We start from the raw sequence: 54,742 nt of genomic DNA, 5'->3' as shown, positions 1-54,742 counted from the left end.
CCGCCTCCAGCTGTTTGGCCAGATGGTTAAGCAACAACTGGCGGCAGCCTTGCAGCAGGTCGCCGAAGCGCGGTTGCGGCATGCGGCTGCTCAGGGATACGACGTTTGGCTTGCTGTCCTGTTCATTCATGAGGCATTCCTGCGGAGCAGGCCATTGAGGCGGTGGGGGCGCATATCGATCAGGGCAGTCAAAGAGAGTGGCGTCTGGTGTGCGGCGAGTGTGCTGAGTGCACATCTGTGCTTGTGATCACATCTTGGCTAGATATAGCAGCTCGCGCCGTGCCCTGCAAAGAATAAGAGCGAGTTGTAAATCAAGGGGTTGACAGCGCGTCGCGGAAACGTAAAATGGCGCGCCTCAGATGCGGGAACGGATTAAACCGAACCAGTAGCTGGGATTGGAAGACCGAAGTTCCGCGATAGCTCAGTCGGTAGAGCAAATGACTGTTAATCATTGGGTCCCTGGTTCGAGTCCAGGTCGCGGAGCCAACTTCCAGCCGGGGTATAGCGCAGTCCGGTAGCGCGCCTGCTTTGGGAGCAGGATGTCAGGAGTTCGAATCCCCTTACCCCGACCATTTTTGGGTCGTTAGCTCAGTCGGTAGAGCAGTTGGCTTTTAACCAATTGGTCGTAGGTTCGAATCCTACACGACCCACCATATAGAAATGCAGAGAGCCCGCCTTGTGCGGGCTTTTTGTTGTGCACGAAAAAGGGCTTCATCTCGCCGGGCTTAGGCTCGTTCCGGGGGGGCTGATGCTTAGACGAGCTGGCTAAGGAGTCGGCTGAGCAGGCCCAGGGCAATCACTGCCGCCAGCAGGATGGCCAGTAGCCGCCAGGGCCGGAAGGGCTGGCGTTGGACCTGATGCTGGGGGGCGCTCAGGTAGTGGTCTACCTTGGCCTGGTCTTCGGCGCTGAGTTGGCTGGGCATGCGGGCCTCGCTGGCAATGGTGAATAGGGTTCAGTTCACTATAGATAGCTGATCCTGCAGGCGAATGATGCCTCCCTGCACGACGCGGGCGGTGATGCCACCATGCCCGCGCACGGCCTGGAATGCTCCGCTGCCGAGTCGTGCCTCCAGGCGGGCGCAGGGTTGGCACCAGCCGGTGGTTTCCAGGATGGCCTGGCCTAGGCGAAAGCGCCGGTTCTTGAGGCTGAATAGGTTGATACCGCTGATGGCGATATTACGGCGCAAGTCCAAGGCAGTGATTGGCTTGCCAAGCAGGGCGCTGATCACGTCCAGATGTTCCCACTGGATCAGGGTGACCTGGCGGGTATTGTTGGCGCTGGGGCGGCTGTGATCGCCGGTCAGGCCAGCATCGCGTCGGGCTTCTACGGCATCGACTTCAAGCATGGGCGCTTCTCGTGCCGGACGCACGCCGATCCAGCGCACTTCACCGATCTGCGGCACGCTGGCGATCAGCTCCTGCAGGCTCATAGCCCGATGCCCAGATCGAACAGCACGGTGCGGCCGCGGTTGTGGCGCAGAAAATCCGGGGCGTTGTCGTGGGTGAACAGGATGCGCACGAAGTTGGGACCGACCAGCGACAGCGAGCGCCAGCCCTGGCGCTGGTATTCCGAGGGTGGCGGGAACGGGCTGTTGAAGTCCAGTGCCGCCTGCTTGAGGTTGCAGAACGCGAGCAGATCGAGTTCGCCCAGCGGCAGGCCTCGTTCCTGATAGTTGTGCGCCTTTTTGCGCAGGGTCGGTCCCAGGCGCGCCTGCAGATCGCCAGCGCTCAGCCAGCGCGGTCGGCGATGGCGGCGAACCAGCTGGCTCAGGGAGAAGGCCGAGCGACGTCGCTCGACTTCATCGCGCCATTCCTCATTGAGGCGACGACCTTCGTCGAGGACGAAGAATACTTCGAAGTTGGCCTCGCGAAACTGCACGTCCGGTGGCTCCTGACCGCTGCCGAACTCGTCCAGGCGATGGCTGATGTTGAAGGCTTGCAGCAGGCGCTGGCAGACCCAGCGCTCGCGTTCCCACTTGCGGGCATTGGACAGAAATTCGTTGGCCTGTTCGGCCTGGCGCGTCAGTAGGCGCAGGTAATCGCTCTCGTGCATGTGGCTCATGATAGGCAGGCGACTGGATAGCGTACAGCCTGTGACGACCGCGCCGGTGTGCCTCATGCCGGTCGGCGGGTTGCGGTGTAAACTGCGCCCATTCGCGAGGTGCCTGATGATCCGCTCTGCTACTGCCGACGACCATGCCCAGCTGTATGCCTTGTGGCAGCGCAGTGAAGGGATTTGCCTGCGCGACGAGGACGGCTATGTGCCGTTCTGTCGCTATCTGCAACGCAACCCGCAGCTCAGTCTGGTGCTTGAGTTGCAGGGGCAGGTGGTGGGGTCGCTGCTGGTGGGGCACGATGGTCGGCGTGGTTATCTGCAACATCTGGTGGTCGATCAGCCCTGGCGTGGCCGCGGTCATGCGCGGGCATTGTTGCAGGAGGCGCGGGAGCGTCTGGCTGCGTTGGGAATCGATAAATCGCATGTATTTGTGTTGCGCACGGCGCCTGTCGCACAGTCCTTCTGGTCGGCTCGGACGGACTGGTTGCGTCGTGAGGATATCGATGTGTTTTCCACAAGAGGAAATGACTGATGCGAAGTGTACTGGCGGTATTTATGTTGCTGTTTTGCGCAAGCGTCATGGCGCTGGAAAAGGGAGAACGTCTGTTGCCGTGGACGCTGCTCGATCAGTTCGACAAGGCCTATACCCTTGATCAGCAGGCGCGCATCCTGCTGGTGGCGCGCAACATGACCGGCGCCAAGCTGCTCAAGGCGGCGCTGGAGGAGAAGCCGAAGGGCTATCTTGAGGCGCGCCAGGCGGTGTTCGTGGCGGATGTGAGTCGTATGCCGGCAGTGATTTCGACCCTGTTCGCCGTTCCGGCCATGCGCGATTACAACTACCGGGTGCTGCTGGACAGCCAGTCCCGCGTAGCCTCGCGCTATCCGGCCGCAGAGGATCAGGTGTTGTGGCTGGATCTTGAGCACGGTGTGCTGCGCGACAGCCGTACCTTCACGGATGCCCAGGCGTTGCGTCAGGCTCTGGATCAGGCGCAGCAATGATCAGCGCAGGGCTGCTGACGTCGGAAGTCCTGCAGCTCGGCTGGCTGGTGTATGGGCCGGCGCTGCTGTGGGCGGTCTGGCGGGCGCCCTGGCTGGAGTTGTTCAGCGATTTTCGTCGGCAGCACCTGCTGTTCGGCACGGTGTTGAGTCTGTTTTTGCTGTGGCTGGTGCGGCGGGATTTCGAGTCGGGGCTGGCCTTTCATTTCATCGGCATGACGGCCGTGACCCTGCTACTCGACTGGCCACTAGCGATCCTGGCCGGAGCGCTGGCACAGTTGGGGTTGCTGGCGCTGGGGCGCCAGGAGTTGGCAGCCATAGGTGTCAATGCCCTGTTGTTGATCCTGCTGCCGGTATGGGTAGCCGAGGGCTGCGCGCTGCTGGTCGAGCGTTTCCAGCCAAAGAATCTGTTTGTCTATATATTCTGTGCCGGCTTCTTCCCGGCCGCCTTGACTGCCGCACTCTGTGTGTTGTTGGGGCTGGGCTTGCTGTGGTGGAGCGGCATCTACGCCATGCCGCCCTGGCTGGACGATATGGCCGCCTACCTGTGGTTGGTTATGTTTCCCGAAGCGTTCATCAATGGCACGGCCATCACGGGGCTTGTGGTGTTCTGTCCCGACTGGTTGGAAACCTTCAATCGCACCCGTTACCTGCAGGCGCCCTGGAAAGACGACGAGTCGCAGCGCTGATGCCGGACGATTCATTGAGCTGATGCTTGTTGGGCTGTTGATCCATATCAAGCGCTTAATCTCGTTGGCCGAGCAGCATCAGGCTTTGTCTGCAGAGGAGCAGCATCATGGGGGCGCATGAATGGGCGCGGGGCGCAATCGACAAGGCTTTGAATGAAGCGCGCCAGGCAGGGCTGGATGAGGCGCTGGTGCTGCGTGCGCTGCTCAGTGCTCTGGTCGAGCGCAGCAAGGCGTCGCGACCGCTGAGTGATCTGGCGCAAGAACTGCAGTTTCTGGCCGAGAATCTGGATGATGGGCGCGACTATATGTTTATGCGGCCCTGAGTGCGGCATGGCGGAGTAGGTTGAGCCGCTTTATGGGGAAGTCCATAAGCTGCGCCGATTGTCGGGTTTCGCTGCTCTTAACGCCAATCTACCCTGTGCTTGGTGGCGAAGCCGTACGCTTTGCTCAGTGTTCGCGCGGGGGCAGATCGCCGGAAAACAGTTCGTCTTCCAGTGGGTCGCCCGGAATGGCGTGACTTTCCGAGGCCCAGGCGCCCAGATCAATTAGCTTGCAGCGTTCCGAGCAGAACGGACGTTGTGCGTTTTGGGGTGTCCATTCGACCGGCGCGCCACAGGTAGGGCAACTGACGGTAGGGGTTGCTTTCATGGTTGGCCTCCCTTGAAGCGCAGATACTGTTGGTGCAGTCGCTCCACCTGCTGTTGCAGCCAGTGCAGGTCGCGATCATTGACCAGCACGTCGTGGGCGTGTTGCAGGCGCTTTTCCCGCGCCGCCTGGACCTGCAGGATGGCTTTCACCTGATCTTCTGCCACCTGATCGCGTTGCATGGTGCGGCGGATCTGTTCTTCTTCCGGTGTGTCGATGACCAGCACGCGTTGAGTCATGCGGTACTGGCCGGACTCAATCAGCAGCGGTGAAACCAGGATGGCGTAGGGCGAGGTTGCTTGCCGCAGATGCTGGCGAATCTCGGCGCCGATCAGCGGATGCAACAGGCTTTCCAGCCAGCGGCGTTCCTCGGCGTCGCTGAAAATCCGTGTGCGCAGGGCGGCGCGATTGAGTTGGCCGTCTTCCTGCAGAACCTCATTACCGAAGCGATCGACAATGGCTTGCAGCGCCGGGCGACCAGGCTCCACCACCCAGCGGGCGGCGTGGTCGGCGTCGACGGTGTGTATGCCCAGGGCGTCGAAGCAGGCGGCGGCAGCGCTCTTGCCACTGCCTATGCCGCCAGTCAGGCCGAGAATCCAGGGAGTCATTGCAATCATTCCGGAACAGCGGGCGGTGATTATCCGCGACAGCTGGCGCTGCTGTCATGCCCGACGGGTGTCGGGCAGCATTCAGTTGAAGTGGGCGATCTGCAGATAGGCAGAGGTGATCTGCTCACCCCAGATCAGCGCAATCCAGCCGGCGATAGCCAGATAGGGGCCGAACGGGATGGGGATGCTGGTCTCGGCGTTGCGCAGGCGCAGCATGATCACGCCCAGCACGGCGCCTACCAATGAAGACAGCAGGATGGTCAGCGGCAGAATCTGCCAGCCGCCCCAGGCGCCGAGCATGGCCAGCAGTTTGAAGTCACCGTAGCCCATGCCTTCCTTGCCGGTCAGCAGCTTGAACAGCCAGTACACCGACCACAGGCTCAGATAGCCCGCCACTGCGCCCCACAGAGCGTCGCCTGGCGTGGCAAACAGTCCATATTGGTTGATGATCAATCCCAGCCACAACAGTGGCAGCACCAGTACGTCCGGCAGCAACTGGTGGTCGGCATCGATCAGGCTCATCGCCAGCAGCCCCCAGCTCAGCAGCAGCATGGCTGCGCACTGCCAGGTCGGACCGAATTGCCAGGCAATAAAGGCGGACAGCACGCCGCAAGCCAGCTCCACCAGCGGATAGCGCGTGCTGATCGGAGCTTTGCATGCCGAGCATTTGCCGCGCAGTGCCAGCCAGCTGAGCAGGGGGATGTTCTCCCAGGGGCGAATCTCATGCTGGCAGTGCGGGCAGGTGGAGTTGGGCAATACCAGATTGAAGGTCGGCCCTGCCGGCTCAGGCTCAAGCTCCAATATTTCCCTGGCCTGCACGCACCATTCGCGCTGCATCATCTTGGGCAGGCGGTAGACCAGTACATTGAGGAAGCTGCCGATTAGCAAGCCGAAAACCAGTACGACCAAAACAAAGGCCGGCAAATTGCCGGCCAGAAATGTCAATCCATTCATGTATTAGCCAACGACATTGCCGAGTTGGAAGATTGGCAGGTACATGGCGATGATCAGGCCGCCGACCAGTACGCCGAGAACAGCCATGATCATAGGCTCCATTAATGCGGTCAGCCCGTCCACCGCATTGTCTACTTCTGCTTCGTAGAAGCTGGCTACCTTGTCGAGCATGGTGTCCAGGGCGCCCGATTCTTCGCCAATGGCCGTCATCTGGATAGCTAGGGAGGGGAAGATGCCGGTGCTGCGCATGGCGAAGTTGAGCTGGGTGCCGGAAGACACATCCTGCTTTATGGTGCCAATCGCATTGCGGAAAACCACGTTGCCTGAGGCGCCTGCCACCGAGTCCAGTGACTCCACCAGTGGTACACCTGCTGAAAAGGTGGTGGCCAGGGTGCGGGCAAAGCGCGCTACGGTCGCTTTATACATGATGTCGCCAACAATCGGCAGCTTCAGCATTGTGCGGTCCATCCAGTCTCGGAAGGCTTCTGAGCGCTTGTGAGCCTCCTGAAATGCAAAGACAAAAGCAAGAATGGCGCCTAAAAACAGATACCAATACTCTTGTAGTCCGCGTGACATGTTGACTACGACTTGAGTAAAGGCGGGTAACTCAGCGCCAAAACCTTCAAAGACCGCCTCGAACTGTGGTACTACCTTGATCAGCAAGATCGCAGTCACGATGATTGCTACTACGATCACGGCCATTGGATAGTTGAGGGCCTTTTTGATCTTGGCTTTTAGTGCTTCGGTCTTTTCCTTGAAGGTGGCGATACGGTCTAGCAGAGTTTCCAAGGCGCCGGACTGTTCGCCGGCATCGACTAGATTGCAGTACAGGTCGTCAAAATACTGCGGTTTCTTGCGTAGAGAGGAGGCGAAGCTGTTGCCTGCAGCGACCTCCATTTTCACTTCATCAACCAGCTTGCGCATGTTGGGATTATCGAAACCCTCACCGATGATGTCGAAGGACTGCAGTAGCGGAACGCCGGCCTTCATCATGGTGGCCATCTGTCTGGTAAACAGGGCAATGTCCATGGGCTTGATCTTCTTGCCCGCGCCACCAAAAAGATCCTTGCCCTTTTTGGTCACCTTGGTCGGGTTGATGCCCTGCTTGCGCAGTTGCGCCTTGATCAACGCCGGGTTCTGTCCGTTCAGCTCGCCCTTGACCTTGGCTCCTTTGCGGTCAGTGCCTTCCCATTTGAAGACACTGGTTTGCAGTGCTTTCTCTGCCATTACTTAATCCTTGGTCACACGGTTGACTTCTTCCAGGCTGGTAACGCCATGCATTACCTTAACGAGGCCCGAAGTTCTTAGATCATTGAAGCCGTCTTTGCGCATTTGCACCGAGATATCGATGGAGTTGCCTTCTTCCATGATAATCCGCTGTAGCGCGGGCGTGACTTTAACCACTTCATAAATACCGACACGACCTTTGTAGCCGCCTTTGCAGTTTTCGCAGCCAACCGGGCCGTAGACCTTAAAGGTGCCAATCTTGTCTTCAGGGAATCCTTCCTTCAACAGCGCTTCTTTGGGAATTTCGACTTCTTTCTTACAGGAGCAGAGCTTGCGGGCCAGGCGCTGGGCAATGATCAGGTTAACCGAGGTGGCAATGTTGAATGACGGCACGCCCATATTACGCATGCGTGTCAGGGTTTCCGCTGCGCTGTTGGTGTGCAGAGTGGACATCACCATGTGGCCGGTCTGTGCTGCTTTCACTGCAATGGAGGCAGTATCCAAGTCGCGGATCTCACCGACCATGATGATGTCTGGGTCCTGGCGCAGGAAGGCGCGCAGTGCCTGAGTAAAGTCCATGCCCTGCTTGGGATTAACGTTGACCTGGTTGATGCCCTCAAGATTGATCTCTACAGGGTCTTCCGCGGTGGAAATATTCACATCTACTGTATTGAGGATATTCAGGCCGGTGTAGAGCGATACCGTTTTGCCGGAGCCCGTAGGGCCAGTCACCAGAATCATGCCTTGCGGTTGTTTGAGGGCAGTCAGATAAAGTTCTTTCTGTTCTTCTTCGTAGCCCAGTGCGTCAATGCCCATCTGCGCGCTGCTGGGGTCGAGGATTCGCATTACGATCTTTTCGCCCCACAAGGTCGGCAGGGTATTGACGCGAAAGTCGATGGCCTTGTTCTTGGATATTTTCATTTTGATCCGGCCATCCTGCGGCTTGCGCCGTTCGGAGATATCCAGAGCAGCCATTACCTTCAGGCGGGCGCCAATACGGCTGGCCAGCTGAATCGGTGGGCGCGCTACCTCATGCAATATACCGTCGGTGCGAAAACGCACTCGGTAAGCTTTTTCATAAGGTTCGAAATGCAGGTCTGACGAGCCACCCTTGATGGCGTCAAGTAGCATTTTGTTGACGAAACGCACCACGGGAGCGTCGTCGGCATCATTGCCAGCTGTTTCCTCCTTGTCATCCGAGATGGCTTCGACGTCAAGGCCTTCAAGATCGACGTCAGCCAAGTCTCCCATGCCACTCGCGCCGGTATCGAAAAACTTCTCTATTGCCTCCCCTAGTTTGTCGTCTTCAACCAAGAGTGCTTCAGTGCTCAAGCCAGTACTGAACTGAATATCCGTTGTGGCTTGATGGTTGGTTGGATCAGAGATGGCAATAAAGAGCTTATTACCACGCCTATACAGTGGTAGCACTCGGTGTTGGCGGCAAAGCTTTTCGCTGATCAGATCGCGGGGTTGACTTTCCTTGTCGATGGAGGCAAGGCTGCAATACGGTACGCCAAACTGGTCGGCAGCTACTTCCAGTAGTTGGCTGCTTTTAATCAGTTTGTTCTGCACCAGATAGGTGACCAGCGATAGCTTGTTGCGGTGGGCTTGCAGTTGTGCCTGCTGGGCGCTGCGCTCGTCGAGCAGCTCGGCAAGCACCAGTTGCTTAGCAAGGCCGGTAAGGATAGGCAGGGCGTCGTTCATATCGGGCGGTAACCGTCTAGCGTTATGCTTGCCTTATAGCCTAGATCACCGGGGAAACCAAACCGTGCCTACGTGAGGTGACCAAAAATGTCACTAACTGCCGGCGGTGATCCGGTTGGTGGCCGGGGTTATCTTGGTATTCTCAAGATTGTGGCGGGTTTCAGTTGATTGGCACGCTACCTGCTGTGGTCAGTACGGGTCCCCAGACCTTACTAACTCAGGAGCACATTGTATGAAGAAGCAAAAGGGCTTTACCCTGATCGAACTGATGATCGTGATTGCGATCATCGGCATTCTGGCTGCTATCGCAATTCCGCAATTTAACGAGTATCGCGCTAAAGCGAACGACTCGAGCGCGCAGGCTGACGCAAAGAATGCGGCTACCGTGCTCTCTGCAGCTCAGCGCTAATTTAAAGTTAAATTGAGAGAACGAATCATGAAAAAGCATGCAATCGCAATTGCTCTGACTTCGCTGTTTTTTGCCGCCGGTGCCTCTGCAGTTGACCTGCCGCAAGGTGGTGTGATTACTACCGCTGCCTGCCCTACTCTGGGTGAGGATGTAACCATCCAAACATCTAATGGCGTTCTCGCGGCTTATGCCTGCAATGAAGCGGCTAACGCAGCTGCAGTGTCAACCTGTCACAATGCCGGTAGCCGCAAGTCGCGTGTCTACCAGTGTGTTTCAACTGATCCGGGTGCTGATGCCCAGGTTGGTACCGCAGATGACTCCTGGAACAATGCTTCTTGCCCGAATGGTGATGGCAGCACTCAGGTAGCAGGTCAGTTTACCATCACTGCAGATTACTCCGGCTTCGTTGTTAATACCCGTGGTGGTGGTGTCGCAGGTCAAGCACTTGGGGGAAATTGCACGTCGGGTACTGTTGGCGCTATTCTGCCGTACTAATAGGGTGTCATAGAAAAGAAGGCGTTCTGCGCCTTCTTTTTTTTTGAAGTCAACTTTATTGGTGGATTGGTGGTGTTTTTGGATAAGGGATTGCTTGCTCAGTTTCGATTGGCATTGCAGGTTGCAGTGCGGGGGAAAATTGGTTTGTGGTGCGGCTTAACATTGGCGCTTGGATGTCTGGTTTTTTTGGCGTCGATGTTTAGTGCGCGTCAGCCGGCGACGGTTTCTCTTGATATTGGTATTTCGGTTATCCGTATTTTTTTACCGATGTTGATTTTTGTTGTCGTGCATGAGTTGATTTCTAGGGAGTTTGAGCGGAAGTATTACTTGTGTACGATGGTTTATCCGTTGTCTCGAGTGCGTTGGTTGGTTTCGAGGATTTTGGCTGCTTGGTTGCTGGCTATTGGTTTGCTGGTTTGGTTGTTTGTTCTTCTTGGGTTTGAGGTTTTTTGGATTTCAGGCTGGTATCAGCAATCTACTCCTGTTTCTTTGCTAGGGGGGCTTTCTTTTACGGCTGCTCTTTTAGTTTTTGATGCTTTGGTTTTTACTGCGGTTGTTGTTTTTTTATCAGTGTTCTCATCTTCTGCTGGTTTTGTGTTCTTGGGTGGGGCGGGTTTTTTAATTATAGCAAGGTCGTATTCTTCTGTGCTTGAGCTGCTTGGAGTGTCTCCTTGGGTTGTTGGTGATGGCTATGCTGGCTTTTATAGGAATGGGGTGGGTTGGCTGTATTATCTTGTTCCTGATCTCGGGCAGTTGGATGTGCGTGGGGTTGCTCTGTATTCAACATGGGAGGTTTTGCCGTCTGGTTTAATTTGGTCGGTAACTTCTTCAGTGATTTATGCATTTATTTTTATTGCGCTTGCTATTTTTGCTGTGCGTCGTAGATGTATGGATTGATTTATGTGGGTCTGGAAGAAATATATAGTTTTCATTTTGGTGTTTGGCTTGTTCGTTGCGTCGGCTCAGCTCTCGAGGAGTGGGGGGGCTGCTGCCGATTATTCATATGGTGATCGAGTTGTTGTTCCTGCACCGTTTCTTGTGGTTTTAATGGCGGGTGATCGTTTTTTGGCGGGTGACTTGGAAGTCATGCGCTTGGCTGTGACTGGTGTGGATGTTATTGGTGTTGATACTCTTTATTTGACAAGGGCTCAGCGGGAGGTGGCGCGGCTTCATCCGTGTCATGAGGATAATTATTACTTGGCAAATGGTTTGTTGGCATGGGGCGGTGCGGTTGATGATGCTAACTTTGTGCTGCAGGCTGCGATAGATTGTCGTATGTGGGATGGTGTTCCAGGTTTTCTCTATGCAATAAATAAATCTTTTTTCGAAAATGATATTGATGAGGCTGTGCGGGCGCTTGAATTGTCTGCGCAGCGCTGGCCAAGCAATTCTCCTGCTTTGATGAAGTTGGCGATTATGTTGCGCGTTGAGAGCTTTGCTGATGAAAGATTGGCTCTTGATTATTTGACTCAGCAGCGTGACGCTAGCCGTGATTCAAAGTTGCGCGTAATACTCGATAAGCGTGTTGTTCGGCTACAGGGGTTGGTCACTTTGCGCGAGGCGCAGCGCCGTTATGAGAAAGATAATGGTGCGTTAGTGAGACTTAATCAGCTAATCGATGCGGGTCTGTTGGCACATTTACCTGAAGACCCTCTTAACCTTGGTTACGAACTGCGCGATGGGAAAATCATCTTGAAGAAAATGAAGATCGCCGGTATGGAGGATTAGTCGTGAGCGCTGCATTAGAGTTCCACGGCGTCTCCCAGACCTTTCGTGGCAAGGGTAAGGTGGTTCAGGCTCTTCGTAATGTCGACCTGAGTGTTGCTGAGGGCGAGGTTTTCGGTTTTGTCGGCCCCAATGGTGCCGGCAAGTCCACCACCATAAAGGTGATGCTCGATATCATTAATGACTATCAGGGGCAGGTCAGTATTTACGGCGTTGATGCTCGGCGTGCTGAAGCTCGTCAGCCGCTCGCCTTTGTGTCTGAGTCGCCCTCGCTCTATGAGCAGTTCACTCCACTGGAAATCCTGCGTGCGGCGCTGTCCATGTATGGCATCAAGCGCAAGGATGCCAAGGCTTGGTGCGTGTCCGTGCTGGAGCGTTTTTCCGTAGCTGAGAATGCCAACCGGCGTATCCGTGAGCTTTCCAAAGGCAATGTTCAGCGGGTAGCCCTAGCGCATGCCATGGTGGTACAGCCCAAGCTGCTGGTGTTGGATGAGCCGCTTTCCGGCCTTGATCCCGTCGGGCGTAAGGATGTGGTGGATATCCTTAACGAGTACAAGAAGGAAGGGGGCGCCATCTTCTTTACCTCTCATGTCTTGCACGATGTCGAGCGTATTGCTGATCGTTTTGGCTTTATCAACAAGGGTGAGCTGCTGACCGTACGCTCACCGCGTGAGTTGGCCGCTGAGCGGGCGGATTGCCTGTTGGTGCGTTTTAATGCTCAGATCGATTTCGAGCCGGCAGCCAAGTGTCTGCGTGACGGCGAGTTCGAGTTCGAGGTGATGCAGGCCGATTTGCCGGCATTTATCAACCGTCTGAATATGGCGGGTGGGCATGTGCTGACGGTCAAGCCGGCGGTTTCTCTGGAAACCGTGTTCTTCAAGATTCTTGAAGATGCCGAGCGGCAGAAGATGAAGGCGGCGGTTTAAGCGTGTCGATTTGTGCTGCCTGTTCCGGCAGAATGTCTTCTACGCCGGTGTAGCTCAGTCGGTAGAGCAGCTCATTCGTAATGAGAAGGTCGGGGGTTCGATTCCTCTTACCGGCACCAAATAAAAAGCCCCGCGATTGTGGGGCTTTTTATTTCTAGAGGCTTTGAGTTGATTACATCGTTAGGCGCATGGATAGGTCGATGGCTTTGATGTCCTTGGTCAGGGTTCCAATGGATATGTAGTCCACGCCGGTTTCGGCGACGCTGCGCAAGGTGCTGTCGTTGATGCCGCCGGAGGCTTCCAGCTTGGCGCGGCCGGCTGTGAGCTGTACGGCGGTGCGCATGTCCGCGTGGCTCAGCTCGTCGAGCATGATGATGTCGGCGCTGGCGTTCAGAGCCTGTTGCAGTTCCTCAAGACTCTCCACTTCCACTTCCACCGGTTTTCCGGGGGCGATTTGCCGTGCGCTGGCAATGGCCTGAGCGATTCCTCCGCAGGCAGCGATGTGGTTTTCCTTGATCAGGAAGGCGTCGTACAGCCCGATGCGGTGGTTGTGGCAGCCGCCGCAAGTGACGGCGTACTTCTGTGCCAGGCGTAGACCGGGGATGGTCTTGCGAGTGTCGAGCAGTTTTACCGACGTACCTTCGACCAGGTCGGCGTATTGGCGGCAACGGGTGGCGACGGCGGACAGGCTCTGCACGAAATTCAGTGCGCTGCGCTCACCGGTGAGCAGAGCGCGTGCTGGGCCGTTCAGGGTGAACAGGGTCTGATCGGCACTGACTTTGTCGCCGTCCTGGGCGTTCCAGGTGACGACGACGCTGGGGGCCAACTGGCGGAAGACCTCGTTAACCCAGGCGCTACCGCACAGTACGGCTGCCTCGCGGGTAATCACGCGGGCGCTCGCCATGCGTTCTGCGGGAATGAGCTGGGCGGTGATGTCCCCGGCGCCGACATCTTCCTGCAGCGCCAGTTGCACGTTGCGCTGAATTTCGTCGTACAGGTCGGCAAGGCGCAGGTTGGGCATGGTCGGGCTCCATATCGGGGATGGCGCATTATACGGAGGCCGTGCGTGGCCTGCTAATGGCGGCGCTGGTCTGCTGTGCGCGACCGTTGGTAGGGCATTTGTCGCTAACTGTGACCCTGATCATATCTGCCGGTATGCGCAGTTGGTTGTAATGCCGGCCTGCTTCAATAATGACTCAAGAGAAATTGACGCCAGAGGGTTGACCTTTTTTGTACTGGCGTTCCGGTTGTTGATGCGGGCTGATGCTCCAGGCTGGACATTGGCCTGCAGGAGAACTGAAATGCAGACTGATGCGAATGTGGTGCCGCTGAATCGGCCGGCCCCTGAGCATACCTCTCACACCCAGGTAGGAAGACTGCCCGTGGCGTTGACGCAATTGCGTGACAAGGCTGCCCTCCAGCTTAAACAGGACTTGCAGGCGTTGTTCGATAACGCCGACGACAGTCTGTTCGAGATGGCGGACCGTGCCACATCAAATGCCGAGCAGAATGATCTGTTCGAGGCGATGCGTGAGTTGCGCCTGAAGCGCAAGAGCATCGCCAATGGTTTTCTGCGCAAGGTCTTCGAGGGCTTTGCCGAGTTGGCACGCTACAGCGTGGGCCAGGCACCGCAGCTGACTCCAGTGGCGCTGGAAGGCCTCAGCCTGATGCAGAACGACGAGCTGGAAGAGTCGGTGGCGGTCGATGCCATGGCCGCCAAGGTGCTCAGTCGGGATGCCCAGGCGCTGCACCACCTGACCACGCGTATCAATACCCTGATTCACAAGAAGATTGATGACACCAGCAACCCGCTGGGCCCGAGGCCGGTATGCGAGAGTTTTGTCAGCGCCTGTGCTGACCTGGGCGTGGATATCCGCATCAAGCTGATCATCTACAAACTGTTTGAAAAGTATGTGCTCAGTGAGATGGGCCAGTTATATGCCGAGGCCAATCAGATTCTGGTGCAGGCCGGTGTTCTACCGGAGTTGAAGTCGGCGCCGCCAGCGGCTCGGCAGCCTCGATCGGGCGCGCGCTCTGCTCCGGCCGCGCCTGTTGTGCCGGAGTCGTCGGCCAGTTTTGCAGGCGCTGGCGAGGACATGCAGGAAGCCTTTGCCGCCTTCCAGGGGCTGATGACTCAGCTGCGCGGTTCAGCCTTGCCGCTGCGCGAACTGCCGGCCGATGCTGTGCCGATCACCAGTAATGATCTGACCCGGCTCCTCTCGCATTTGCAGCAGCACTTGCCGGCAGCCAATCAGATCAGTGGTGAGGAGCTGCGCGAAAAGCTCGATCTGCTGCTCAGCAAGGCCAGCGCCAAGTCGGGCAAGACCCGCGTGGTGGGGCAGGTCGATGATGATGCGATCAACCTGATCTCCATGTTGTTCGAGTTCATTCTCGATGACCGGGCTCTGCCGGATTCGCTGAAGGCTCTGATCGCACGTCTGCAGATTCCCATGCTCAAGGTGGCGGTGCAGGACAAGGCGTTTTTCAATCGTGGCAGTCACCCGGCTCGGCGGCTGCTCAATGAGATCGCCACGGCGGCATTGGGCTGGAGTGAGCACGATGCCGAGAAACGCGACAGCCTGTACCAGAAGATCGAGCAGGTGGTGCAGCGGCTGCTCAATGACTTTGTCGATGACCCGCGGATCTTCTCCGAGTTGCTGGCCGACTTTGTCGCGTTTACCGGCAATGAGCGCCGTCGCAGTGAACTGCTGGAACAGCGCATGCGTGATGCCGAAGAGGGCCGCGCCAAGTCCGAACAGGCGCGCCTGGCGGTTGAGCAGGCTATGAATCAGCGGCTGCTGGGCAAAACCTTGCCGGCGGCAGTGGTGCGGTTGCTGCAAGAGGCCTGGAGCAAGGTGCTGCTGCTGGTCAACCTCAAGCATGGTGGTGACTCTGCAGCTTGGCGCGATGCCACGGCGACCATGGATGATCTGGTGTGGAGCGTGTCCACGCCGGAAACCGCCGAGGACCGCCTGCGTCTTTTGCAGATGGTGCCTGGCCTGCTGCGCAGTCTGCGCGAAGGCATGGCCGAGGCATCGCTGGACCCCTTTGCGGTCAACGAGTTGTTTGCCGGTCTTGAAGCGCTGCATGTGCAGGCTTTCCAGCGCATGCGGCAGGAGCCGGAGGCTGATGCTGCGGTCAGTGCTGTCGAGGCGCAGGCGCTATCGCAGGTGGCTGAAGTGCTGCCACTGGATAGCACGCCGGAGCTCAGTGAGCCGGCGCCGATGGTGGAAGTGATCGAGGAGATTGTTCTGCTGGCGCCCGGCGAGCGCCGCGAGCGCGAGGAACAGCCGGTGGTCGAGGATGAGGCCGTGCTGGCTCAGGTCGATGCCCTGCGAGTTGGCAGCTGGGTGGAGATTCAGGAAGATGAGGAGCACAAGTTGCGCTGCAAACTGGCTGCGGTGATCAAACCGTCGGGCAAGTTCATCTTCGTCAACCGCACCGGTATGAAGGTATTGGAGAAGACCCGCATGGGCTTGGCCGTGGAGTTTCGCCGGCAGGCTGTGCGCCTGCTGGATGATGCCTTGCTGTTTGATCGGGCTCTGGAGTCGGTGATCGGCAATCTGCGCCGCATGAAAGGCGCCTGAACGCAGCTCTTGCAAACGCCCGGTACTGCCGGGCGTTTGCATTTATGGCTGGCGCACTCTGTTATCCTCGCGCTTTTCTTGCGGCAGGAATACGTGTGACTGAGCTGCATCTGGATATCGACAGCGGGTGGGTAGCAGGAGCTATTCATTGCCCGTCGCCGAACTGTAATAGCCGTCCTGTGGACGAAGTGTCCCTGCTGGTGATTCACAACATCAGCCTGCCGCCAGGGGAGTTCGGTAGTGGGCGCGTGCAGCAGTTCTTCCAGAATCAGCTTCCCAGCGATGCGCATCCCTACTTCGCCAGCATTGCCGAATTGCGCGTGTCGGCGCACTTTCTGATCGAGCGTGACGGTAGCCTGACCCAGTTTGTATCCTGCCGCGAGCGGGCCTGGCATGCCGGCGTTTCCAGCTTTGCCGGGCGTGAGGGCTGCAACGACTTTTCCCTGGGCATCGAGTTGGAGGGTACGGATGATCTGCCCTATACCGCGGCGCAATATGCCACGCTGCAGAAACTGACGAATCAGTTGCTGAGCGCCTATCCCCTGCTGACGCGTCAGCGAATCTGTGGACACAGCGATATCGCACCGCAGCGCAAGACCGATCCGGGGCCTGCATTTGACTGGAAGCAGTATTTTGCCGGGTTGCCACAAGAGGAGAGCAGTCAATGAGTTTTCTGGTGATGTTGCTGGTTATCTGGGTCGAGAAGTTTTCTGCCCTGCGCCAGCGAATTCAGCAGGATGGTTGGTGGTTGCGCCAGCTGCGCGGCCTTGAGACAACGCAGGCTGGTGATACCTGGCAACTGCTGCGACTGGTGCTGTTACCGATGCTGTTGTTGGCGCTGCTGCTGTGGCTGTTGCAGTCGGTGGCCTACGGCTGGCTGGCTCTGCCGGTGCATTTGCTTGTGCTGGTGTACGCCCTGGGGCGCGGTGACGTAATGGCCTCGCTGGGGCCGTTTCGCGATGCCTGGCGGCGCGGCGATCGGGAGGCAGCCTATCTGGCCATGCAGCGCGACCTCGGTCTTGCTGCCGAAGGTGAGTCGTCGTTGCTGGGGCAGGTGCAGGTACATCTGCTCTGGCAGGCCTATCAGAGTTTCTTTGCGGTGATCTTCTGGTACGCCCTTGCGGGGCCTGTGTTTGCGTTGGCCTATCGCCTGCTGGCCCTGCTGGAGGAGCATGCGGCTAGCCCGGCACTGCACCAGCAGGTGAGCATGTGGCGTCATGCACTGGATTGGCTGCCGGTGCGTTTGCTTGCGGGCGCCTTCGCGCTGGTGGGGGATTTCACCGCGGTTGGCAGGGTGCTGCTGCATGATCTGCTCAACTGGCAGGCCGGTGCCGCGGGGCTGGTGGCGGTCAGCGGTCAGGCGGCAGCTGATCTGAGCGACGCCGGCAATGCTTCTGATGGGGTCGCCACGCTGGATCAGTTGTGGCAACTGCTGATTCGCGCAGCCATGCTCTGGTACGCCGCCTGGGCGGTGTGGTTGCTGCTGATCTGACCGGCTATTGCCACAGCCAGGCGGCGCCCCGAACGCCGCTGGAGTCGCCGTGGCGAGCCTGTACCAGACGCGTGTTGACCTGATCGGAGAAGACGTAGCGAGCCAGCAGCGGCGGTACTTCGTGGTACAGCGCGGCGATGTTGGAGAGTCCGCCACCGAGGACGATCACCTCGGGGTCGACGATGTTGATCACGCTGGCCAGGGCGCGTGCGAGTTGATCGTAATAGCGTTGCTGTGCCTGCACGGCCTTCTCTTCGCCTTGCTGCGCGCGCTGCACCAGGCTGCGCGCATCTCCCAGCAGGCCGCTGCGAACCGCCCAGCCCGGTCCGCTGAGAAAGGTCTCGATGCAATCCTGCTTGCCGCAATAACAGCGACGTGGTTCGCCATCGCTTGCTGAGCGCCAGGGCAGGGGGTTGTGACCCCATTCGCCACTGATGCCGTTCGGCCCCTGCAACAGTTGTCCGTTGATGATCAGGCCACCGCCCACGCCTGTGCCTATAATCACTGCAAAGACCGTTTTCGCACCGGCTGCGGCGCCGTCGCAGGCCTCGGAGACGGCGAGGCAGTCAGCGTCATTGGCCAGGCGGATGGGGCGCTGCAGCAGAGTCTGCAGATCTTCCTGCAGCAGTTGGCCGTTGAGGCAGGTGGAGTTGGCGTTTTTGATGCGGCCATGGTCGGCCGAGCGCGTGCCGGGAATGGCAATGCCCAGGCTGCCGTGCTGGCCGAGCTGCTGTTCGCACTGGCTGACCAAGTGGGCGATGGCGGCCAGTGTGGCTGCATAGTCTCCGCCGGGAGTCGGGCAGCGCTGGCGCAGCAGTTCGCGACCGTCTGGGGCCAGAGCTATGATTTCGATCTTGGTGCCGCCAAGGTCTATACCGAGCCGTAACGAGTTGTTCATGCTGCACCTTAAGTTCCGCAAACGGGGGCCGATAATTGTTGATGACGGCCTTACCAGAAAGTAATGATGGCATTATGCCTTTTGATGGGTGGCTATCAGAGAGCCTGATGGCAGTGTCCGCATGTCTGCCGCTTCAGCTTTATCCCATGCCGACGTGCCAGAATGGCTTTGCCCCTTGGGCGGGCGTAGAAAAATAACAGGAGACGTCTCGTGAAGACCGTGTTGTATCCGGCTATCGCACTGATGAATCGTCTGAGCTTTGGTATGAAGTTCAGTCTGATTAGCGTCATGTTCTTCCTGCCCATGGGCATTACCAACTATTACCTGGTGAGCGACTCCTACACGCAATACCAGAACACCAAGTCCGAGCTGGAAAGTCTCGACCTGTTGTCTTCCAGCCTGCAATTGCGGCGCGATCTGGAAACCCTCAATGACCTGGTGCAGGTCAATGCCATGGTCGGGCAGTCCGGCAAGGCCGGGGACATCGAGACGCAAATCACCAAGCTGGAGCAGGGGCTGATTCAGCGCGTGGAGGAGATGCAGTCGGTTTCCCATCACCCGGCGGAAATTGAGGACTTCAACAGCAAGCGTGATGCCCTGCTCCAGGCACTCAAGGCCGTGCGTGCGGAAACCTCGCTGCAGAGCAAGACCGGCGCAGTGGAGAAGCAGCTGGGCAGTTCCCAGGTGTTTCTAAAATACGTCGCCGCCCAGGCCGGTCTTAGCCAGGACGGCCGCGCCGATGTACGCCAACTGACCGAGCTGATCACGGGTTTCACCCCGCAGGTGACTGCCAATATCGCCGTGGGCCGGGCTGTGGGGGCTTACTCCCTAGCGCAGGGGTTTCTCAACTCATCATCCAGCACCAAGATGGATGACCTGCTGCTGCAGCTGGAGAAGCTGCAGGGCGAGTACTCGGTACGCCTGAAAGAGGCACTGGCGGGCGGTGAAGCCAAGGCGGCGCTGTCGTCCAAGGCTGAGGACAGCCTGAACAGCCTGAAGGAGGTTTCCACCTTCTTCGAAGACCAGATCATCGTTGCCGACAGCCTGGATCAGCCCTGGCAGGGCTATTTCGAGCAGGTCAGCGCCCATCTGGAAAAGACCTATGCCCTGAATGATGCCTCCGTTGAGCTGTTGCGCTCGGTTCTGGAGACACGTCTGGCTGCGAAACGTACCGATACCGTCCTGCTGGTGGTGGCGCTGGTGCTGGTGTTCCTGGTCATTGTCTATCTGTATGGCGGCTTCTATGTGTCCACCCGCAGCACCTTGAAGACCCTTGGTCAGGTGATGGACAAGGTGGCGGCCGGCGACATGACCGTCGGTTTCAAGGCGCAGAGCCAGGATGAGCTGGGCGAGCTGGGTCAGGTATTCAACGACACCGTGGCGAAGATTCACGACCTGATCGATATCGTTGGCCAGACAGTGATCGAGGTGGAGCGCCAGGCGGATCGTGTCGAACTTGTCTCCGGCGAGAGCAACCAGGCGGTCTATGAACAGCGCGGGCAGATCGAACAGGTGGCTACGGCCATGAATCAGATGTCGGCCACCGCTCAGGAGGTGGCGCGCAGCGCGGCGGCGGCGGTGCAGAGTGCGCAGAGCGTCAACGACGAGACCGTCAGTGGCCGCAGCCTGGTCGAGAATCAGGTCGGCAGCATCCGTCGTCTGGCGGCCGAGATCGATCAGTCCGTGGCGGTCATCAACCAGCTGGCGGCCGATAGCGCCTCTATCAGTCGGGTGCTGGAAGTGATCAAGGGCATTGCTGAACAGACCAACCTCCTGGCCCTCAATGCCGCCATCGAGGCGGCGCGTGCCGGCGAACAGGGCCGCGGCTTTGCCGTGGTGGCCGACGAGGTGCGCACTCTGGCCAAGCGCACTCAGCAGTCCACCGAGGAGATCGAGCAGATGATTGCCAAGCTGCAGGGAGGTGTCGGTGCCGCGGTGAAGGCCATGAATGTCAGTCACCAGATGGCCGATGGCACGGTCAATCAGTCTGGGCAGGTGCAGCAGGCGCTGGAGAATATTCTCGGCGCGGTGGGCATGATCGTCGACCAGAACCAGCAGATTGCCGCCGCGGCCGAGGAACAGACGGCCGTGGCGCACGACATCGACCAGAATATTGTGCAGATCAACCAGGCCGGCGAGCGCACGGCCGAAGGCTCCAGTCAGACCGAGCAGGCCAGCCGCGAGCTGTCGGCGCAGGTGGCCCAGCTCAAGCAGTTCATCGGTGCGTTCAAGGTGCGCCGCCACTGACCTCGCGTTGCGCTGAAAAAGCCCGCCATTGTGCGGGCTTTTTCATGCCGGTCAGATCGGCCAGCGGAACAGTTCGCAGGCGTTGCGCGTACTGGCCAGGGCCAGCTCTTCAGCCGGGATGCCGCGCAGCTCGGCCAGGGCGGAGCAGATCGCCGGCAGATGCTCAGGGCTGTTGCGCTGGCCGGCAAACATCACGGGCGCCATGTCCGGGGCGTCGGTTTCCAGCACGATGGACTCCAGCGGCAGTTGCGCCACTACCTTGCGCAGGTGCAGCGCCTGCGGCCAGGTGGGCGCGCCGCCCAGGCCGAGTTTGAAACCGAGCTTGAGGTATTCGCGGGCTTCTTCAAGGCTGCCAGCGAAGGCGTGGATGATGCCGCCGCGTGCTGGTTTGAAGCGTTTCAGCGTCGCGATGGTTGCCGCATGAGCGCGGCGTACATGCAGCAGGGCGGGAAGCTCGAACTCGATGGCGAGTTTCAGCTGCGTCTCGAGCAGCTGTTGTTGCCGCGTGCGGTCCAGTTGTTCGAGAAAGTAGTCCAGGCCGATCTCGCCCACTGCGCAGAGCCTGGGGTTGTCCGCCAGGCGCTGCAGCCAGTCGCGCAGCTCCTGCAGGTGCTCGGGCTGATGCTGGTCAAGGTAGACCGGGTGCAGACCGAAAGCGGCGTACAGGCCATCCTCCTGCTGCACCTGATCCCACAGGCGTTGCCAGTTGGCCTGGTAGACGCCGAGCAGCACCAGGCGCTCGACCCCCAGTGCACGACTGCGCGTTAGCAGTGCTGCGCGGTCGGCGTCGAACTCAGGAAAGTCGAGGTGGGTGTGGGTGTCGATCAGGTGCATTGCATCAGGGCTGGCAAGAGCTGCCGGAGAGCTGCAGGCGACGAGCTTCAGTCTCATTTACGCACTTGCTGTCGAAGCCTTGAACGATCTGCGGTGACTTGTCGCGTATGCTGCTGGTGAAGCTGTCGACGAAGCGTTGCGCCTTTCCTGGGTCATCAAAGCGGCGCGCCGAGGCTTGGTTGGCGCTGTAGCTGCCGTTACTGGAGGCAAAGCACTGGCTGTAGCCTTCGCAGGCCAGTTGCACGTACCAGTAAGGTTGGCGGATTTCCACTCCGGCCAGGCTGTGGCTGGCGAGCAGGCTTAAGGCGGTGAAGAGCATCGTGCGCATGGAACTACTCCCTGTAGGTTGAGTGACCAGCCTAAGCCAGTGCCTTGTCCGTGGGAAGTGTGCTGCTCGAATCGTCGCGGCAAAAGCCGAGCATATGCTTATGCTCGGCTTCGCTAGGGCTTAATGATGCTCGCGTGTGGCGCGGAATTTCACATCCGGCCAGCGTTCTTCCATCAGGCTCAGGTTGACCCGGGTCGGCGCCAGGTAGGTGAGGTGGCCGCCCCCATCCACCGCCAGGTTCTCGAAGGCCTTTTCCTTGAATTCCTCAAGCTTCTTCTTGTCGTCGCACTCGATCCAGCGTGCCGACCAGACGTTGATCGCCTCGTAGGCGCATTCGACCTTGTATTCCTCCTTGAGGCGGCTGGCGACCACGTCGAACTGCAGCACGCCGACGGCGCCAAGGATGATGTCGTTGTTGCGCTCGGGGAAGAACACCTGGGTCGCGCCTTCCTCGGCCAGCTCCTGCAGGCCCTGGCGCAGCTGCTTGGATTTCAGCGGGTCCTTCAGGCGCACTCGGCGGAACAGTTCCGGGGCGAAGTGCGGGATGCCGGTGAAACCGAGCACCTCGCCTTCGCTGAAGGTGTCGCCGATCTGGATGGTGCCGTGGTTGTGCAGGCCGATGATGTCACCGGCATAGGCCTCTTCGAGCATCTCGCGTTCGCTGGAGAAGAAGGTCAGGGCGTCGGCGATCTTCAGATCCTTCTTGATACGCACATGGCGCATCTTCATGCCCTTCTCGTATTTACCGGAGCAGATGCGCATGAAGGCGATGCGGTCGCGGTGTTTCGGGTCCATGTTCGCCTGGATCTTGAACACGAAGCCGGAGAATTTCTCCTCGACTGGCTCGACCACGCGCTCGTGGGCCGCGCGGGCCAGTGGCTGCGGCGCCCAGTCGACGATGCAGTCGAGCACCTGGTCGACGCCAAAGTTGCCCAGCGCGGTGCCGAAGAACACCGGGGTCATCTCGCCCTTGAGGAAGGCGTCCTGGTCGAATTCGTGGCAGGCGCCCTGCACCAGTTCCAGCTCATCGACAAAGCGTTCGTAGAGGTCGCCCAGGTGCTGGCGGGCTTCGTCCGAGTCGAGCTTGTCGATCACCTTCTGCTCGGTGCGCTCGTGGCCGTGACCGGGGGTGTAGACGATGATCTTGTCGTCGGCCAGGTGGTAGACGCCCTTGAAGTCGCGGTAGCAGCCGATCGGCCAGGTGATGGGCGCGGCCTTGATCTTCAGCACCGCCTCGATCTCGTCGAGCAGTTCGATCGGGTCGCGGATGTCGCGGTCGAGCTTGTTGATAAAGCTCACAATTGGAGTATCCCGCAGGCGGCAGACTTCCATCAGGGCAATGGTGCGTGGCTCTACACCTTTACCGCCGTCGAGCACCATCAGCGCGCTGTCCACCGCGGTCAGGGTGCGGTAGGTGTCTTCCGAGAAGTCTTCGTGGCCGGGGGTGTCGAGCAGGTTGACCATGTGCGCGCGGTAGGGGAACTGCATCACCGAGGTGGTGATGGAAATGCCGCGCTGCTTTTCCATCTCCATCCAGTCGGAGGTGGCATGGCGGTCGGACTTGCGCGACTTCACCGTACCGGCGACCTCGATGGCCTTGCCCATCAGCAGCAGCTTCTCGGTAATGGTGGTCTTACCGGCGTCGGGGTGGGAGATGATGGCGAAGGTACGGCGCTTCGCCACTTCGGCGGCCTGGATGCTCATGCTGGGAAACCTGTCGACTGAGTAGTCAGTTTGTCAAAAAAGGCGGCGATTATACCGGTAAAGCCGAGCCTCGCGGCGCCCGCTCGGAAAGTGGGTGAAATCCCCGGTTTGTGCAGCATTCCGGACGTTTTGTTAAGGATCGAAAACAGGCAATCGAGCAGGCGACAACCGGGTGCAAAAAGGCGGCAATTTTTGATTGATCTGTAGGGCTCATGGTCCTAAAGTTCGCGCCCGAACGTCCATGCTGGAAACGATCCATCCGGCTCAAGTACTGACGACGAGAGACCCGCAGGGTACTCGGCGACATGCCTTGGGAAGTAGGCGAACCAAAGTGGGGAAACGGATTAGACGTTCGCGGCTCTTCGACGAGCCAACATCCCTGTTAAGCACCCATAGCTTGCCTTAGCCATTTGGAGTTCCCTGCATGCCGATCAAGGTCGAAGACTACTACCCGCGCGAAACCTTCCAGAAAATGAAGGCTTTCGCCGACAAGCAAGAAACCCCCTTCGTGGTGATCGACACCGCGATCATCGGCCAGGCCTACGACGACCTGCGTGCCGGTTTCGAATTCGCCAAGGTGTACTACGCGGTCAAGGCCAACCCGGCCGTCGAGATCATCGAGCTGCTGCGCGACAAGGGTTCGAACTTCGACATCGCCTCCATCTATGAGCTGGACAAGGTGCTGGCCACCGGTGTCGGCCCGGAGCGCATCAGCTACGGCAACACCATCAAGAAATCCAAGGACATCCGCTACTTCTACGAGAAGGGCGTGCGTCTGTACGCCACCGACTCCGAGGCGGACCTGCGCAACATCGCCAAGGCCGCGCCGGGCTCGAAGGTCTATGTGCGTATCCTCACTGAGGGCTCGACCACGGCTGACTGGCCGCTGTCGCGCAAGTTCGGCTGCCAGACCGACATGGCCATGGACCTGCTGATCCTTGCTCGCGACCTGGGCTTGGTGCCCTACGGCCTGTCCTTCCACGTGGGCAGCCAGCAGCGCGACATCTCCGTGTGGGACGCGGCCATCGCCAAGGTCAAGGTGATCTTCGAGCGCCTCAAGGAAGAAGACGGCATCGAACTCAAGCTGATCAACATGGGTGGCGGCTTCCCGGCCAACTACATCACCCGCACCAATAGCCTGGAAACCTACGCCGAGGAAATCATCCGCTTCCTCAAGGAAGACTTCGGTGACGACCTCCCGGAAATCATCCTCGAGCCGGGCCGCTCACTGATCGCCAACGCCGGCATCCTGGTCAGTGAAGTGGTTCTGGTCGCGCGCAAGTCGCGTACCGCCGTGGAGCGCTGGGTGTATGTCGATGTGGGCAAGTTCAGCGGCTTGATCGAAACCATGGACGAGTCGATCAAGTTCCCGATCTGGACCGAGAAGAAGGGCGAGATGGAAGAAGTGGTGATCGCCGGCCCGACCTGCGACAGCGCCGACATCATGTACGAGAACTACAAGTACGGCCTGCCGCTCAACCTGTCGATCGGCGACCGCCTGTACTGGCTGTCCACCGGTGCCTACACCACCAGCTACAGCGCGGTGGAGTTCAACGGCTTCCCGCCATTGAAGGCCTATTACCTGTAAGCGTTCCGTAGCATCAAGAAAACCCCGGCTAGCCGGGGTTTTTGCATTTCTGGCCGAGCCAATGGCCATCCTGGCTATGCGAATTCATCCTGAATGATATTTTTTCTCGAAAACGGATGATCCTTTATTGCGATAGTAAATGATAATGATTAACATCCGCTCCGCTTCGAACTTACCGCCCTTGGCGCGGCGCACTCATCCGCAGAGGTGCAGGCGCCGCGAAGGGCATTTACCTGTTTCGAGTTGGGGAAGTCCATGTCCATTCGTAGTCGCAAACACCACAAAGCCACGCAGCTGGCCGCACTGATCGCCGCCGCCATTCCAGCCCTGGCCGTTGCCGAGGAGCAGAAGGGCGAACTGAGCCTGCCGGCCATCAGCGTCAGCGATACCGCCCAGGCGCCTTCCTACAAGGCCAGCCGCAGTGCCAACGACAAGATGACCGAAGACCTGCTGGACACCCCCAAGACCGTTCAGGTGATCAAGAAGGAAATGCTCCAGGAGCAGGGCGCCAGCAACCTGATGGAGGCGCTGCGCAACACTCCCGGCATCACCATGCAGCTCGGTGAGAATGGCAACACCTCGGCCGGCGACACCTTCATGATGCGCGGCTTCTCCACTCAGACCTCAACCTTCGTCGACGGCATCCGTGACCTTGGCGCGGTCAGCCGAGACGTGTTCAACCTGGAACAGGTGGAAGTGGTCAAGGGCGCCGCCGGCTCCGATATCGGCCGTGGCGCCTCGTCCGGCTACATCAATCTGGTGTCCAAGCTGCCGACCCTGGAAGACAGCATCAGCGGCACCCTGGGTTACGGCACCGCCGACAAGGCAGCCATGACCGCCGACATCAACCAGACCATGAGCCAGGGTTCCGCCCTGCGCCTGAACCTGATGCGCCGCGACGGTGGCGTCGATGGCCGCGACTACGTGGAAAACAGCAGCTACGCCGTGGCGCCCGCGGTGGCGTTCGGCCTGGATGGCGATACCCGTCTGTACGTCTACAGCCAGCATGTGCGCCAGGAAAATGTCCCGGATGGCGGTATCCCGACCATCGGTATGGACGGTTTCTACAACGCGGACGCTCGTCTGCGCGCCGGTGGCAAGGTCGATGAGGACAACTTCTACGGCAGCACCGGTGACTACGAGGATGTCGATGCCGACATGCTGACCGTCAAGCTGGAGCACGATCTGAATGACGTGACCACCGTGCGCAACACCTCGCGCATTGGCAAAACCACCACGGATCGCATCCTCACCGGGGTCAATACCCTGTCGGCGAATAGCTCGAGTGATCCGTCTGACTGGACTGTCAGCCGCTCGCGCCAGCTGACCGACCAGGAAAACGAGATCGCCGCCAACCAGACCAACCTGAGCACCGAGTTCTTCACCTTCGGCCTGCGCAACACCCTGGCCACCGGCGTCGAGTTCATGCGCGAGAGCCAGCGCACCGAGTCCGGTGCCACCGCTCTGCAACTGATCGATGGCGTGACCTATGCGGCGGTAGCGTTGCCGAATGCCAATCTGTATGACCCCAACGCCCATGACGTGTTGGGCAAGCCCTACAAGACCGGCGTGTACAGCGATGGCACCACCGATACCGCAGCGCTGTATGCCTTCGATACCCTGCACCTGAACGAGCAGTGGTCGGTCAATGCTGGTGTGCGCTTCGAGCATTACCGCACCGATACCAAGGGCGCCTCACTGGTGTCGATTGCCTCGACCTCGGCAAGCAACGATTACCTGCTGACTCCGTATGATCTGGACAGCTCGGACGACCTGACCAGCTGGAACACCGGCGTGGTCTACAAGCCCGCCGAGAACGGCAGCATCTACCTGTCCTACGCCAACTCGCTGACCCCGCCGGGCAGTGGCAACTTCGCCCTGTCGACCTCCGAGTCCAGCGATAGCCAGCCAAACCTGGACCCTCAGGAAACCGAGCATGTCGAGCTGGGCACCAAGTGGGACCTGCTGGATGAGCGCCTGAACCTGACCGCCGCGCTGTACCGTACCGAGAACACCAATCAGGTGTCCTACGACGCGCTGAGCGACAGCTACCAGCAGGACGGCAAGATCCGCGTGACCGGCGTCGAGCTGGGCATGGTCGGACAGATCACCAACTTCTGGCAGGTCAGCGCCGGCATCGCCAGCATGGACACGGAGCAGCTCGATCAGGTCAGCCGCAGCAATGCGGGCGTTGTTACCGAGAACACCGGCGTGCGCTGGTCGCCGGACCTGACCGCTACCCTGTGGACCTCCTACACCCTGGGTGACCTGACTCTCGGTGGTGGCGCGCGCTACGTCTCCGACCAGGATCGCTTGATCGCCAAGGGCGCCGACAGCAGCACCACCAACATGCCGGAAATTCCGTCTTACTGGGTGGCCGATGCCATGGCCGCGTATCGCCTGAACAAGAACGTCAACCTGCGCCTGAACGTCTACAACCTGTTCGACGAGGAGTACATCTCCACCCTCAACAACAGTGGTGCACGGATGGTCCTGGGCACGCCGCGCTCGGCCATGATGACCACCGAGTTCAGCTTCTAACCGGCCGTCACACCAGGGAGCCCGCGTAAGCGGGCTTCCTGCGTTGAGCGAGGAGAACCACAGATGTTGCTGCATATCCCCCAGGTACTGAGCAAGGCGGAAGTCGCCGGGCTGCGCGCCGAACTGTCTGCCCATGACTGGGTCGATGGCGCGCGGACCTCTGGTGCTCAGGCTGCCCAGCTCAAGCGCAACCTGCAGTTTCCGGCCGACTCGTCGGCCTTTGCCGGCCTGTCGCAGCGCGTCGCCGATGCCCTGGCGCGGCACCCGCTGTTCGTCTCGGCCGCCTTGCCGCGGCACATGCTGCCGCCGATGTTCAACTGCTACCGCGGCGGTGGGCAGTATGGCAATCATGTTGACAACGCCCTGCAGCGTGACCGTTTCAGCGGTGTGCAGGTGCGCACCGATGTGTCGACCACGGTGTTCCTCAGCGAGCCCGAGGAGTACGAAGGCGGCGAGCTGATCGTCGAGGACACCTACGGCGAGCACGAGGTCAAACTGGCCGCCGGTGACGCCATCGTCTACCCCTCCACCAGCCTGCACCGGGTTGAGCCGGTGACCGACGGCGCGCGCATCGCCGCCTTTCTCTGGACCCAGAGCTGGGTGCGTGATGCCTGGCAGCGCAAGATGCTGTTCGACCTGGACATGACCATCCTCAAGCTGCGCGGCCAACTGGGTGACAGCGAAGAAGTGCTCAGCCTGACCAGCACCTACCACAACCTGCTGCGCCAGTGGGGGGAGTGAGCATGTCGCGCTTGCCGCCCCTGAGCGGGATTCCTGCCGATCTGGTGTCGGCCGCCGACTACCAGCGCCATGCCCGGCAGCGGCTGGACGAGAATGCCCTGGTCTATCTGGAGGGCGGCGCGGCCGATGAGCTGACCTGTCAGGCCAACCTGCAGGTCTGGCAGGAGTGGGCTCTGTTGCCGCGGATGCTGCGTGATCTGCGCGGCGGACATACCCGCTGCCGCCTGCTGGGGCAGGAGCTGCAGCACCCGATTCTGCTGGCACCGGTGGCCTACCAGCAGTTGTTCCATGCCGAGGGCGAGCTGGCCACGGCGATGGCCGCCGGGGTGATGGGCGGCGCGGCGGTGCTCAGCTCGTTTTCCTCGACCTCCCTGGAAGCGGTTGCCGAGGTGGCGCAGGGCCCGCTGTGGTTCCAGCTCTACTGGCAGGGCGATGGCGAGCGCACGCTGGCGCTGGCCGAGCGGGCTGCTGCTGCCGGTTACCAGGCGCTGGTGCTGACCGTGGATGCACCGGTCAGCGGTGTGCGTAATCGTGAGCAGCGCGCGGGTTTCCAGCTGCCGGAGGGAGTCCGTGCGGTGAATGTGGATGAGTCGCCGCGTCTGCCCGAGCTGCAGTCTGGGCAGAGTCCGGTGTTCGACGGCCTGCTGGCCCTGGCGCCGCGCTGGGACGAGGTGGCCTGGTTGTGCCGGCACAGCCCGCTGCCGGTGTTGCTCAAGGGCATTTTGCACCCCGCCGATGCGCGGCAGGCCATGCAGGCTGGCGCCGCCGGAGTGATCGCCTCCAACCACGGCGGTCGCGTACTGGACAGTCAGTTACCGGCCGTGAAGATGCTGCCGGCGATTCGCCAGTCCGTGGGGGCCGAGGCACTGCTGCTGGTGGATGGCGGTATCCGCCGCGGCACGGATGTGCTCAAGGCCATCGCCCTGGGTGCTGATGCGGTGCTCATCGGCCGGCCCTATGTGCATGCCCAGGCCACGGCTGGTGCGTTGGGCGTGGCACACCTGCTCAAACTGCTGCGTGAAGAGCTGGAAGTCGGCATGGCCCTGTGCGGCTGCCGCGAACTGGCGGATATCACGCCCGAATTACTGGTGCGGCTGTGAGTCGAGCTGCCCAAGGTAAAGGCTGGGTAAACCTCAAGCAGATGCAAATGCTTCCTATCTAGAATGTGCGCCGTTATGGGCGTGGCCTGTTGATCAAGGTGTTTGTCGTGTTCAAGAAGATCGTTTTCCAACTGCACTGGTTCTTTGGCATTACCGCCGGCCTGGTGCTGGCGCTGATGGGCGTTACCGGTGCGCTGTACGCCTTTGAAGGCGAGATCATGGGTGCCCTCAATCCCGAGGTACTCAGGGTCGAGGTGCGTGACTCGGGCATCCTGCCGCCGGCCGAGCTGGTGGCGAAGATCGAAGCGGCCGAAGGCAAGACCGTCTCCGGCCTGTGGGTCGATCAGCGTGACGGGCAGGCGGCGCGGGTGTTCTTCACCCCGCCACCAGGCGAGCGCCGCGGACCTATGCGCTTCTTCGACCCCTACACCGGCGAACTGCTCGCGCAGCCGGTGGGGCAGGGCTTCTTCGGCCTGATGCTGCAGCTGCACCGCTTCCTGGCCATGGGCGATACCGGCAAGCAGATCACGGCGGCCAGCACCCTGGCGCTGGTGTTCTTCTGCCTGTCCGGGCTGTACCTGCGCTGGCCGCGCCAGGCGCTGAACTGGCGTGCCTGGCTGACCCTCGACTGGGCGAAGAAGGGGCGTGCCTTCAACTGGGACCTGCATGCGGTCTTCGGCACCTGGGCGCTGCTGTTCTACCTGTGCGCCAGCCTGACCGGCCTGTACTGGTCCTATGACTGGTATCGCGATGGCATGACCCGCCTGCTCAGCGATGCGCCGGCCGGCGAGCAGCGCAAGCCCGGCGAAGGCCGCCGTGAAGGCGGTCGCCCGGGGCAACCGGGCGTCCCCAGCGGCCCGCCGCCAGCGGTGGATTACCCGGCGCTGTGGCACAGCCTGCAGCAGGCGGCCGGTCCGCAACTTGCGGCCTGGAACCTGCGCCTGCCGCCGGTGGCCGGGCAGCCAGCCACGCTGTTCTATCTGCTGGAGGATGCCGGGCATTCGCGGGCCTTCAATCAACTGACCCTGGAAACGGACAGCGGTCGGGTGCTCAAGCATGAACGCTATGCCGACAAAGCCTTCGGCGCGCAGCTGCTGGGCAGCGTCTATGCGCTGCACACCGGTGAATACTTCGGCCTGCTCGGGCGCATCCTGATGGCGCTGGCCAGTCTGGCCATGCCGCTGTTCGCCATCACCGGCTGGCTGCTCTACCTGGACCGCCGGCGCAAGAAAAAAGCCGTGCAGGCCGCGCGAGTCGCCACCGGTGAGAGCGGTACAGACGAACCCTGGCTGATCGGGTTTGCCAGCCAGAGCGGCATGGCCGAACAGCTCGCCTGGCGCAGTGCCGGCCAGTTGCAGGCGGCCGGTCATACCGTTCAGGTGCAGCCGCTGGCCCGCCTGGATGCGCAAAAGCTGCAGCAGGTCCGTCGCGCCCTGTTCGTGGTCAGCACCTTTGGTGATGGCGAGGCACCGGACAATGCCCGAGGCTTCGAGCGCAAGCTGTTGGCCGGCGAGCTGGCGCTGGGCGAGCTGAGCTATGCCGTGCTGGCTCTTGGGGATCGCCAGTATCAGCAGTTCTGCGGCTTTGCCCGGCGCCTGCACGACTGGCTGGGGCGGCAGGGCGCGCGCAGCCTGTTCAGCCCGGTCGAGGTGGACAACGGCGACAGCGCGTCGCTCAGCCGCTGGCAGCAGCAACTGGTCGAGCTGGGCGCTGCGGCGGCAACGGCCGAGTTGGCGCCAGCTCTGCAAAACTGGACTCTGCTGGAGCGGCGCTGCCTGAACCCCGGCAGCAGCGGCTCGCCCCTGTTCCTCCTGCGGCTGCAGGGGGCGCAGGGTTCCCAGTGGCAGGCCGGTGATCTGCTCCAGGTGCAGCCGGGCAATGAGACCGGTGCCGCGCTGCGCGACTACTCGATCGCCTCGCTGCCTGCCGCCGGTGTGCTGGAGTTGCTGGTGCGTCAGGAGCGCCTGAGCGATGGCCGTCTGGGCCTGTGCTCCGGCTGGCTGACCACCGGTCTGGCGCTGGGTGGGAGCCTGCGCGCCAGTCTTCGCAGCAATCCGGCGTTCCGCGTGCCGGAGGCGGATGTGCCGCTGATCCTGATCGGCAATGGCAGCGGTCTGGCCGGTCTGCGCAGTCTGCTGCAGGCGCAAGTGGCTCTGGGTCGCCAGCGCAACTGGCTGCTGTTTGGCGAGCGCAACCGGGAGCATGACTTCTTCTTGCGCGAAGAACTGGAGGGCTATCTCGCTGATGGTCATCTGCAGCGACTGGACCTGGCGTTTTCCCGCGACCAGCGGCAGAAGATCTATGTGCAGGATCGTCTGCGCGAGGCGCGGGTCGAGCTGCAGCGCTGGCTGGAGCGGGGCGCGGTGCTGGCCGTGTGCGGCAGCCTGAAAGGCATGGCCGCGGGCGTCGACGAAGTTCTGCAGGAACTGCTCGGGCGCGAGGCTTTGGAGCAGTTGCAGGACCGCGGTCGTTACCGGCGCGACGTGTACTGACGCTCGGGCGGGAGCGGGCAGCGCCGCTCCCGCTGGCCGCGAGCCGTTTCCCGTCTTAAGCTTCGCGGATGAACAGAATTCTCCTCAATTGCGACATGGGTGAAAGCTTCGGCGCCTGGCAGATGGGCGATGATGCTCTGGCCATGCCGCTGATCGATCAGGCCAACCTGGCCTGCGGCTTTCATGCCGGTGATCCGCTGATCATGCAGCAGAGTGTTCTGCTGGCCCGCGAGCATGGTGTCAGCATCGGTGCTCATCCTTCCTACCCCGACCTGCAGGGCTTTGGCCGGCGTCATCTGGCCTGTTCGGCCGAGGAGGTCGAGGCGCTGGTGCTGTACCAGTTGGGCGCGCTGGATGCCTTTTGCCGGGCGGCGGGCACGCAGATCGATTACGTCAAACCCCATGGCGCGCTGTACAACGATCTGCTGCTGCGCGATGACCTGCTGCAGGCGGTGTTGCGCGCCTGTGCCCGCTACCGTGCCGGGCTGCCGCTGATGCTGCTGGCCCGTGGCGGCCAGCAGAGCGACGGCAATGCCCGAGAGCGACGGCTGGCCGAGGCGGCCGGCGTGCCGCTGCTGCGCGAGGCCTTTGCCGATCGCGCCTACCTGGCCGATGGCAGCCTGGCACCGCGCCGCCTGCCCGGTGCGGTGCACCAGCAGGCCGAGCGCATTCTTGAACAGGCGCTGGCCATCGCCCGTGGCGAACCTTTTGCCGCGCTCGATGGCAGTCCGCTGCGTCTTGAGGCCGACAGCCTCTGCGTGCATGGCGACAACGCCGAATCCCTGGCGGTGCTGCGCCGGCTGCGGGCGCAACTGGACAGCCTGTGATCCGCCTCGAACCGGCTGGTGCCGAAGCCCTGTTGCTGGTGCTGGCCGAGGCGCCGGATGCCGAGCTGCCGCTGCGCCTGGCGGTACTGGCGCAACGCATTCGTGCCGAACTGGGGCCTCTGCTGATTGATCTGGTGCCGGGCTGGACCACTCTGCTGCTGCATTACGACCTGCTGCAGATCGATCACCTGGCGCTCTCGGCCCGTCTGACGCCGCTGCTGGAAGTCTGGCTGGCCGAGCCGGCGCCGGAGCAGGCTGGGCGCCTGCATGAGTGGCCGGTGTGGTACGCGGGGGAGGACCTGGACGAGGTGGCACAAGCCTGTTGCCTCAGTGTTGCCGAGGTGATTGCTCTGCACAGTGCGGTGGAATACCGCGTTGGTGCCATCGGTTTCGCACCGGGCTTTGCCTATCTGGGGGAGCTGGATTCGCGGCTGCAGCTGCCGCGCCGGGCCACGCCCCGCACGCGGGTGCCAGCGGGCAGCCTGGCGATTGCCGAGCGGCAGACGGCGGTCTACCCGCAGGCTTCCCCCGGCGGCTGGCACTTGCTGGGGCGTTGCCCGCTGCCTCTCTTCGATGCCCGGCAGACGCCGCCCAGCCCGCTGGCCATCGGCGACCGGGTGCGCTTTCACGCCATTGATGAGGCTGCTTATCGCGCTCTGGGTGGGCCGCGGTGAAGGGCCTGCGCGTGCTGCGGGCGGGACCGCAGACCCTGCTGCAGGATGGCGGCCGTCAGGGCTGGCTGCACCTGGGCGTTTCGCCGGCCGGGCCGCTGGATCTGAAGGCGGCCGCCTGGGCCAATCGCCTGCTGGACAACCCTTGGGGCACGCCACTGCTGGAGATCGCTCTGGGCGACGTCGAGCTGGAAAGCCAGGTCGATACCTGGCTGGCGGTGACTGGCGCCGAGCTGCCGCTGCGCCGTGATGACGAGCCGCTGCCTTTGTGGACGCGCTTTGCGCTGCGCGCCGGGCAGCGTCTGAAACTGGGCTTCGCCCAGCGAGGCCAGCGGGCCTACCTGGCGGTCGCCGGGGGCTTTCGTGGTGAGGCCGTGCTGGGCAGTGTCAGTTGCCAGCACCGCGAAGGGCTGGGCGGCCATGGCGGTGGTGGAAGGGCGTTGCAGGTGGGGGATCGCTTGCTGTGTGCGCCTGCACAGTTTCGCCAAACCGCCAGCCTGCCCTGGCCGTATCGGCCGGATTACAGTTGCTCGCCCGTACTGCGGGTGATCACCGGCGGCGATGCTGCCGAGTTTGCCGAGGACGAACTGCAGGCGTTCTTCGCGCAGGCCTGGCAGCTCAGCCCGCACTCCGACCGCATGGGGGCGCGCCTGTGCGGCCAGGCCATCGAGCCACCACGACGGCAGTGGTCGCTGGGGGTGACGCGCGGCGCCATTCAGGTGCCGCCCGATGGTCAGCCGATCATCCTGCAGGCCGATCATCAGAGCATGGGCGGGTATCCGATTCTCGGCTGGCTGCACCCGCTGGACCTAAGTCGTCTGGCGCAATGCCCGGCGCAGCAAGCGCTGCGCTTCACACCGGTCAGCGTGGGCGATGCCCAGGCCCAGTTGCGCCAGTTCTACCGTTTCTTTCAAACCGCCTGAGCGGGGTGATTCGTGCACAAGCGCGAGGTTTCAGCCAGACTGCATACCGGTTGCCCAACAACTACCTGAGAGAGCTGCATGTTGTCAGTGTTTCGCCATACCCTCCCGCGTCACCGTCCAGGCCTGGCCGTCGGTCGCTGGCTGGCGGCTGCTCTGCTGAGCGCGCTGGTTGTCGGCGGGCTCAGGGCCGAGGATGGCGTGAGTGACGACGAGGTGCGCCTGGGAATGGTCAACGCCCAGAGCGGGCCGGCCGCCGGCCTGGGGAAGGGGCTGCATGCTGGCGCCCTGGCGTACTTCGCCCGGGTCAATTCCGCCGGTGGCGTGCATGGGCGCAGGGTCAGCCTGCTGCTGCGTGATGACAGCTACGAGCCGGCCCGTACCGCCGAGCAGACCCGCCAGCTGATTACCTCCGGCGCGGTGTTTGCTTTGTTTGGCTATGTCGGTACGCCGACCTCGCGGGCCGCCATGCCGATTGCCCTGCAGGCCGAGGTGCCTTACCTGTTCCCCTTCACGGGGGCCGAGGTGTTGCGCAAGCCGGTGCACCCCTGGGTGTTCAATGTGCGCGCCTCCTACTTCGACGAAACCGAGGCGATGGTCGAGCGCATGACGCGCGACCTCGGTCTGAGCAAGGTCGCGCTGCTGATGCAGGACGACTCTTTCGGCGAGACGGTCAAGAGTGGCCTGGCCGGTGCTCTGCACCGACGCGAACTGAAAATTCACGGCGAAGCGCGGGTACAGCGCAATTCGCTTGATGTGGCGGCCGCGGTGGCCGAGCTGAAGCGCAGCCAGCCAGAGGCGATCTTCTTTGTTGGCACTTACAAGCAGCTGGCCGCGGCGATTCGCCAGGCGCGGGTCAGTGGCCTGGATGCACGCTTTTTCACGGTGTCCTTTGTCGGTACCGACAACTTCATCACCGAGGCCGGGTTGGCTGGCGACGGTGTGCATATCAGCCAGGTGGTGCCGTCCCCGCAGGACCGCACTTCGGCGCTGATCCGCCAGTATCAGGCCGATGTAGCAGCGGCCGATATCGGTTACGCCTCGCTGGAGGGTTACATCGATGCGGCGGTGTTTGTCGCCGCCCTGCGTGAGGCCGGGCCGCAGCCGACCCGGGCCTCCTTGGTGCAGGCCCTGGCCTTTCTGCAGATCGACCTGGCCGGCTTTCCGGTCGCCTTTTCGCCGAGCAATCATCAGGGCTCGGACGCGGTGTTCATCACCCGCGTCGCGGCCGGTCAGGCCGTGCCAGTCGACCGGCTGCGCTAGCCGCCTGTTGAACTCAGAACCTGTTCAAAGTCTCGCGAGCTAGAGAAAAACAAGGCGAAAGTGGCTGAGGAAGCGGAGTTTACGAGTGGTAAATGAGCATTCCGAAGCCACTTTCAACGCAGTTTTTCCGACGCGCAGCAGACTTTGAATAGGTTCTCAGGGCATCTGTACCTCGATTACCCCATCGGCGCTGAGCGTCACCTTGCTGCTGCCCGCTTCGATTTCCGGGGCCGGTGCTGCGTCGCTCATGGCCATGCTCTTCATTGCCGCCATGCGCACCGGCATCGGTGGCTGGAAGCCACTGGTGAAGTTCAGGCTGATCAGCTTGTAGCCGCTGCCGCCGAGTGCCTCGCTGGTCAGTTGCGCGCGGGCCTTGAAGGCTTCCACCGCGTTTTTGATCAGGGCGTCTTCGCTGTCCTGGCGCGTACCGTCGGCGATGCTGAAGCTCATGCCGCCCATTTTCAGTTGCTGCAGCAGTTCGCCGGTCAGCTCGGACAGTTCGGCAAATTTGGCGCTTTCCAGGCGTAGCTCGGCACGTTCGCGCCAGGCACTGATGCGCTGGCCGTTGTCGCTGTACACCGGGTAGCTGTGGCGGCTGCCCAGGCTGACCTGTACGCCCTTGCTCTGCCGGGCGCGGGCAATGGCCTGGTTGAGGCTCTCGGTGATGCCGGCGGCCAGCTTGGCCGGATCGTTATCCTGGGCTTCGCTGTAGAGGGTGACCTGCATCAGGTCGTGGGCCACCTCCTGGCTCACTTCGGCGCGCAGGCTGATCTGGTTGTAGTGCAGGGTGTCGGCCTGGGCCGCGCCGGCCAGCAGGGCGACGGGCAGCAGCAGGGGGGCGAGACGGATGGACGGGGTCATGCAAACTCCTTGGCGAATGGGCCGCAAGCGGTTGTCATCAGGGTAGACGTTGCACTTGCGGCTAACGGGTTAACCGGACGTTGAAAATTAACTCGGCTTTTTGGCTTCCAGCGTCGCCCTCCCTCCTGCATCCAGGCAGTCGTGCGTTGCCATCGCCAGCGTTCTCAACGGCCAGTTAGCAGATCCGGGAAAATTGTCATGGTTCAGCCTGCGGTTTGTTGCCGCAGGGCAACGGTTGCCTTCCGGTGCCTTGGTTATACTCGCCGCCACTTACCGGAGATGCCATGTACACACCCGTTCAGCTGCTATCCGCCAGTCGCCAGAATCTCTGGCGCCTGACCCTGATCCGCATCCTGGTGCTGGCCGCCCAGGCCGGCTCGGTCGGCTTCGCCTGGCTGTCCGACCTGCTGCCGCTGGCCTGGTTGCCGATCGGTATCACCCTGGGTTTCTCGGCGAGTCTGTGCCTGCTCACCGCCTTGCGTCTGCGCGGGCCATGGCCGGTGACCGAGCAGGAATATGCCGTACAGCTGGCCGGCGACCTGATCATTCACAGCGTGCTGCTGTATTTTTGTGGCGGTTCGACCAACCCGTTTGTGTCCTATTACCTGGTGCCGCTGACCATCGCCGCCGCTACCCTGCCGTGGATCTACTCCATGGTGCTCAGCGGTCTGGCGCTGTCGGGCTATACCGCTCTGCTGATCTGGTATCACCCGCTGCACCTGCAGGGCGTCGAACATGAGGCGCTGATGATCAGCCTGCACCTGTTCGGCATGTGGCTGAACTTTGCCCTGTCGGCGGCCTTCATCACTTTCTTCGTGGTCAAGATGGCCGGTGCCCTGCGTCGTCAGGACCAGTTGCAGGCCGAGCGGCGCGAGGAGCACATGCGTGACCAGCAGCTGCTGGCCGTGGCCACCCAGGCGGCCGGCGCCGCCCATGAGCTGGGTACGCCGCTGGCGACCATGAGCGTGCTGCTCAAGGAGCTGCGTCAGGAACATCGCCATGAGCCGGCGTTGCAGGACGATCTGGCCCTGCTGCAGGAACAGGTCAAGCTGTGCAAGGACACCCTGCAGCAACTGGTGCGTGCCGCCGAGGCCGACCGCCGTCAGGCGGTGGTCGAGCAGACGGCCGTGCAGTGGCTGGAGTCGACCCTCAACCGCTGGCACCTGATGCGCCCGGAGGCGACCTACCGCTACCAGTGCCTCGGCGTGGGCGCGGCGCCGCGGCTGATGCCGCCGGCCGACCTGACCCAGGCGCTGCTCAACCTGCTCAACAATGCCGCCGATGCCTGCCCGGACAAGCTGGACATCCAGCTCAACTGGGATCATCAGTGGGTGGTGCTGGGCATTCGCGACAAGGGCGCCGGCGTGCCGCTGGCCATCGCCGAGCAGTTGGGCAGGCCGTTCTTCACCACCAAAGGCAAGGGCTTCGGTCTCGGCCTGTTTCTCAGTCAGGCCAGCGTGACGCGCGCCGGCGGAACGGTGAAACTGTATAACCATGAAGAGGGCGGGACCCTCACCGAATTGAAGTTGCCGCGTTCGTTCGGGCTATCCTGACGGACGCACAGAGAGGAATCAGCATGAGCGAAGAGCATCTGCTCGAAGGTGAAGAACAGCCCCATCTGCTGCTGGTGGATGATGACCCGACCTTCACCCGGGTCATGGCGCGGGCCATGGACCGCCGCGGTCTGCGCGTCAGCGTGGCCAACTCGGCCGAAGAGGGCCTGGCAATCGCCAAGGCCGATCTGCCGGATTACGCCGTGCTCGACCTGAAAATGGAGGGCGACTCCGGCCTGGTGCTGCTGCCCAAGCTGCTGGAGCTGGACGCCGAGATGCGTGTGGTGATCCTCACCGGCTATTCGAGCATCGCCACCGCAGTGGAGGCGATCAAGCGTGGTGCCTGCAACTACCTGTGCAAGCCGGCCGATGCCGATGACGTACTCACTGCGCTGCTCTCCGAACACGCCGATCTGGACAGTCTGGTTCCGGAAAACCCGATGTCGGTGGACCGCCTGCAGTGGGAGCACATCCAGCGCGTGCTGGCCGAGCACGATGGCAACATCTCCGCTACCGCTCGCGCCTTGGGCATGCATCGGCGCACCCTGCAGCGCAAATTGCAGAAGCGCCCGGTACGGCGCTAAGCGCGGCGTCTCACTCGCGAGGGAGTTCCTTGAGCATGCGCTGGTAGGGGGCGATCAGGTCGTCGGGCAACCAGCGCTCATAGCTGCTGCGCAGTACGTCCTGATGCCTGTTTGTTTCGAGAATGCCGGTGAGGTCCGCAAAGGCCTGATCGGTTTGCGGGCTGCGCGTGCAACTCAGGCGTCCGGGGAGCAGGCGGTCGTTGCCTTCGATCAGGTAGAACTGCAGGTCCTGATGGCGTGACGCGAAATAAACCAGTTCGCCGGGATAGCTGAAGGTGTAGTCGATCCGCTGGTGGTCGAGCATGCTGAACAGCCCACTGGTGGACTCGCTCTGGTGGATCTGCGAAATGGGTGCGCCCTGCGAATCGCTGGCGCTTTTCAGCAGGTTGTCGATCAGGCTGCCGTAGCTGCGCTGACTGGCAATGCCGGGGCGCAGATGCTCATCCTGCAGCAGGCGCGCCAGCTGGATCTGCCCATTGGCGTTGAGGTAGCTGGCAAAGGCCTCGCGTTGCGCGCGGCGTGCGACCAGACCGAGCGGGAACACATGGCCATATGGCTTGCTGAAGCGCAGGTAAGCCTCTCGTTCCGGCGTCTGGAATGCGGCCAACAGGCAGTAGGGCCCGCCTTTTTCGGCCATGTGCATGGCTCGCTGCCAGGGCACGACCTGTTCATCGAACTGATGCTGCGGCAGGGCCTCCCCGAGGAAGCTGGCCAGCGCATTGATATAGCCCTGATGAGCCTGGGGCCCCTGGCTCATGGCCATGGGCGGAAATTCCGAATTCAGCCAGATGATGCTGTCTGCTCGCACCGTGCTTGCCAGGCCGGTACTCAGGGCAATCAAGAGGTTGATCAGGCATTTCATGCGCGCATTCTCAGGGTGGCGGTCACGGGTGCGGGTTTGGCATTCGCCCCGCATTTTCACCGTTTAGGTGGCTCCGGGAGTCGCTGCTCAGTTGTTCTGCCGGTGTTCGTCGATGACTTCCTGGGCGGCGCGAAAGGCGTCGATGGCGGCCGGCACGCCGGCATAGACCGCGCAGTGCAGCAGCGTTTCGCGGATTTCCTCCACGCTGCAGCCGTTGTTCAGGGCGCCGCGTACATGCCCCTTGAGCTCCTGCGGGCATTTGAGTGCGGTCAGTGCCGACAGGGTGATCAGGCTGCGGGTCTTGCGATCCAGGCCTTCGCGGGTCCAGACCCCGCCCCAGGCATGCTCGTTGACGAAGTCCTGCAGTGGCTGGGTGAATTCGGTGGCGTTGTTCAGGGCGCGGTCGACGAAGGCATCGCCCATTACCTGGCGGCGAACTTGTTCGCCACGCTTGCTGTTTGTGCTCATGGTTGCTCCAGGGTCAGTTGGACTCTTGCGGTGCCGCTGCGCAGCATGCCCAGCTGCTCGGCCGCCTTGCGCGAGACGTCGATGATGCGCCCGCCGCCATGAGGGCCGCGGTCGTTGATACGTACCACCACCGAGCGCTGGTTGGCCAGGTTGGTCACCCGCACTCGGCTGCCGAAGGGGAGCTCGCGGTGGGCTCCGGTCAGGTCGGTGTTGTTCAGGCGTTCGCCGCTGGCGGTGCGTCGGCCGTGCAGGCGCGAGGCGTAATAGGAAGCCTTGCCCTGGCCGATGATTCGCAGGTGTGGCTTGGGCGTCGCGGGCGGCGGCGCCTTCACCACGGGGCGGGATGCCTGAATGGGCTTGGTCGGTGGCGGGCTGGCCGGTGGTTGGGTGACGCAGCCCGCCAGTACCGCCAGCAGAGCCGCCAGCGCGCCTTGCCGTAGCCCGGATGTCATTCGGTGGCGGGTATTGTCTCGGGTGAGCGGGCTGCGAGTCGGCATCGGGCAGGTTCTCCAGAGAGAAGAACGCCGGGCGAGCCCGGCGTTGATTCAGGCTCAGGACTCGAGCTTTTTCTTCAGTAGCTCGTTGACCTGGCCGGGGTTGGCCTTGCCTTTCGAGGCCTTCATCGCCTGGCCGACGAAGAAGCCGAACATCTTGCCGCGCTTGGCCTCATCAGAGGCGCGGTACTGCTCGACCTGCTCGGCGTTGGCCGCCAGCACTTCATCCAGCATCGCTTCGATGGCGCCCGAGTCGGTGACCTGCTTGAGGCCTTTCTTCTCGATCACCTCGTCAGCGGTGGCGCCTTCACCGGCGGCCAGGGCTTCGAACACCATCTTGGCGATCTTGCCGCTGATGGTGTTGTCCTTGATGCGCAGGATCATGCCGCCCAGCTGTTCGGCGGATACCGGCGACTGGTCGATTTCCAGGTTGTCCTTGTTGAGCAGGCTGGACAGCTCGCCCATCACCCAGTTGGCGGCCAGCTTGGCATCACCGCATACGCTGTTGACGGCCTCGAAGTAGTCGGCCATCTCGCGGCTGGCGGCCAGCACGGTGGCGTCGTAGGCGGACAGACCGAACTGCGCCTCGAAGCGCTCGCGCTTCTGCACCGGCAGTTCCGGAAGGCTGGCGCGCACTTCGTCGAGGAAGCTCTGCTCGATCACCACCGGCAGCAGGTCCGGGCAGGGGAAGTAACGGTAGTCGTTGGCTTCTTCCTTGCTGCGCATGGAGCGCGTCTGATCCTTGTTCGGGTCGTACAGACGGGTTTCCTGCACCACCTGGCCGCCGTCCTCGATCAGCTCGATCTGGCGCTGCACTTCGTGGTTGATCGCCTTCTCGATAAAGCGGAACGAGTTGACGTTCTTGATCTCGGCGCGGGTGCCGAACTCGGCCTGGCCCTTTGGTCGTACCGAGACGTTGCAGTCGCAGCGCAGCGAACCTTCGGCCATGTTGCCGTCGCAAATGCCCAAATAACGCACCAGGGCGTGGATGGCTTTGACGTAGGCCACCGCTTCCTTGGCGCTACGGATATCCGGCTCGGAGACGATCTCCAGCAGCGGCGTGCCGGCACGGTTGAGGTCAATGCCGCTCATGCCGTGGAAGTCTTCGTGCAGGCTCTTGCCGGCGTCTTCTTCCAGGTGTGCGCGGGTGATGCCGATGCGCTTGACAGTGCCGTCTTCCAGGCTGATGTCCAGATGACCCTTGCCGACGATGGGGTGATCCATCTGGCTGGTCTGGTAGCCCTTGGGTAGGTCCGGGTAGAAGTAGTTCTTTCGCGCGAAGATGTTGTGCGGCGCGATGTGCGCGTCGATCGCCAGGCCGAACTTGCAGGCCATGCGCACGGCCTCGGCGTTGAGCACCGGCAGGGTGCCGGGCATGCCGAGGTCAACCAGGCTGGCCTGGGTGTTGGGCTCGGCGCCGAAGGTGGTGGCGCTGGCCGAGAAAATCTTCGATTGGGTGCTGAGCTGGGCGTGGATTTCCAGCCCGATCACGGTTTCCCATTGCATGTGTGTCGTCCTCAGAAACCAGTCGGTGCTTGTGTGTGCCACTCAGTAACCTGTTGGTACTGATGGGCGACATTCAGCAGGCGTGCTTCCTGGAAGTAGGGCGCCAGCAGTTGCACGCCGACCGGCAGACCGTCGACGAAGCCGGCGGGCATGGATAGCCCCGGGATGCCTGCCAGGTTGGCGGTAATGGTGTAGATGTCTTCCAGGTAGGCCGAAACCGGGTCGGCATTCTTCTCACCGATCTTCCACGCCAGGTTCGGTGTGGTCGGCCCGATAATCAGGTCGACCTCGTTGAAGGCCGCGACGAAGTCGTTCTTGATTAGGCGGCGGATCTGCTGAGCCTTGATGTAGTAGGCGTCGTAGTAGCCGGCGGACAGGGCGTAGGTGCCGACCATGATGCGGCGCTTCACTTCCGTGCCGAAGCCTTCGCCGCGCGAGCGCTTGTACAGGTCTTCGAGGTTGACCGGGTTCTCGCAGCGGTAGCCGAAACGCACGCCGTCGAAGCGCGACAGGTTGGAGCTGGCTTCGGCCGGGGCGATCACGTAATAGGCCGGAATCGCATGCTGCATGTTCGGCAGGGAAATTTCCTTGACCGTGGCACCGAGCTTTTTCAGCTCTTCGACCACGCCCAGTACCTTCTCGCCGATGCGCGCGTCGAGGCCGGCGCCGAAGTATTCCCTGGGCAGGCCGATACGCAGGCCGGCCAGCGGCTGGCTCAGGGCGGCCAGGTAGTCATCCAGCGGCTGATCGACGCTGGTCGAGTCCTTGGGGTCGAAACCGGCCATGGCCTGCAGCAGCAGGGCGCAGTCCTCGGCGTTACGGGCCAGCGGGCCGCCCTGGTCGAGGCTGGAGGCGTAGGCAATCATGCCCCAGCGGGATACGCGGCCGTAGGTGGGCTTGAGGCCGGTGAGGTTGGTCAGCGCGGCCGGCTGGCGGATCGAACCGCCGGTGTCGGTGCCGGTGGCGGCCGGAATCAGGCGTGCGGCCACGGCGGCAGCCGAGCCGCCGGAGGAGCCGCCCGGCACGCGGGTCAGGTCCCAGGGGTTCTTCACCGGGCCGAAGTGGCTGGATTCGTTGGCCGAGCCCATGGCGAACTCGTCCATGTTCAGCTTGCCCAGGGTCACGGTGCCGGCTGCGGCGAGCTTCTCGACTACGGTGGCATCGTAGGGTGCTTTGAACCCGCTGAGGATCTTGGAGGCGCAGCTGGTCAGCACGTTGCGGGTGCAGAACAGGTCCTTGTGGGCGATCGGCGCGCCGAGCAGGGCACCATTCTCGCCGGCGGCGCGGCGCTCGTCGGCGCTTTTGGCCTGGCTCAGGGCCAGCTCTTCGGTGACGGTGATGAAGCTGTTCAGTTGCGGGTCGACCGCCTGGATGCGTGCCAGCAGGCTTTGCGTCAGCTCGGTGGCGGAGAAGTCCTTGTTGGCCAGGCCGCTGGCGATCTGGCGCAGGGTCAGTTCATGCATGCTCATTACTCGATCACCTTCGGCACCAGGTACAGGCCGCTTTCCACGGCCGGGGCAATGGCCTGGTAGGCCTCGCGCTGGTTGGTTTCGGTCACCATGTCGGCGCGCAGGCGCTGGGTGGCTTCCAGCGGGTGCGCCAGCGGCTCGATGCCGGTGGTGTCGACGGCCTGCATGGCGTCGATCAGGCCGAGGATGTTGTTGAGGGTGTCGGTGGTTTGCGGAACTTCCGCCTCGGTCAGGCCCAGGCGGGCCAGATGGGCGATTTTTTCCACGTCGGAGCGTTCAAGCGCCATCGGGAGTCTCCAAAGGAAGGCCTGCGAGTGACCAGGCAAAAAAACAGGCAGGGCAACTATGTGCCAGGCAGGCGGTCAAACGCCGTGCTGACGGGCCAATCAGGCCCGGAAAAACAGGCAATCTACCACAGCGCGCGGGTTGCCCAAAAGGCCGCTGGTTGATAGAGTTTGCCGCACTTTTTTACCCAGCGTTTTTTCACGCTCTGTCTAGGGTTTTCCATCCCATGTTCAAGAAACTGCGTGGCATGTTTTCCAGCGATCTGTCGATCGACCTGGGTACCGCCAACACCCTGATCTATGTGCGCGAGCGCGGCATCGTCCTCAACGAGCCTTCCGTGGTCGCCATTCGCAACGTCGGTACGCAGAAAAGCGTGGTGGCGGTCGGTACCGAAGCCAAGCGCATGCTCGGCCGTACCCCGGGCAACATTCAGGCCATTCGCCCGATGAAGGATGGCGTGATCGCCGACTTCAGCGTGTGCGAGAAAATGCTGCAGTTCTTCATCAACAAGGTGCACGAGAACAGCTTCCTGCAGCCGTCGCCGCGCGTGCTGATCTGTGTGCCGTGCAAGTCGACCCAGGTTGAACGCCGCGCCATCAAGGAATCGGCCCTCGGCGCCGGTGCCCGCGAGGTGTACCTGATTGATGAGCCGATGGCGGCTGCCATCGGAGCCGGCCTGCCGGTGGAAGAAGCGCGTGGCTCGATGGTCGTCGATATCGGCGGTGGTACCACCGAAATTGCGCTGATCTCCCTGAATGGCGTGGTTTATGCGGAATCCGTGCGTGTCGGTGGCGACCGCTTCGACGAGGCCATCGTCACCTATGTGCGCCGCAACTATGGTTCGCTGATCGGTGAATCGACTGCCGAGCGCATCAAACAGGAAATCGGTACTGCCTTCCCGGGCGGCGAAGTGCGTGAAATCGACGTCCGTGGCCGCAACCTGGCCGAAGGCGTACCGCGCAGCTTCACCCTCAACTCCAACGAGGTGCTGGAAGCGCTGCAGGAATCCCTGGCGACCATCGTTCAGGCGGTCAAGAGCGCCCTGGAACAGTCGCCGCCGGAACTGGCTGCCGACATCGCCGAGCGTGGCCTGGTGCTGACTGGTGGGGGCGCGCTGCTGCGTGACCTGGACAAGCTGCTGTCGCAGGAAACCGGCTTGCCGGTGATCGTTGCCGAGGACCCGCTGACCTGCGTGGCCCGTGGTGGCGGCAAGGCCCTGGAAATGATGGAGCGCCACACCCTGGAGCTGCTCTCCACCGAGTAAGCCTGGCGTTGCAATACCGAAGCCGGAAGCCTGACTTCCGGCTTTGCATTTGTGCCGACATGCAATGGGAGATGCCGTTATCAAACCGCTATTCGTGAAAGGTCCTTCGCTCGGGGTGCGCCTGCTGGTGCTCACCGTGCTGTCGGTCAGCCTGATGGTGGTGGATGCGCGCTTCGATACCCTCAAGCCGCTGCGCAGCCAGATCGGCCTGCTGGCCACGCCGTTGTACTGGCTGGCCGATCTGCCCACTCGGCTGTGGGAAGACATGACCTTGTCGATCAGCAGTCGCAGCGAGCTGCTGGCCGAGAATGAGAAGCTCAAGGCCGAGGCCCTGCTGCTGCAACGGCGCCTGCAGAAGCTGGCGGCGCTGACCGAGCAGAATGTGCGTCTGCGCGAGCTGCTCAATTCCGCCGAGCTGGTCGATGAGCAGGTGCTGGTCAGCGAGCTGATCGGCGTCGATCCTAACCCCTTCACCCAGCGGGTGATCATCGACAAGGGCAGCAAGGATGGCGTGAGCCTGGGCATGCCGGTGCTCGACGCCCGCGGCCTGATGGGCCAGGTGGTCGAGGTCATGCCCTACAGTGCGCGCGTGTTGCTGCTCACTGATGCGACTCACGGCATTCCGGTACAGGTCAACCGCAATGGCCTGCGTGCCATCGCCAACGGCACGGGCAACCCGGGGCTGATCGAGCTGCGGCATGTCGCCGACACGGCCGACATCAAGGAAGGCGATCTGTTGGTCAGCTCCGGCCTGGGCCAGCGCTTCCCGGCCGGTTACCCAGTGGCGATCGTCAAGGAAGTGGTGCGTGACTCGGGCCAGCCGTTTGCCATTGTTCGTGCCGAGCCGACCGCCGCCCTGAGTCGCAGCCGCTACCTGTTGCTGGTGTTCAGCGATCAGCGCACACCGGAACAGCGTGCCACCGACTCGGCAGAAGCCCAGGAGGCGGCCGATCGTGATGCGGCGGCCAGGCAGGAGGCGGCAGCGCCGACCCCGGCCGTAGCTCCGGCGCCCGCTGCTCCGGCCGCCACAGGAGAGAACCGCAATGGTCGAAACTAGATCGCGCAATGGCTGGGTGATCTGGCTCAGCCTGGTGTTGGCGCTGCTGCTCTCGGTGGCGCCGATGCCGGCTTTTCTCGAGTCCGGCCGCCCGCTGTGGCTAGCGCTGTTTCTGACTTACTGGGTGCTGGCCCTGCCGCACCGTGTGGGCATGGTGGCGGCCTGGCTGTTCGGCCTGTTTGCCGATGTGCTGTATGGCAGCCTGCTGGGGCAGAACGCCCTGGTGCTGATGCTGACCACCTTTTTCGTGCTGACCCTGCATCAGCGTCTGCGCCTGTTCCCCTTGTGGCAGCAGAGCCTGGTGCTGCTGGTGTTGTTCGGTATCCCGCAGCTGGTGCAGCTGTGGCTGTTTGCCCTGGCCGGCAATCGCCCGCCGGAGGCGCTGCAGTTTCTCTATCCGGTGCTGATCAGCGCGCTGCTCTGGCCCTGGGTGCATACCCTGTTGCGTGGCCTGCGCGTACGCCTGCAGGTTAACTGATAGCGGTTGCGCGGCGCCGACAAGGAGATGTTCATGCCCCCCCTGTTCCTTGCATCGGCTTCACCGCGCCGCGCCGAGTTGCTCGGCCAGATCGGCGTGCCGTTCCAGCGCGTCAGCGCAAGCATCGATGAAACCCCGCGAGTGGCCGAAGATCCAGGCGCCTATGTCGAGCGCCTGGCGCTGGAAAAGGCGCAGGCCGGCCTGCAGCGACTAGAACCGGCTGCCGATGCCGTGGTGCTGGGCGCCGACACGGCGGTGGTGCTGGATGGGCGGATTCTCGGCAAACCGCAGGATCGCGCCGATGCGCTGGCCATGCTGGCGGCGCTGTCCGGGCGCGAACATCAGGTCCTGACGGCCGTGGCCCTGTGTTCGGCCGCGCGCCGTGCCTCCGTGGTGGTGGCCAGCCAGGTACGTTTTGCTTCGATCAGTACGGCGCAGGCCGAGGCCTACTGGGCCAGTGGCGAGCCGCTGGACAAGGCGGGCAGCTATGCCATCCAGGGCCTGGGCGCCGTGTTCGTTTCCGCTATGAGTGGCAGCTATTCGGCTGTGGTCGGCCTGCCGCTGTGCGAAACTGCCAGCCTACTGGCCGAATTCGGCATCCCCTGCTGGCAGATGTGAGCTGAGCATGAGCGAAGAAATCCTGATCAACATCACCCCGATGGAGTCCCGCGTGGCGGTGGTGGAAAACGGCGTCTTGCAGGAAGTTCACGTCGAACGCACGCAAAAGCGCGGCATCGTCGGCAATATCTACAAAGGCAAGGTGGTTCGTGTACTGCCGGGCATGCAGGCGGCGTTCGTCGATATCGGCCTGGAACGCGCGGCATTTATCCATGCCGGCGAGATATCCAGTCGCGAAGGCAGTGCGGTGGAGTCCATCAGTGCCCTGGTGCATGAGGGGCAGAGCCTGGTGGTGCAGGTGACCAAGGACCCGATCGGCAGCAAGGGTGCACGCCTGACCACACAGCTGTCGATTCCCTCGCGTTATCTGGTGTACATGCCGCGCACTGCCCATGTCGGCATTTCCCTCAAGATCGAGGACGAAGCCGAGCGCGAGCGCCTGAAAAAGGTGGTCACCGACTGCGTGGCAGCCGAAGGCATCGAGGAGGCGGGCGGCTTTATCCTGCGCACGGCCGCCGATGGCGCCAAGGCCGAGGATATCCTCGCCGACATCCGTTATCTGCGCCGCCTGTGGCAGCAGATTTCCAGTCAGATGCAGACGGCCAAGACACCGTCGGTGATCTACGAAGATCTTTCGCTGGCCCTGCGCACTCTGCGCGATCTGGTCAATTCGCGCATCGAGAAGATCCGTATAGATTCGCGCGAGACCTTCCAGAAAGTCACCCAGTTCGTCGATGAACTGATGCCGGAGGTGGCCGACCGTCTGGAGCATTACCCGGGCGAGCGGCCGATCTTCGACCTGTATGGCGTCGAGGATGAAATCCAGAAGGCGCTGGAGCGCAAGGTGCTGCTCAAGTCCGGTGGCTACCTGATCATCGACCCGACCGAGGCGATGACCACCATCGATGTGAATACCGGCGCCTTCGTCGGCCATCGCACGCTGGAAGAGACCATCTTCAAGACCAATCTCGAGGCGGCCACGGCCATTGCCCGCCAGCTGCGCCTGCGCAACCTCGGTGGCATCATCATCATCGACTTCATCGACATGGAAGATGAAGAGCATCAGCGCCAGGTGCTGCGCACCCTGGAAAAGCAGCTCGAACGTGACCATGCCAAGACCAACATCATCGGCATCACCGAGCTGGGGCTGGTGCAGATGACCCGTAAGCGCACTCGCGAGAGTCTGCTGCAGGTGCTCTGCGAGCCCTGCCCGAGTTGCCAGGCGCGCGGCACCCTGAAGACCGCCGAGACCATCTGCTACGAGATTTTCCGCGAGATTCTGCGCGAGGCGCGGGCGTATCAGGCCGAGGGTTACCGGGTGCTGGCCAACCAGAAGGTGATCGACCGGCTGCTGGACGAGGAGTCGGGCAATGTCGCCGATCTGGAGGCCTTCATCGGCCGGCCGATCAAGTTCCAGGTCGAGGCCATGTACTCCCAGGAACAGTATGACGTGGTGCTGCTCTGATGCCGGTTGAGGGCGCCGCTGCATGAGCCGTCTGGGGCTCTGGCTGATCCGCCTGTTGCGCGGCCTGCTCGGGCTGGCCGCGTTTGTCCTGGTTCTGCTGGCGCTGTATGTCAGCCTGGGCCGCGAGCTGGCGCCGCTGGTTGCCGAATACCGTGGCGAAGTCGAGCAGCGTGCCAGTCAGGCGCTGGGGCTGCCGGTGCGTATCGGTCGTCTGCAGGGCGAATGGAGTGGTCTGGCTCCGCGTCTGGTGGCGCACGACGTCGAGCTGGGCGATGGGCAGAGCGGCCTGCAGCTGCAGCAGATCGCCGTGGTGCCGGCCGTGCTCGACAGCCTGCTCAGTCGTTCACCGCGTCTGCGTCATCTCGAAGTAGCCGGCCTGCAGCTGCGCGTGACGCAGGATGCCGCGGGCGACTGGCAGCTGCAGGGCTTACCCAGCCGCCAGCCGGGTGCGGCGCTGGAACCGCCGCAGCTGCTGGCGGCGCTGGGCATGATCCAGCACCTGACTTTGCTCGACAGTCAACTGATCATCCAGCGCCCGGACGCGGAGCCGCTGAGTCTGACCTATCTGGGCTTTACCCTGCACACGGGGCGCCGTCTGCATCTGGATGCCCGGGTGACCCTGCCGGATGGCCAGCCACTGGCCCTGCAGCTCAAGGTGCGGCCGAACGTGAAGGATTGGCGGCAGTCGCCGGCGCAGCTCTACCTGAGTCTGCCGCAAAGTGACTGGGCGCAGTGGTTGCCGCAGCAGCTGCTGCGTGACTGGCGTTTTGCCGAGCTCAAGGGCGGCGGCGAGCTGTGGCTGGACTGGCAGGGTCGTCTGCAGGGCGCGGTGGCACGTCTGCACCTGCCCAGTGTCAAGGCCAGTCATTCCAGCTACACCCCACAGCAGTTCAGCGACCTGGGCTTTACCGCGCATTTCCGCCATACCGAGGCGGGGTATCGCTTTGTCGTCGAAGAGCTGGGGCTGACCTACGACAAGCGGCGCTGGGGACCGGTGGTCCTGGGCGTCGAACACCAGCATGAAACCGCCGAGGTGCAGGCCGAGTGGCATATCAGTGCCGACGAGCTGCAACTGGCGCCGATTGCCCATGCGGTCAACGCCCTGGCGCCCTTGCCGGATAAGGCCCGCGAAGTGCTCAAGGCGCTACGTCCCCAGGGTACCCTGCGCAACCTGCAGGTGGACTGGCGACCACAGCGCGAGGGTGCCAAGCGCCTGGAATTTGCTGCCAACCTGGAGCAGGTCGGCGTCTCCGCCTGGCAGACGGCACCGGCGGCGGAGAATGTCAGCGGCAGCGTCAGCGGCGACCTGCAGCAGGGGCAGTTGCGTCTGGCCAGCGAGGCGTTTGGTCTGCATTTCACCACCCTGTTCCCTGAACTCTGGCGCTATCACGAGGCCGGTGCGCTGCTCAAATGGGAGCTGAATGAGCAGGAGTTACTGCTCAACAGTCCCTATCTTCGTTTGCGCGGCGACGAGGGTGAGCTGGCCGGTGATTTCACCGTACGCTTGATGCGCGATGAGCTGGCTGAGGACTACATGGACCTGCGCGTTGGCCTGCGTCAGGGCCAGGCGCAGGCCGCCAAGAAATATCTGCCGAGCCGTTCGCCCGGCTTCAACCCGGCATTGGCCAAGTGGCTGGACGAAGCGATTCGTGGCGCACGCATCGAGGAGGGATTCTTCGAGTACCAGGGCTCGCTGATGAAGGGCGCAGACCCGGCGGCCACTAGTATTGGCCTGTATTTCAAGGTTAGCGATGCCGAGCTGGATTATCAGGCAGGCTGGCCGGTATTACGCCAGGCTGCGGGCGAGGTCTGGGTCGAGGACAGTGGCGTGCAGGTGCGCGTCGGCAGTGGTCGGCTGCATGACAGCCAGGTGCGCCAGGCCGTGGCCAATGTGCCTCATGTTGCCGCTGGTCAGGTGCCGCGCCTGTTGCTGCAGGCCGAGCTGGACAGCAGTGTCGAGGATGCCTTGCGCACGCTGCGCGAGGCACCGATTCCCAATCAGGATTTCGCCGACTGGCGTGGCCAGGGCGCGCTGAGCGCCAAGCTGCAGCTGGATATCCCGCTGGCGGCGGGGGCTGCGCCGGGTGGGCAGGTGGCCTTTCGCAGCGAGGCAGCCAGTCTGCAGCTGAGCAGTCCTGCCCTGGCGCTGAGTCGGATCAAGGGCGATTTCAATTTCGACCTGGCCAAGGGCCTCAGCGCCCCGGCGGTATCGGCGCGGGTGCTGGAGCATGAGGTGCGTGGCCGCATTCGTGCCGAAGGTAGCGCCGGGCGGCTGCGTACACGCATCGAAGTGCAGGGCCGGGCACCGCTGAAGCCGGCACTGGACTGGCTGGCAGTCAGCCAGCCGCTGCCACTGCGGGGTGAGCTGCCCTACCAGTTGCAGCTCAATATCGAGGGCGCGGACAGCCTGCTCACGCTCGACAGCGACCTTAAGGGGCTGGCCATCGACCTGCCGCCACCCTTTGGCAAGGCGGCTGACGAGCTCCGTACGACGCGTTGGCGCATGACCCTGGCCGGCGCGCAGCGCCGCTACCAGCTGGAACAGCCGGAGCAGCTCAGTCTGCTGTTGCAGATGCCGCCGGGCGAATGGGCCAAGGCCGCCACTGCCCTGGTGATTGGTCCGGGCAAGGCCGTGCTGCCGGCTCAGGCCGGGCTGCGCGTGCGCGGCGAGCTGGCCGAACTGTCGCTGGAGGATTGGCAGGCGGCGCTCAAGCCCTATGCACAGGCTGACGTACGCCCCACCGTGGCGGCCGACGTGGCTCTGCAGATCGGCCGTTTTCGCGGCTTTGGCATCGACCAGCAACAGGTGGGCGTGACCCTGCAGCGCGCTGCCGGTGCCTGGCAACTGGGGGTCGATAGCGCACTGGCCAAGGGCCTGGTCAGCGTGGCGGATGCTGCAGGCGAGCCGATACAGGTGAGTCTGGACTATCTGTCGCTGCCCAGGTCCGAGGGGCTCAAGGGTGTGGATGCCGAGAGCCGTGATCCCCTGGCCAGCGTGGATCCCCGTGTGGTGCCCGCCATGGACGTGCAGGTGGCCAGGGTTCTTTACGGTAACGAGTTGCTGGGGGCCTGGCGTTTCAAGGCACGCCCGCAGACCCTGGGTAGTCAGTTCAGCGATTTGCAGCTGGAGCTCAAGGGCATGCTGCTGAACGGCACGCTCAGCTGGAATCAGGAGGTCGAAGGCTCGCGCACCCGCTATCAGGGGCGTCTGGCGGGAGCCAATCTGCGCGACGTGCTGGCGGCCTGGGGCTATGCGCCGACGGTCAGCAGCGAGCATTTTCGCCTGGACGTGGCCGGCGACTGGCCCGGGTCGCCGGCGGGCCTGAGTCTCAAGCGCTTCTCCGGAACTCTGGACGCGAGCCTGCGCAAGGGTGCGATCAGCAAGGTCGAGGGCGGGGCGCAGGCCCTGCGGGTATTTGGCCTGCTCAACTTCAACGCCATCGGTCGCCGGCTGCGCCTGGATTTCAGCGACCTGTTCGGTAAGGGGCTGGCCTACGATCGCATGAAGGTGCGCCTGGAAGGTCCACAGGGGGTTTTCGTCACGCGTGAGCCGCTGCGTATCGAGGGACCGTCCACTCAGGTCGAGCTGGATGGCACCCTGGACATGGCCAGGGATCAGATCAACGCGCAGTTGCTGGTCTCCCTGCCAGTCAGCAACAACCTGCCGCTGGCGGCCCTGATTGCCGGTGCACCGGCAATCGGCGGGGCGCTGTTCGTGGTCGACAAGCTGCTCGGGGATCGGGTGGCGCGGATGGCCAGCGTGAAATACCACGTCAACGGACCCTGGCAGAACCCGCAGATCAGCTTCCTCAAGCCGGATCAGCAGAAACCCTGAGCAGCCTACGCAAGCCTGTGTCAGTCTGAGGGCTGTCGGGTGAATGAAGTCGAGACGTCATGACGATTGCAGTGATTCAGATGGTCAGCCAGGCCGACGTGGCGCAGAACCTGCGCGATGCTCGGCACTTGCTGGAACAGGCGGCGCAAGCCGGCGCCCGGCTGGCCGTGTTGCCGGAGAACTTCGCCGCCATTGGCCGCAGTGACCTGCCGGCGCTGGGCGCGGCCGAGGCGCTCGGTGACGGACCGATTCTGCCGTGGCTGCGTAACAGCTGCCGTGATCTGGGCCTGTGGCTGGTCGCCGGAACCATCCCGCTGCCGCCCGATGGCCAGCCCGATGCTCGTCCCCATGCTTGCTCATTGCTGCTGGATGACCAGGGGCAGCGTGTGGCGCGCTACGACAAGCTGCACCTGTTTGATGTCGATGTGGCCGACAGTCGTGGCCGCTATCGCGAGTCGGATGACTATGCCCATGGCGGCCAGGCGGTGGTGGCCGATACGCCCGTGGGGCGCCTGGGGCTGTCGGTGTGCTATGACCTGCGCTTTCCCGAGCTGTACACCGCCCTGCGCGAACAAGGCGCCGAGCTGATCAGCGTGCCCGCAGCCTTCACGGCCGTGACAGGCGCCGCACACTGGCATGTACTGACCCGTGCCCGAGCCATCGAAACACAATGCTATGTGCTGGCGGCCAATCAGGGGGGCACTCATCCGGGGCCGCGGCAGACCTTTGGCCACTCGGCCATCATCGATCCCTGGGGCGTGGTGCTGGCTGAGCAGTCCGAAGGCGAAGCTGTGCTGCTGGGCGCGCGCGATGCCCAGGCGCAGGCCGAGATTCGCCAGCGCATGCCGATCAGCCAGCACCGGCGCTTTTCTATTTCCCGTCTGACCAGTAGCGACCGCACGACGGCCGTTTCGGAGTGAACATGAACAATCCCCTGTCCATCGTCAGTGAGCAGTTGCTCAGCCCGGGCGGACTCGATCTCGATCAGCTGCAGGGCATACTCGGCGAGCTGGCTGGCCCCGGCATCGATGCGGCCGACCTGTATTTCCAGGGCCAGGTGTCCGAGTCATGGATGCTGGAGGATGGCATCGTCAAGGAAGGCAGCTTTCACCTGGATCAGGGTGTCGGTGTGCGTGCCCTGTCCGGGGAGAAAACCGGTTTTGCCTACAGCAACAGTCTCACGGCCGAGGCTTTGCGCCAGGCCGCCCGCGCGGCGCGCAGCATTGCCCGTGCCGGGCAGCAGGGGCGTGTGCAGGCGTTTGCGCCAGCGTCTGTGCCGGCCCTGTATATCGACGGCAATCCGCTGGATGTACTGAGCCGTGCGGAAAAGGTCGAGTTGCTCAAGCAGGTGGATCAGGCCACGCGTGCCTTCGATCCGCGCATTCAGCAGGTGACCGTGAGCCTGGCCGGAGTCTGGGATCGTGTGCTGGTGGCGGGTATGGATGGCAGTCTGGCGGCGGATATTCGTCCGCTGGTGCGTTTCAATGTCAGCGTCATCGTCGAGCAGAACGGTCGACGCGAGCGCGGAGGCCATGGCGGTGGCGGTCGTACCGATTACCGCTATTTCCTGCAGAAGGCCGGCAGCGAACAGAACCGCGCCATGGACTATGCCCGCGAGGCGGTGCGCCAGGCACTGGTCAACCTGGAGGCTGTTCCGGCTCCGGCAGGCACGCTGCCGGTGGTGCTCGGGCCTGGCTGGTCCGGGGTACTGCTGCATGAGGCCGTGGGCCATGGTCTGGAAGGCGATTTCAACCGCAAGGGCAGCTCGGCCTACAGTGGCCGCATCGGCGAGCAGGTGGCTTCCAGCCTGTGCACCATCGTCGACGACGGCACCCTGGCCGATCGCCGCGGCTCACTGAGCGTGGACGACGAGGGCACTCCGACCCAGTGCACCACGCTGATCGAGAACGGCGTGCTCAAGGGCTACATGCAGGACAAGCTCAATGCCCGACTGATGGGCGTGGCAGCCACCGGCAATGGCCGACGCGAGTCCTATGCCAATCTGCCGATGCCACGCATGACCAATACCTACATGCTGGCCGGGCAGAGTGATCCGCAGGAAATCATTGCGTCGGTGGAGCGGGGTATCTACTGCGCCAGCCTCGGCGGCGGCCAGGTGGATATCACCAGTGGCAAGTTTGTCTTCACCACCAGTGAGGCCTACCTGATCGAAAATGGCCGCATCACGACCCCGGTCAAGGGAGCGACCCTTATCGGCAATGGTCCGGAGGCGATGGGGCGAGTGTCGATGGTCGGTAACGACCTGGCGCTGGACA

The 54,742-nt window shown here is 62.3% G+C and carries 52 protein-coding genes, 4 tRNA genes and 3 pseudogenes (2 of these 59 only partly in view); 38 read left to right on the top strand and 21 right to left on the bottom strand.

Going from position 1 to position 54,742, the window contains the following annotated elements; genetic code table 11:
• On the bottom strand, positions 1 to 130 hold the 5' end (the start) of the coding sequence (locus HNP49_RS01100; protein WP_184679865.1) for a DUF1631 domain-containing protein. The gene continues 2,264 nt to the left of window position 1, outside the view; 130 of the gene's 2,394 nt are visible here — the first part of the coding sequence; it begins with the start codon at positions 128 to 130; its stop codon lies off the left edge, out of view.
• A gap of 280 nt (positions 131 to 410) precedes the next feature.
• On the opposite strand from HNP49_RS01100, the gene HNP49_RS01095 reads away from it, so the two are divergent.
• The 3 genes from HNP49_RS01095 (at position 411) to HNP49_RS01085 (ending at position 653) form a co-directional block, all read left to right on the top strand.
• Positions 411 to 486: transfer RNA gene (locus HNP49_RS01095), tRNA-Asn, on the top strand.
• 9 nt (positions 487 to 495) lie between these two features.
• Positions 496 to 572: transfer RNA gene (locus HNP49_RS01090), tRNA-Pro, on the top strand.
• 5 nt (positions 573 to 577) lie between these two features.
• Positions 578 to 653, top strand: a tRNA-Lys gene (locus HNP49_RS01085).
• 99 nt (positions 654 to 752) lie between these two features.
• On the opposite strand, the gene HNP49_RS01080 is transcribed toward HNP49_RS01085, so the two are convergent.
• The 3 genes from HNP49_RS01080 to HNP49_RS01070 are packed head-to-tail and all read right to left on the bottom strand — an operon-like array spanning position 753 to position 2,053.
• Positions 753 to 923, bottom strand: coding sequence for a DUF3094 family protein (locus HNP49_RS01080; RefSeq protein WP_184679863.1), 171 nt, complete (start codon positions 921 to 923; stop codon positions 753 to 755).
• Positions 924 to 953: 30 nt separating this feature from the next.
• Complete coding sequence (locus tag HNP49_RS01075; protein ID WP_184679862.1) at positions 954 to 1,430, bottom strand: MOSC domain-containing protein; 477 nt, start codon at positions 1,428 to 1,430, stop codon at positions 954 to 956.
• Complete coding sequence (locus HNP49_RS01070; protein WP_184679860.1) at positions 1,427 to 2,053, bottom strand: DUF1780 domain-containing protein; 627 nt, start codon at positions 2,051 to 2,053, stop codon at positions 1,427 to 1,429. Before HNP49_RS01070 ends, HNP49_RS01075 begins: the two co-directional genes overlap by 4 nt.
• 112 nt (positions 2,054 to 2,165) lie before the next feature.
• On the opposite strand from HNP49_RS01070, the gene HNP49_RS01065 reads away from it, so the two are divergent.
• From HNP49_RS01065 to HNP49_RS01050, 4 genes are all read left to right on the top strand, one after another.
• A complete protein-coding gene (locus HNP49_RS01065) occupies positions 2,166 to 2,588 on the top strand; it encodes a GNAT family N-acetyltransferase (RefSeq protein WP_184681115.1) in 423 nt (140 codons plus the stop codon).
• Positions 2,588 to 3,055 carry an FAD/FMN-containing dehydrogenase gene (locus HNP49_RS01060; protein WP_184679859.1) on the top strand — a complete coding sequence of 156 codons (468 nt, stop codon included), beginning with the start codon at positions 2,588 to 2,590 and terminating at the stop codon, positions 3,053 to 3,055. Before HNP49_RS01065 ends, HNP49_RS01060 begins: the two co-directional genes overlap by 1 nt.
• Positions 3,052 to 3,741, top strand: a complete 690-nt coding sequence (locus tag HNP49_RS01055) for an energy-coupling factor ABC transporter permease (protein ID WP_184679857.1) — start codon at positions 3,052 to 3,054, stop codon at positions 3,739 to 3,741. The genes HNP49_RS01060 and HNP49_RS01055 overlap by 4 nt, the downstream gene beginning before the upstream one ends.
• Before the next feature lie 107 nt (positions 3,742 to 3,848).
• A complete protein-coding gene (locus tag HNP49_RS01050; protein ID WP_184679856.1) occupies positions 3,849 to 4,064 on the top strand; it encodes a hypothetical protein in 216 nt (71 codons plus the stop codon).
• Positions 4,065 to 4,188: 124 nt separating this feature from the next.
• Here HNP49_RS01050 and yacG read toward each other — a convergent pair whose 3' ends face one another.
• From yacG to pilB, 5 genes are all read right to left on the bottom strand, one after another.
• Positions 4,189 to 4,389, bottom strand: a complete 201-nt coding sequence (yacG, locus tag HNP49_RS01045) for a DNA gyrase inhibitor YacG (RefSeq protein ID WP_184679855.1) — start codon at positions 4,387 to 4,389, stop codon at positions 4,189 to 4,191.
• Positions 4,386 to 4,994: a dephospho-CoA kinase gene (gene coaE / locus HNP49_RS01040; RefSeq protein WP_184679853.1), complete on the bottom strand. Its 609-nt coding sequence runs from the start codon at positions 4,992 to 4,994 to the stop codon at positions 4,386 to 4,388. Before coaE ends, yacG begins: the two co-directional genes overlap by 4 nt.
• Before the next feature lie 81 nt (positions 4,995 to 5,075).
• On the bottom strand, positions 5,076 to 5,948 hold the full coding sequence (locus HNP49_RS01035) for an A24 family peptidase (protein WP_184679852.1): 873 nt from the start codon (positions 5,946 to 5,948) through the stop codon (positions 5,076 to 5,078).
• A 3-nt stretch (positions 5,949 to 5,951) separates the two neighbouring features.
• Positions 5,952 to 7,175, bottom strand: coding sequence for a type II secretion system F family protein (locus tag HNP49_RS01030; RefSeq protein ID WP_184679851.1), 1,224 nt, complete (start codon positions 7,173 to 7,175; stop codon positions 5,952 to 5,954).
• Between the two features lie 3 nt (positions 7,176 to 7,178).
• Positions 7,179 to 8,879, bottom strand: a complete 1,701-nt coding sequence (gene pilB, locus HNP49_RS01025) for a type IV-A pilus assembly ATPase PilB (RefSeq protein ID WP_184679849.1) — start codon at positions 8,877 to 8,879, stop codon at positions 7,179 to 7,181.
• A 232-nt stretch (positions 8,880 to 9,111) separates the two neighbouring features.
• On the opposite strand from pilB, the gene HNP49_RS18795 reads away from it, so the two are divergent.
• The 6 genes from HNP49_RS18795 (at position 9,112) to HNP49_RS00995 (ending at position 12,553) form a co-directional block, all read left to right on the top strand.
• Positions 9,112 to 9,288 (top strand): prepilin-type N-terminal cleavage/methylation domain-containing protein, encoded by a 177-nt coding sequence (locus tag HNP49_RS18795; RefSeq protein ID WP_184679847.1) that lies wholly within the window; start codon positions 9,112 to 9,114, stop codon positions 9,286 to 9,288.
• 27 nt (positions 9,289 to 9,315) lie between these two features.
• Positions 9,316 to 9,783, top strand: coding sequence for a hypothetical protein (locus HNP49_RS01015; protein ID WP_184679846.1), 468 nt, complete (start codon positions 9,316 to 9,318; stop codon positions 9,781 to 9,783).
• A gap of 78 nt (positions 9,784 to 9,861) precedes the next feature.
• A complete protein-coding gene (locus HNP49_RS01010) occupies positions 9,862 to 10,680 on the top strand; it encodes an ABC transporter permease (RefSeq protein WP_184679844.1) in 819 nt (272 codons plus the stop codon).
• A 3-nt stretch (positions 10,681 to 10,683) separates the two neighbouring features.
• Entirely contained in the window at positions 10,684 to 11,511 is an 828-nt protein-coding gene (locus HNP49_RS01005; RefSeq protein ID WP_260407023.1) for a hypothetical protein, read from the top strand.
• Between the two features lie 2 nt (positions 11,512 to 11,513).
• The gene (locus tag HNP49_RS01000; protein WP_184679842.1) at positions 11,514 to 12,434 is read left to right on the top strand and encodes an ABC transporter ATP-binding protein; all 921 of its coding nucleotides are present in this window, start codon (positions 11,514 to 11,516) and stop codon (positions 12,432 to 12,434) included.
• Between the two features lie 43 nt (positions 12,435 to 12,477).
• A tRNA-Thr gene (locus HNP49_RS00995) sits at positions 12,478 to 12,553 on the top strand.
• A gap of 53 nt (positions 12,554 to 12,606) precedes the next feature.
• Here the strand turns inward: HNP49_RS00995 and nadC are convergent.
• Positions 12,607 to 13,455 (bottom strand): carboxylating nicotinate-nucleotide diphosphorylase, encoded by an 849-nt coding sequence (nadC, locus tag HNP49_RS00990; protein ID WP_184679840.1) that lies wholly within the window; start codon positions 13,453 to 13,455, stop codon positions 12,607 to 12,609.
• Between the two features lie 280 nt (positions 13,456 to 13,735).
• Here nadC and HNP49_RS00985 point away from each other — a divergent pair, with 280 nt between their 5' ends.
• From HNP49_RS00985 to ampE, 3 genes are all read left to right on the top strand, one after another.
• Entirely contained in the window at positions 13,736 to 16,021 is a 2,286-nt protein-coding gene (locus HNP49_RS00985) for a DUF1631 domain-containing protein (RefSeq protein WP_184679839.1), read from the top strand.
• A 104-nt stretch (positions 16,022 to 16,125) separates the two neighbouring features.
• Complete coding sequence (gene ampD / locus HNP49_RS00980) at positions 16,126 to 16,689, top strand: 1,6-anhydro-N-acetylmuramyl-L-alanine amidase AmpD (RefSeq protein WP_184681112.1); 564 nt, start codon at positions 16,126 to 16,128, stop codon at positions 16,687 to 16,689.
• Positions 16,686 to 17,513 carry a regulatory signaling modulator protein AmpE gene (gene ampE / locus HNP49_RS00975; RefSeq protein ID WP_184679837.1) on the top strand — a complete coding sequence of 276 codons (828 nt, stop codon included), beginning with the start codon at positions 16,686 to 16,688 and terminating at the stop codon, positions 17,511 to 17,513. Before ampD ends, ampE begins: the two co-directional genes overlap by 4 nt.
• Positions 17,514 to 17,517: 4 nt before the next feature.
• Here ampE and HNP49_RS00970 read toward each other — a convergent pair whose 3' ends face one another.
• The gene (locus HNP49_RS00970; protein WP_184679835.1) at positions 17,518 to 18,411 is read right to left on the bottom strand and encodes an ROK family protein; all 894 of its coding nucleotides are present in this window, start codon (positions 18,409 to 18,411) and stop codon (positions 17,518 to 17,520) included.
• 243 nt (positions 18,412 to 18,654) lie between these two features.
• On the opposite strand from HNP49_RS00970, the pseudogene HNP49_RS18900 reads away from it, so the two are divergent.
• Positions 18,655 to 19,791, top strand: a pseudogene (locus HNP49_RS18900) (methyl-accepting chemotaxis protein); the annotation flags it as partial.
• 144 nt (positions 19,792 to 19,935) lie between these two features.
• Positions 19,936 to 20,658: a methyl-accepting chemotaxis protein gene (locus HNP49_RS18895; RefSeq protein ID WP_409372521.1), complete on the top strand. Its 723-nt coding sequence runs from the start codon at positions 19,936 to 19,938 to the stop codon at positions 20,656 to 20,658.
• A gap of 51 nt (positions 20,659 to 20,709) precedes the next feature.
• On the opposite strand, the gene HNP49_RS00960 is transcribed toward HNP49_RS18895, so the two are convergent.
• The 3 genes from HNP49_RS00960 to HNP49_RS00950 form a co-directional block, all read right to left on the bottom strand.
• On the bottom strand, positions 20,710 to 21,492 hold the full coding sequence (locus HNP49_RS00960; RefSeq protein WP_184681110.1) for a TatD family hydrolase: 783 nt from the start codon (positions 21,490 to 21,492) through the stop codon (positions 20,710 to 20,712).
• 4 nt (positions 21,493 to 21,496) lie between these two features.
• Positions 21,497 to 21,820, bottom strand: coding sequence for a hypothetical protein (locus tag HNP49_RS00955; protein WP_184679830.1), 324 nt, complete (start codon positions 21,818 to 21,820; stop codon positions 21,497 to 21,499).
• Between the two features lie 120 nt (positions 21,821 to 21,940).
• Positions 21,941 to 23,524 carry a peptide chain release factor 3 gene (locus tag HNP49_RS00950; protein ID WP_184679828.1) on the bottom strand — a complete coding sequence of 528 codons (1,584 nt, stop codon included), beginning with the start codon at positions 23,522 to 23,524 and terminating at the stop codon, positions 21,941 to 21,943.
• Between the two features lie 424 nt (positions 23,525 to 23,948).
• Between HNP49_RS00950 and HNP49_RS00945 the strand changes: the two genes are divergently transcribed.
• The 10 genes and pseudogenes from HNP49_RS00945 to HNP49_RS00905 all read left to right on the top strand — a co-directional run bounded on the left by HNP49_RS00945 (position 23,949) and on the right by HNP49_RS00905 (position 35,667).
• Positions 23,949 to 25,112, top strand: coding sequence for a type III PLP-dependent enzyme (locus HNP49_RS00945; RefSeq protein WP_184679826.1), 1,164 nt, complete (start codon positions 23,949 to 23,951; stop codon positions 25,110 to 25,112).
• A gap of 255 nt (positions 25,113 to 25,367) precedes the next feature.
• On the top strand, positions 25,368 to 27,653 hold the full coding sequence (locus HNP49_RS00940) for a catecholate siderophore receptor Fiu (RefSeq protein ID WP_184679823.1): 2,286 nt from the start codon (positions 25,368 to 25,370) through the stop codon (positions 27,651 to 27,653).
• Positions 27,654 to 27,716: 63 nt separating this feature from the next.
• Positions 27,717 to 28,394 (top strand): Fe2+-dependent dioxygenase, encoded by a 678-nt coding sequence (locus tag HNP49_RS00935; RefSeq protein ID WP_184679819.1) that lies wholly within the window; start codon positions 27,717 to 27,719, stop codon positions 28,392 to 28,394.
• A gap of 2 nt (positions 28,395 to 28,396) precedes the next feature.
• Positions 28,397 to 29,494 carry an alpha-hydroxy acid oxidase gene (locus tag HNP49_RS00930; protein WP_184679818.1) on the top strand — a complete coding sequence of 366 codons (1,098 nt, stop codon included), beginning with the start codon at positions 28,397 to 28,399 and terminating at the stop codon, positions 29,492 to 29,494.
• A gap of 65 nt (positions 29,495 to 29,559) precedes the next feature.
• Positions 29,560 to 31,149, top strand: a pseudogene (locus HNP49_RS18890) (PepSY domain-containing protein); the annotation flags it as partial.
• Positions 31,144 to 31,965: pseudogene (locus HNP49_RS18885) on the top strand (flavodoxin); the annotation flags it as partial. The pseudogenes HNP49_RS18890 and HNP49_RS18885, both read left to right, overlap by 6 nt.
• Positions 31,966 to 32,054: 89 nt before the next feature.
• Positions 32,055 to 32,813 (top strand): 5-oxoprolinase subunit PxpA, encoded by a 759-nt coding sequence (locus HNP49_RS00920; protein WP_184679814.1) that lies wholly within the window; start codon positions 32,055 to 32,057, stop codon positions 32,811 to 32,813.
• Entirely contained in the window at positions 32,810 to 33,487 is a 678-nt protein-coding gene (gene pxpB / locus HNP49_RS00915) for a 5-oxoprolinase subunit PxpB (RefSeq protein ID WP_184679812.1), read from the top strand. The genes HNP49_RS00920 and pxpB overlap by 4 nt, the downstream gene beginning before the upstream one ends.
• Entirely contained in the window at positions 33,484 to 34,407 is a 924-nt protein-coding gene (locus HNP49_RS00910; RefSeq protein ID WP_184679804.1) for a biotin-dependent carboxyltransferase family protein, read from the top strand. The genes pxpB and HNP49_RS00910 overlap by 4 nt, the downstream gene beginning before the upstream one ends.
• A gap of 78 nt (positions 34,408 to 34,485) precedes the next feature.
• Positions 34,486 to 35,667, top strand: a complete 1,182-nt coding sequence (locus HNP49_RS00905; RefSeq protein WP_184679802.1) for an ABC transporter substrate-binding protein — start codon at positions 34,486 to 34,488, stop codon at positions 35,665 to 35,667.
• A 156-nt stretch (positions 35,668 to 35,823) separates the two neighbouring features.
• On the opposite strand, the gene HNP49_RS00900 is transcribed toward HNP49_RS00905, so the two are convergent.
• Complete coding sequence (locus HNP49_RS00900) at positions 35,824 to 36,528, bottom strand: SIMPL domain-containing protein (RefSeq protein WP_184679800.1); 705 nt, start codon at positions 36,526 to 36,528, stop codon at positions 35,824 to 35,826.
• A gap of 284 nt (positions 36,529 to 36,812) precedes the next feature.
• Here HNP49_RS00900 and HNP49_RS00895 point away from each other — a divergent pair, with 284 nt between their 5' ends.
• Together HNP49_RS00895 and HNP49_RS00890 are read left to right on the top strand one after the other, a co-directional pair.
• The gene (locus HNP49_RS00895) at positions 36,813 to 38,081 is read left to right on the top strand and encodes an ATP-binding protein (RefSeq protein WP_184679798.1); all 1,269 of its coding nucleotides are present in this window, start codon (positions 36,813 to 36,815) and stop codon (positions 38,079 to 38,081) included.
• A 23-nt stretch (positions 38,082 to 38,104) separates the two neighbouring features.
• Positions 38,105 to 38,665, top strand: coding sequence for a response regulator transcription factor (locus tag HNP49_RS00890; protein WP_184679796.1), 561 nt, complete (start codon positions 38,105 to 38,107; stop codon positions 38,663 to 38,665).
• A gap of 10 nt (positions 38,666 to 38,675) precedes the next feature.
• On the opposite strand, the gene HNP49_RS00885 is transcribed toward HNP49_RS00890, so the two are convergent.
• From HNP49_RS00885 to gatC, 6 genes are all read right to left on the bottom strand, one after another.
• Positions 38,676 to 39,527, bottom strand: a complete 852-nt coding sequence (locus HNP49_RS00885) for a TIGR02285 family protein (RefSeq protein ID WP_184679794.1) — start codon at positions 39,525 to 39,527, stop codon at positions 38,676 to 38,678.
• Between the two features lie 87 nt (positions 39,528 to 39,614).
• Complete coding sequence (locus tag HNP49_RS00880; RefSeq protein ID WP_184679792.1) at positions 39,615 to 39,995, bottom strand: carboxymuconolactone decarboxylase family protein; 381 nt, start codon at positions 39,993 to 39,995, stop codon at positions 39,615 to 39,617.
• On the bottom strand, positions 39,992 to 40,447 hold the full coding sequence (locus tag HNP49_RS18880; protein ID WP_184681109.1) for a septal ring lytic transglycosylase RlpA family protein: 456 nt from the start codon (positions 40,445 to 40,447) through the stop codon (positions 39,992 to 39,994). The genes HNP49_RS00880 and HNP49_RS18880 overlap by 4 nt, the downstream gene beginning before the upstream one ends.
• 99 nt (positions 40,448 to 40,546) lie before the next feature.
• The gene (gatB, locus tag HNP49_RS00870; protein ID WP_184679791.1) at positions 40,547 to 41,995 is read right to left on the bottom strand and encodes an Asp-tRNA(Asn)/Glu-tRNA(Gln) amidotransferase subunit GatB; all 1,449 of its coding nucleotides are present in this window, start codon (positions 41,993 to 41,995) and stop codon (positions 40,547 to 40,549) included.
• Positions 41,996 to 42,006: 11 nt separating this feature from the next.
• The gene (gene gatA, locus HNP49_RS00865; RefSeq protein WP_184681107.1) at positions 42,007 to 43,458 is read right to left on the bottom strand and encodes an Asp-tRNA(Asn)/Glu-tRNA(Gln) amidotransferase subunit GatA; all 1,452 of its coding nucleotides are present in this window, start codon (positions 43,456 to 43,458) and stop codon (positions 42,007 to 42,009) included.
• 5 nt (positions 43,459 to 43,463) lie between these two features.
• Positions 43,464 to 43,751: an Asp-tRNA(Asn)/Glu-tRNA(Gln) amidotransferase subunit GatC gene (gene gatC / locus HNP49_RS00860; protein ID WP_184679789.1), complete on the bottom strand. Its 288-nt coding sequence runs from the start codon at positions 43,749 to 43,751 to the stop codon at positions 43,464 to 43,466.
• Positions 43,752 to 43,975: 224 nt separating this feature from the next.
• Here gatC and mreB point away from each other — a divergent pair, with 224 nt between their 5' ends.
• The 8 genes from mreB to tldD all read left to right on the top strand — a co-directional run.
• The gene (gene mreB, locus HNP49_RS00855) at positions 43,976 to 45,013 is read left to right on the top strand and encodes a rod shape-determining protein MreB (RefSeq protein ID WP_095940437.1); all 1,038 of its coding nucleotides are present in this window, start codon (positions 43,976 to 43,978) and stop codon (positions 45,011 to 45,013) included.
• A 127-nt stretch (positions 45,014 to 45,140) separates the two neighbouring features.
• On the top strand, positions 45,141 to 46,070 hold the full coding sequence (gene mreC / locus HNP49_RS00850) for a rod shape-determining protein MreC (RefSeq protein WP_409372520.1): 930 nt from the start codon (positions 45,141 to 45,143) through the stop codon (positions 46,068 to 46,070).
• Positions 46,057 to 46,548, top strand: a complete 492-nt coding sequence (gene mreD, locus HNP49_RS00845; RefSeq protein WP_184679786.1) for a rod shape-determining protein MreD — start codon at positions 46,057 to 46,059, stop codon at positions 46,546 to 46,548. The genes mreC and mreD overlap by 14 nt, the downstream gene beginning before the upstream one ends.
• 33 nt (positions 46,549 to 46,581) lie before the next feature.
• Positions 46,582 to 47,166 carry a nucleoside triphosphate pyrophosphatase gene (locus HNP49_RS00840; protein ID WP_184679785.1) on the top strand — a complete coding sequence of 195 codons (585 nt, stop codon included), beginning with the start codon at positions 46,582 to 46,584 and terminating at the stop codon, positions 47,164 to 47,166.
• A gap of 7 nt (positions 47,167 to 47,173) precedes the next feature.
• Entirely contained in the window at positions 47,174 to 48,631 is a 1,458-nt protein-coding gene (rng, locus tag HNP49_RS00835; RefSeq protein ID WP_095940441.1) for a ribonuclease G, read from the top strand.
• 22 nt (positions 48,632 to 48,653) lie between these two features.
• Positions 48,654 to 52,466 carry a YhdP family protein gene (locus tag HNP49_RS00830; protein WP_184679784.1) on the top strand — a complete coding sequence of 1,271 codons (3,813 nt, stop codon included), beginning with the start codon at positions 48,654 to 48,656 and terminating at the stop codon, positions 52,464 to 52,466.
• Between the two features lie 59 nt (positions 52,467 to 52,525).
• The gene (locus HNP49_RS00825; RefSeq protein WP_184679783.1) at positions 52,526 to 53,386 is read left to right on the top strand and encodes a carbon-nitrogen hydrolase family protein; all 861 of its coding nucleotides are present in this window, start codon (positions 52,526 to 52,528) and stop codon (positions 53,384 to 53,386) included.
• A gap of 2 nt (positions 53,387 to 53,388) precedes the next feature.
• On the top strand, positions 53,389 to 54,742 hold the 5' portion of the coding sequence (gene tldD / locus HNP49_RS00820) for a metalloprotease TldD (protein WP_184679782.1). It continues 104 nt past the right edge of the window; only the first 1,354 of its 1,458 coding nucleotides appear in the window; its start codon is at positions 53,389 to 53,391; its stop codon lies off the right edge, out of view.

The sequence above is a fragment of the Pseudomonas fluvialis genome, from assembly GCF_014207935.1.
Lineage (GTDB): Bacteria > Pseudomonadota > Gammaproteobacteria > Pseudomonadales > Pseudomonadaceae > Aquipseudomonas > Aquipseudomonas fluvialis_A.
The sequence above is the reverse complement of the archived record's forward strand: the minus strand, read 5'-3'. Positions and strand labels throughout refer to the sequence as shown.

What these genes read in the sequence shown, in the direction of transcription:
- HNP49_RS01080 (WP_184679863.1), bottom strand. Translation starts at nt 923, where the DNA reads ATGCCCAGCCAACTCAGCGCCGAAGACCAGGCCAAGGTAGACCACTAC.
- HNP49_RS01075 (WP_184679862.1), bottom strand. Translation starts at nt 1,430, where the DNA reads ATGAGCCTGCAGGAGCTGATCGCCAGCGTGCCGCAGATCGGTGAAGTG.
- HNP49_RS01070 (WP_184679860.1), bottom strand. Translation starts at nt 2,053, where the DNA reads ATGCACGAGAGCGATTACCTGCGCCTACTGACGCGCCAGGCCGAACAG.
- HNP49_RS01060 (WP_184679859.1), top strand. Translation starts at nt 2,588, where the DNA reads ATGCGAAGTGTACTGGCGGTATTTATGTTGCTGTTTTGCGCAAGCGTC.
- HNP49_RS01055 (WP_184679857.1), top strand. Translation starts at nt 3,052, where the DNA reads ATGATCAGCGCAGGGCTGCTGACGTCGGAAGTCCTGCAGCTCGGCTGG.
- HNP49_RS01050 (WP_184679856.1), top strand. Translation starts at nt 3,849, where the DNA reads ATGGGGGCGCATGAATGGGCGCGGGGCGCAATCGACAAGGCTTTGAAT.
- yacG (WP_184679855.1), bottom strand. Translation starts at nt 4,389, where the DNA reads ATGAAAGCAACCCCTACCGTCAGTTGCCCTACCTGTGGCGCGCCGGTC.
- coaE (WP_184679853.1), bottom strand. Translation starts at nt 4,994, where the DNA reads ATGACTCCCTGGATTCTCGGCCTGACTGGCGGCATAGGCAGTGGCAAG.
- HNP49_RS01035 (WP_184679852.1), bottom strand. Translation starts at nt 5,948, where the DNA reads ATGAATGGATTGACATTTCTGGCCGGCAATTTGCCGGCCTTTGTTTTG.
- HNP49_RS01030 (WP_184679851.1), bottom strand. Translation starts at nt 7,175, where the DNA reads ATGGCAGAGAAAGCACTGCAAACCAGTGTCTTCAAATGGGAAGGCACT.
- pilB (WP_184679849.1), bottom strand. Translation starts at nt 8,879, where the DNA reads ATGAACGACGCCCTGCCTATCCTTACCGGCCTTGCTAAGCAACTGGTG.
- HNP49_RS18795 (WP_184679847.1), top strand. Translation starts at nt 9,112, where the DNA reads ATGAAGAAGCAAAAGGGCTTTACCCTGATCGAACTGATGATCGTGATT.
- HNP49_RS01015 (WP_184679846.1), top strand. Translation starts at nt 9,316, where the DNA reads ATGAAAAAGCATGCAATCGCAATTGCTCTGACTTCGCTGTTTTTTGCC.
- HNP49_RS01005 (WP_260407023.1), top strand. Translation starts at nt 10,684, where the DNA reads ATGTGGGTCTGGAAGAAATATATAGTTTTCATTTTGGTGTTTGGCTTG.
- nadC (WP_184679840.1), bottom strand. Translation starts at nt 13,455, where the DNA reads ATGCCCAACCTGCGCCTTGCCGACCTGTACGACGAAATTCAGCGCAAC.
- HNP49_RS00985 (WP_184679839.1), top strand. Translation starts at nt 13,736, where the DNA reads ATGCAGACTGATGCGAATGTGGTGCCGCTGAATCGGCCGGCCCCTGAG.
- ampE (WP_184679837.1), top strand. Translation starts at nt 16,686, where the DNA reads ATGAGTTTTCTGGTGATGTTGCTGGTTATCTGGGTCGAGAAGTTTTCT.
- HNP49_RS00970 (WP_184679835.1), bottom strand. Translation starts at nt 18,411, where the DNA reads ATGAACAACTCGTTACGGCTCGGTATAGACCTTGGCGGCACCAAGATC.
- HNP49_RS18895 (WP_409372521.1), top strand. Translation starts at nt 19,936, where the DNA reads ATGAATCAGATGTCGGCCACCGCTCAGGAGGTGGCGCGCAGCGCGGCG.
- HNP49_RS00960 (WP_184681110.1), bottom strand. Translation starts at nt 21,492, where the DNA reads ATGCACCTGATCGACACCCACACCCACCTCGACTTTCCTGAGTTCGAC.
- HNP49_RS00955 (WP_184679830.1), bottom strand. Translation starts at nt 21,820, where the DNA reads ATGCGCACGATGCTCTTCACCGCCTTAAGCCTGCTCGCCAGCCACAGC.
- HNP49_RS00950 (WP_184679828.1), bottom strand. Translation starts at nt 23,524, where the DNA reads ATGAGCATCCAGGCCGCCGAAGTGGCGAAGCGCCGTACCTTCGCCATC.
- HNP49_RS00945 (WP_184679826.1), top strand. Translation starts at nt 23,949, where the DNA reads ATGCCGATCAAGGTCGAAGACTACTACCCGCGCGAAACCTTCCAGAAA.
- HNP49_RS00940 (WP_184679823.1), top strand. Translation starts at nt 25,368, where the DNA reads ATGTCCATTCGTAGTCGCAAACACCACAAAGCCACGCAGCTGGCCGCA.
- HNP49_RS00935 (WP_184679819.1), top strand. Translation starts at nt 27,717, where the DNA reads ATGTTGCTGCATATCCCCCAGGTACTGAGCAAGGCGGAAGTCGCCGGG.
- HNP49_RS00930 (WP_184679818.1), top strand. Translation starts at nt 28,397, where the DNA reads ATGTCGCGCTTGCCGCCCCTGAGCGGGATTCCTGCCGATCTGGTGTCG.
- HNP49_RS00920 (WP_184679814.1), top strand. Translation starts at nt 32,055, where the DNA reads ATGAACAGAATTCTCCTCAATTGCGACATGGGTGAAAGCTTCGGCGCC.
- HNP49_RS00905 (WP_184679802.1), top strand. Translation starts at nt 34,486, where the DNA reads ATGTTGTCAGTGTTTCGCCATACCCTCCCGCGTCACCGTCCAGGCCTG.
- HNP49_RS00900 (WP_184679800.1), bottom strand. Translation starts at nt 36,528, where the DNA reads ATGACCCCGTCCATCCGTCTCGCCCCCCTGCTGCTGCCCGTCGCCCTG.
- HNP49_RS00895 (WP_184679798.1), top strand. Translation starts at nt 36,813, where the DNA reads ATGTACACACCCGTTCAGCTGCTATCCGCCAGTCGCCAGAATCTCTGG.
- HNP49_RS00890 (WP_184679796.1), top strand. Translation starts at nt 38,105, where the DNA reads ATGAGCGAAGAGCATCTGCTCGAAGGTGAAGAACAGCCCCATCTGCTG.
- HNP49_RS00885 (WP_184679794.1), bottom strand. Translation starts at nt 39,527, where the DNA reads ATGAAATGCCTGATCAACCTCTTGATTGCCCTGAGTACCGGCCTGGCA.
- HNP49_RS00880 (WP_184679792.1), bottom strand. Translation starts at nt 39,995, where the DNA reads ATGAGCACAAACAGCAAGCGTGGCGAACAAGTTCGCCGCCAGGTAATG.
- HNP49_RS18880 (WP_184681109.1), bottom strand. Translation starts at nt 40,447, where the DNA reads ATGACATCCGGGCTACGGCAAGGCGCGCTGGCGGCTCTGCTGGCGGTA.
- gatB (WP_184679791.1), bottom strand. Translation starts at nt 41,995, where the DNA reads ATGCAATGGGAAACCGTGATCGGGCTGGAAATCCACGCCCAGCTCAGC.
- gatA (WP_184681107.1), bottom strand. Translation starts at nt 43,458, where the DNA reads ATGCATGAACTGACCCTGCGCCAGATCGCCAGCGGCCTGGCCAACAAG.
- gatC (WP_184679789.1), bottom strand. Translation starts at nt 43,751, where the DNA reads ATGGCGCTTGAACGCTCCGACGTGGAAAAAATCGCCCATCTGGCCCGC.
- mreB (WP_095940437.1), top strand. Translation starts at nt 43,976, where the DNA reads ATGTTCAAGAAACTGCGTGGCATGTTTTCCAGCGATCTGTCGATCGAC.
- mreD (WP_184679786.1), top strand. Translation starts at nt 46,057, where the DNA reads ATGGTCGAAACTAGATCGCGCAATGGCTGGGTGATCTGGCTCAGCCTG.
- HNP49_RS00840 (WP_184679785.1), top strand. Translation starts at nt 46,582, where the DNA reads ATGCCCCCCCTGTTCCTTGCATCGGCTTCACCGCGCCGCGCCGAGTTG.
- rng (WP_095940441.1), top strand. Translation starts at nt 47,174, where the DNA reads ATGAGCGAAGAAATCCTGATCAACATCACCCCGATGGAGTCCCGCGTG.
- HNP49_RS00830 (WP_184679784.1), top strand. Translation starts at nt 48,654, where the DNA reads ATGAGCCGTCTGGGGCTCTGGCTGATCCGCCTGTTGCGCGGCCTGCTC.
- HNP49_RS00825 (WP_184679783.1), top strand. Translation starts at nt 52,526, where the DNA reads ATGACGATTGCAGTGATTCAGATGGTCAGCCAGGCCGACGTGGCGCAG.